This window comes from Castellaniella sp. WN, from assembly GCF_054457555.1.
The window spans coordinates 393,767-450,607 of the sequence record NZ_JBTKZC010000002.1 but is presented as its reverse complement, the minus strand read 5'-3'; the positions used below and the strand labels follow the sequence as shown (position 1 = coordinate 450,607).

Here is a 56,841-nt window from a genome sequence, read left to right as displayed (position 1 = left end):
CGAAGTGCAGAAATACCTGTCCATCACGCGCCACAGCTACGGCGCCTTCGTTCCGCTGGTGTCCAAGGCCTTCTGGGACAAGCTCACGCCGGACCAGCGGAAGATCCTGAAGGATTCCGCCGTCGAGGCCCGGACCTACCAGCGCCAGGTGGCGCGCGCCCAGGCGCAGTCGGCCAAGGAAACCATGGCCAAGCACGGCATGGAAATCAGCGAGGTCAGCGACGCCGAGCATGACCGCATGCGCGAACGCGTCCAGCCGGTGTGGAAGATGTTCATCCCCAGCGTGGGCCAGGATCTGTTCGACCAGGTCCAGGCCGAACTGAAGTAAGCCAGCCCTTGCGCGCGGGGCCGCCGCCCCGCGTTCCGGGCACGCCTCGGCGGCCCGGGCAACCGGAGTCCCCATGAAGCTTGCCACCTTGAAAAACGAGTCGCGCGACGGCCGCCTGGTCGTCGTGTCCCGGGATCTGACGCAGTGCGTCGCCGTGCCCGAGATCGCGCCCACCCTGCAGGCGGCGCTGGACGACTGGGATGCCTGCCTGCCGGCCCTGCGCGCCGCCGCCGACCGGCTCGATTCGGGCCAGGACGGCGCCGCGCGCCCCTTCGATCCGGCGGCCTGCCATTCGCCGCTGCCGCGCGCCTACCAGTGGGCGGACGGCTCGGCCTACCTGAATCACGTGGAATTGGTGCGCCGCGCCCGCAACAGCCAGGTGCCGGAGTCCTTCTTCACCGATCCGCTGATGTACCAGGGCGGCTCGGACAGCTTCATCGGTCCGCGCGACCCCATCGTCGCCGACACGGAGGACTGGGGCATCGATCTGGAGGCCGAGGTCGCCGTCGTCACGGGCGACGTGCCCATGGGCGCGAGCCCGGCGGACGCCGCCGGTGCGATCCGCCTGCTGATGCTGGTCAATGACGTGTCCCTGCGCGGCCTGATCCCGGGAGAGCTGGCCAAGGGCTTCGGCTTCTTCCAGTCCAAGCCGGCCAGCGCGTTTTCCCCGGTCGCCGTCACGCCCGACGAACTGGGTCCCGCCTGGCGCGACGGCAAGGTCCACCTGCCGCTGCGGGTCGAACTGAACGGCGAACCCTTCGGCTGCCCGGACGCCGGCCGGGACATGACGTTCAATTTCCCGCAACTGGTCGCGCATGCCGCCCGGACGCGCCGGCTGGCGGCCGGAACCATCATCGGCTCGGGCACGGTGTCCAACAAGCAGGGCGGGCTGCATGGCTCCAGCATCCGCAACGGCGGCGTGGGCTATTGCTGCATCGCCGAGGTCCGCATGTACGAGACCATCGAGGGCGGCGCTCCGGTCACGCCCTTCATGCGTTTCGGCGACCGGGTGCGCATCCACATGAGCGACGCCCGGGGCGAGGACGTCTTCGGCGCCATCGAGCAGACCGTCGAGCGCCGCGCGGGAGTCTGATTCCATGCTGGAGCTCTATTCCTATTTCCGCAGTTCGGCGGCCTACCGCGTCCGGATCGCGCTGGGACTGAAGGGCCTGGATTACCGGGTCGTGCCGGTGCACCTGCTGCGCCATGGCGGCGAGCAGTTCGGGGATGAATACCGGCGCCGCAATCCGGAAGGCCTGGTGCCGGCGCTGGACGAACGCGGCCGGATCCTGACCCAGTCCCTGGCGATCATGGAATACCTGGACGAGACGCACGGCCCCGCCACCCTGCTGCCGGCCGACGCGCCGGGCCGCGCCCGGGTCCGCGCCCTGGCGCTGCACATCGCCTGCGACATCCATCCCCTGAACAACCTGCGTGTCCTGCGCTGGCTGGCGCACGAACTGAAGATCGATCAGTCCGCCCGCGACGACTGGTACCGGCACTGGGTGGCGCTGGGCTTCCATTCGCTGGAGGACCAGTTGCGATCGCCCGCGACGGGCTTGTGCTGCCATGGCGACGAGCCGGGCCTGGCCGACTGCTGCCTGGTACCCCAGGTCTACAACGCGCGCCGTTATGATGTGGATCTGTCGGCCTTCCCGACGATCGCACGGATCGCGGCGCATTGCGAATCGCTGCCGGCCTTCCGGGCCGCGCATCCGGACGCGCAGCCGGACGCCGAGTGACGGGGCGCCGCCCGCGGACGCGGGACGCGGCCCCGCCGGCCCGGCGCGCGTGACGCGACCGCCCGCCGAGTTTTTCAGGAGATCATCATGAACACGACACCCTCCCTGGAATACCAGAGCGGATTCGGCAACGAGTTCGCCTCCGAGGCCCTGCCCGGCGCACTGCCGGCGGGCCGCAATTCCCCACAGCGGGCACCCTACGGCCTGTATGCCGAGCAATTGTCGGGCACGGCCTTCACGGCGCCGCGCCACGCCAACCGGCGGTCCTGGCTGTATCGCATCCGGCCGGCGGCCACGCACGGGCCGTTCGAGCCGTCCTCCGCGGGCGCGCGCTGGCTGAGCCGCTACGACGAAGTCCCCACGCCGCCGGACCCGCTGCGCTGGGATCCCCCGCCGCTGCCCGGCGAGGACACGGCGACGGATTTCGTGGACGGCATGGTGACCATGGGCGGCAACGCCGGCTGCGGCATCCACCTGTACGCCGCCAACCGTTCGATGGAGCGGTATTTCTACGATGCAGACGGCGAATTGCTGATCGTGCCGCAACAGGGCCGCCTGGAACTGGCGACCGAGCTGGGCGTGCTGATGATCGAACCCCAGGAGATCGCGGTCATCCCGCGCGGCGTGCGCTTCCAGGTCCGCCTGCCCGATGGCGCGGCGCGCGGCTATGTGTGCGAGAACCCCGGCGCGCATCTCCGGCTGCCCGACCTGGGCGTGATCGGCTCGAACGGCCTGGCCAACCCGCGCGACTTCCTGGCGCCCGTGGCCGCCTACGAGGACGTCGAGGGCGACTTCGAACTGCTGGCGAAATTCCAGGGCCGCTTCTGGCGCGCCCGCATGGACCATTCGCCTCTGGACGTGGTGGCCTGGCACGGCAACGACACACCCTACAAATACGATCTGCGCCGCTTCAATGCGATCGGCTCGATCACCTACGATCATCCGGATCCGTCGATCTTCCTGGTGCTGCACGCGCCCGGCGCCGTGCCGGGCGTGGACACCATCGACTTCGTCGTCTTCGCCCCGCGCATCCTGGCGATGCGGGACACGTTCCGGCCGCCCTGGTTCCATCGCAACCTGGCGGGCGAGTTCATGGGCCTGGTGCATGGCCGCTACGACGCCAAGGCCGAGGGCTTCCAGCCCGGCGGCGCCTCGCTGCACAACACCATGACCGGCCACGGCCCCGACGCCGAGACCTTCGCCAAGGCCAGCGCGGCGGACACGTCCCGGCCCGACTATGTCGCCGACACCATGGCGTTCATATTCGAGACGCCGGTGGCGATCCAGGCCACGCGCCAGGCCCTGGAATCGCCGCAGCGGCAGCGGGAATACTACCGCTGCTGGCAGGGGCTGCGGAAGCACTTCGATCCGGCGCGGCGGTGATCCGGCTCGACGCGGGGGGGATGGCCATCGCGCAGGGAACGCCGGACGCTCGCACGTTACTCAAGGAGACTTGAAGCGTGGCGTTCCCGCGTCGCCGTGGCGCGCGTGGAGTCTGGGATCTTCCGGAGCGCCCCAACAGGAGTTCCGTATCATGCCGAATGGTATTCAAATCCCCCCCCCCCCCCCACACACACACACCCTTCCCGCGCCCGACCAGTTTGAACTGAAGGATTTCGGATGCGGCCCCCTGGGGACGCGTGGCAATCGGGGAGATTTCCAGCGGGGAGTCGACGTCACCCGGCGCGTCCCGGGTCCCAATTTGTTGCATAGGCTCTATCGATCCCTGGATAATTTTTTGTGTTACGCCCTCGACACATCCAAGGGAAAGGAAAAGATGTGGGCGGCGCAGGATAAGCGTAACCAGGCCCGCGATAACGGTCTCCTGATTGGCAATCTGCTGGGTGATCTGACGGAGCAGCAGTATTGGTCGCCGGATAAAAAGAGCGTCGGCAATCTGATCAAGCTTGCCGAGCGGTCCGAGGGAAATCTGGACCGCCTGGTTGGCGGCCCGCGCGCGTTGAAGCTGTTCCTGTCTGAACTGACCGATGACGATCTGCTGGTTCTCGAAAAAGGCCTGCAGGACGTTACCGACAAAAATCAACCGGTTGCCGCCAAAGCGCGCCTGCTCAGGGCGATTGGCAACGACGCCTGCCGTAATCAGGCTGGAGCAATATTGAATCGGGTCGCCCTGGCTATGAACGATGAGATCGTCCGTAGGAGGCTCCCCTCTTTGGCGGAGTCGTTGAGCCAGCTCGATGAGCTGTTGACCAAGAGGGAAAGAGACGGCCTCTTGACTGAGGATGACGAGAAAAATCTGGCGAATAGGCTCAAGCAATTGTCAAACGATCGCCTAAATTTATGGAATGCCGACCGTATAAGGCGCTTGTCTGACAGTGATCTCAGATGTTTGACGCAATTGGGTGGCAAGAGGGGTGGCAAGAGGGATGGCAGCAAAGAATTTTCTCCCCGAGTCAACGCGCTCTTGATTTCGGAAGGGCTGAAGCACTTGTGGAAGGCGGTGGATGATGAAATCGTACGGCGAGCGGAATTCCCCGATCTCAAAGCGCTGAACAGCGGGATGGACGCCCTTTCTCGTGACGAGGTCGTGGCGAAACTGCGTGAATTACGGGGGAAGGTCGATTCCGTGCGAAGTTGCTATGGAGCTCTGCCCAAGGGTATGGAGTCGGAGTTGCGCGCGCTGTGTGCCAAAGCCGCAGGGCGGCTGTTTGATTCCAATTCGCTGAAAATAACGGCGCGTACCCTTCCCAGCGACCTCGTAACGAAACTGTCCAAGTTCCAGGAGGAAGTCATGCTCGTGCATGCGGTCCACGGGGATTTTCCCAAGGACGTGAATTCGCATTTTGATGCGTATGTTTCGCATGTATTGCGCACACTTTCCGATACCATGAACAAGCTGTCTGGTATTACGGGGGCAAATCCATCCGGTCAGAAAGGTCATACCTTGTATGAGCTAAAAAAATTGGATAAAGCAATATCGTCTTTGACGTCGGATGTCATGTCTTTCATTGACGAGCGCTCTCATGAGAAAGGCAGGGCTGTTGCTATGCAGAATGAGATGCGAGACGGGATTCGAGAACAGCGGAATGTTCTATTCAAGCAAGACTTTGAGGGGTTGCGAGAGAGCCTGAGAGACGCCATTTCAGCGGAGAAACACGTCGGGATCGCACAGGCGCTGGCCAATCTGAGCCAAGAGATTGATAGGGTGCGGGACCGCTGTTATGACGCCGGGGTTTGGCTGCCCTGCATGCGTGATGTGGAGGGGGATATCCGGTCCGCCTTCGACCATTTGCACAGTCAGGCGGATACGGCGGGGCAGGGGGCGAGAGACCCGTTCGTGCTGGGCGACACCAGCCTGAACAGTCTGGATGATGAGACGTTGCTCCTGCTGGGCCGCTGCGGCAATCTGACGGGGCATGGCCTGACGGTGCGCGACGAAGACTGCAAGCGCATCGTACTGTCGCGTGCCGGGATGGATCCGGACAAGCGCATGGTGGTCGGGAATCTGGAGAACCTGCTGTCGGCCCTGGCCCAAGAATCTGTGAACGAGCAGGATCTGGTGGAGCGGCTGCGGGGCCTGTCCGATCTGGGCCGTCTGCGTGAGAGAGTGAGGGAGAGTGAGGGAGAGGGGGGGAAGAACAAGTTGAGCCTGGAGGAATACGACCGAAGATTCGTGGATGACTTGAGATTGGCGATGCTGGGCCGGGAATCATCTCTCAAGAAGATCGATCCGCGGTTGCTGGATCACCTGCTGAATGAATTCATCATGGAAGCGGATGCGCCTGGTCACCAGCAGGCGGTCAGGGATCAGCTTGCGATGACCGTTCGCCAGCTCAACGGTATCAAGACGGTCTTGTCTCGTGCCGTGCCTCCCGTCGGACCGATGGACTCGAATCCCGGGGCGGCGCCTATCCGGGCGCTGTCGCCGGATTTCCATGCGGCCATGGCGAGGAGTTACGGTTTGCCCGCTGAGAGTCCGGGCGCTAGCGCCCGGACCGTCTTTGCCTCTTCCTGGGCAGGGATGTCGTTTGAGGCACGCCTGAACGCGAGTCGCTATTTGTACGACTTGCATTCGCCCATTGCGCCTTATGCTCAAAAGGTTGAAAGTTTCCGTGCCTTGTACGGGATCGTGAACCGCAGCGACAAAGCGCGCTTCAAGATCGAGGAAGCCGATGACAAGATTTCCTATACCCTGGATCTGGCCGATAGGCCGAAGCTGGAATTTTTCCTGAGTTTCCAGCGTGTATCGCTGGACCGGACGAGATTGGCTCAAGAACTGAATCGTAATGACTACTGGGGGCGCGAGGCCAGCGGCTTCGAGATACGAACTGGCGATGAGCAGTTGGAAGCGGATATTCTCCGCGGCAAGTATGTCGTGGGGGGGATGCTGCTGGAAGACCCTGATGAAGGCAACGTGGATCAGGCTGCGCAGAAAAAACAGAACTTTGATCGAGCACTGGATCAGCTCAACGCGAATCACGAACAACAAAAGCGCATCAGGGAAATCTGCAATCAGACGACTAGTGGATACATTGGCGACGCTGCCGCCACCACCCGGGAGGTAGACGGCTGGGGTGTGCCAGGAGGGGGGGTGTCGATGAGCTACGCAGTGAGCAGAAGCGAGGATGGGGAAATCCTGGTTCAGGTCGATGTGATCAAGGATATCGATCTGCCCAATGCTACTGGCCAGGTAATGGATGCAGCGACCCGCGAGGATGCGCTGGAAATCATTCATGACCCAGATTCATCATCGAATATGAGTGGGACACGCCACTATAAAGCCCAGGAGGCGCACCTGAAATTGCAGGTCGCGGCCGATGGCCGGGTCACGGTCGAGGACGCGGTCTTTCTGAGCAGTAAAAATAAGCGCACGATCCAGAGAAGAATATCTTTCCAGGAGGGCGATGTGTCCGGGCGCTCGCGCACTTCATGAATCCAGAGACCCGGGCGCGCCTTCGCCGCGCCCGGATCGCCCTCCGATGCAGAAGCACTTCGATCCGGCGAAGCGATAGACTGACCCCTGCCCCCATCGATCAAAAACGATCGAGGGGAGTCGGGTGGCGCCATGCCTCCCACTCGGCTCCCCGTCTTAAGAACTGAAACCACGCCGATTGCAAGATACCTGCCCGGCAATCTGCTCAGACGCTCACTCCTTCCACGAATCCAGATACCCCGGCACCTTGACCCCTTCGGGCAGGGTATCCAGTTCCAGCGGATAGCGCGAATCGATCATCACCGCGACCTCGTCGGTGTACTTGCGTTCGCCCTTGTTGTTGGCCGCGGCGGCCGCGAACGCCTTGGGGTGCGGGCCGTGGTGGAAGCCCGAGGGGTGCAGCGTGAACATGCCCGGCTTGATGTTGTCGCGGCTGAAGAAATTGCCCTGGTGGTAGAAGATCGACTCGTCGAATTCGTCGTTGTTGTGATAGAAGGGCACCTTCAGCGCGCCTGGGTCGCTTTCGATGGGGCGCGGGGCGAAGGTGCAGACGATGATGGTATTCGACAGGAAGGTCGCGTGCACCGTCGGCGGCAGGTGATAGCGGTCCGACAGCAGCTCGCGGATGTCGCGCCAGTTCAGTTTCACCGGCACGCAGTCGCCGTGCCAGCCGGCCGTATCCAGGAAGTTGTAGGGGAAGGTCACCGTCGTGACCTGCTGGCGGCGCTTGGCGCGCACGCGGGTTTCATGCTCGCCGTACTGGGCCTTGTAAGCCTCGTCGATCTTGGGCGTATCCAGCACGGCCAGGTCGAATTGCGCATGGCGGCCGGTGATGCCGCGCTCCGGCAACTGGAACAGGTCCTCGGTGGCCTCGATGGTCAGAACCTCGTTGCGCACGGCGGTTTCCAGGCGCCAGGTCGTGCCGCGCGGGATGTTGATGTAGTCGCCCTCGCGGTAGCTCATGTGGCCGTAGTCGCAGAAGAACTCGCCCTCGCCCCGGTGGAAGAACAGGATCATGTCGCCGTCGCCGTTGCGCGCCAGGTCCGGCATGGACACGTCGAATTTCCAGAAACAGACCTGAGTCTGGCCGTTGTGCATGAAGCGCCGCGCCTTCCAGGGGCAGGGGGCGCTGTCGTCCAGGTTGTTCAGGTCCAGCAGGGTGAGCTCGAACGGGCCCTCCCATTTCGTCCAGCCGGTGGGCTTGTGCGTGTGGAGGATGTGGCTGGCCGGGCCGAAGAAGCCGTTGCGGCCGTGTTCGCGTTCATACAGGCCGTCGGGAATGTCGCAGTGGGCCTGGCGGGTGTGGATGCCTTCGGCCTTGGGGAAGGTGATGGGGTTCTTCATCAGGGTCTCCGAGAGTGTTATATAATGATTAACAGCGTTAATGTTTAAACAACAATATCAATCTAAGACCTGGCGAACGATGCGTCCAACAGTTTTTCCCCATGAATCGATCGGTCCGGCTTCTGCCGACGCGGGCGGCCAGCCGGGCGACATTCCGGGCATCCAGTCGGTGGAGGTGGGACTGGCGCTGTTCCGCCTGCTGGCGGACGGGGGCGCGCCGTGCGGCCTGTCGGATCTGGCCCGGCGCGCGGGGATGCACCGGGCCAAGGCCTACCGCTATCTGGTCAGCCTGGCGCGCGCCGGCTGGGTCGTCCAGGATGCGCGCACGGGCCAGTACGATGTCGGCCCGGCCGTGCGCGACCTGGCGCTGGCCTGGTTGTCGCGCCAGGATCCCCTGCGGCTGGCCGGGGCGGAGGCCCGCGCGCTGGCGCAGACGCTGGGCGAGACCTGCTTCGTCGCGGTGCGCGGGCAGGGCGGGGTGACCGCCGTCCGGGTCTGCCAGCCCGGCCGGGGGGTGTCCGTCGGCGTGGCCGAAGGCGCCTTGTTCGACCTGGAATCCTCGGCCACGGGACGCGTCTTCGCCGCCTGGCAGGATCCGCCGTTCAGGCGGCTTCCCGCCGCCGCGCGGCGCGACATCCGCTCACGCGGCCTGGCGATGGTGGAAGGCGAACACGTCCCGGGCATCAACGCGTTCAGCGTGCCGGTGTTCGACGCGCAGGGCCAGTTGCTGCTGGCCCTGACGCTGGTGGGGCATGCCGGTTCCCTGCGGGCCGATCCGGACGGCCCGGCCGCCGAGGCCTTGCGGGCAGCCGGCCGAAGGGTTTCGGCGGCGCTGGGGGGATGAGCCCGGACACGGCGCGGACTGGCCCGTGCCTGGCGGATCGGCGCGGCTTGCAAGCCGCGACGCGGAGGGATGCCACGGCTTGAGCCGCCGGGCGCCCCGGGCTATGAATCGGCGTTCGCACACGCTCCGCATGCCCAATCCGCCGCATGGAGCGCATGCAGGCGAGTGGTGTCGAACAAGGGAACGTCGGCGTGCCGCGCTTCGATCAGCAGCGAAATTTCCGTGCAGCCGAGGATGATGGCTTGCGCCCCGTTCGCGGCCAGGCGGCGGATGATGTCCCGGTAGGCGTCGCGCGAGCCGTCCTCGACGCGGCCCAGGCACAGCTCTTCGTAGATGATGCGATGAACCGTATGACGATCCGCGTCCTCCGGGATCAGGACCCGCAGCCCGTGCCGCGCTTCGAGCCGTTCGCGGTAGAACGCCTGTTCCATCGTGAAGCGTGTGCCCAGCAACCCGACGGTGGCATATCCCGCCGCCTTGATGGCCGCCGCGGTCGGATCGGCAATATGCAGCAGGGGGATGCCGACCGCGGCTTCGATCCGGTCGGCCACCTTGTGCATGGTGTTGGTGCATAGCACCAGCCCGTCCGCGCCGGCCGCTTCGAGCCTGCCCGCGACATCGGCCAGCAATGCGCCCGCCCGCTCCCATTGCCCGGCATGCTGGAGCTGCTCGATGGCGTGGAAATCCACGCTGTAGAGCACGATGCGCGCCGAATGCAATCCGCCGAGCCGCTGTTTGACGGCTTCGTTGATTTGCCGGTAGTACGGGATGGTGGATTCCCAGCTCATGCCTCCGATCAGGCCGATGGTTTTCATAGGCGTTCCTTCCTTTGCGTTCCGGGTGCGCGCGGTCGCCGGCGGGCCGGCGAAGCTGAAATGAAAGGCCCCGCCGGTTGCGCCGGCGGGGCTCGGGGGAGGGTCTGTCGCTTGTCATTCACCCGATCCGCGACGATGCGTGCGTCACGACGGATAGTGTCGCGGAAATCGCGGGCCGGGGCTACTCGAGGATGAACCGCCGTCCGTTCTCCGGGCCGCGCCCGTCCGGACAGGGCGGTCTTTCGCGCGCAGGCCCGCGCTCAGTCGATCAGCTTCCAGTCGCCATTGTGGATCTCGAGCATGCGGAAGGCGCTCAGGTCCAGACCCATGTGATCGGTCGCGGACATGTTCACCACCCCGCCCGTGCCGACGTAGCCCTTGGTCTGCTCGAGGGCATCGCGCACCTTGGACTTGTCGGTGCCGCCGGCCCGCTTGACCGCGTCGGCGTAGAGCATCAGGCCGTCATAGGCGTGGCCGCCGAAAGTCGAGACTTCGGCTTTCCAGCGTGCCTGGAACGCCTTGGCGTAGGCCGTGACGACCGGCTTCTGGGCGTCGCTGTCGGGCAGCTTGTCGGCGACGACCAGCGCCGCGCAGGGCAGGCGCACGCCTTCGGCCGCGTCGCGGGCCAGCTTGATGAACTCGTTCGAGCACACGCCGTGCGCGTGGTAGAGCGGCAGTTGCACGTTCAACTGCTTGTAGTTGCGGGTGACCAGCGCCGGTCCCTGGCCCAGGCCGAAGACCAGCACGGCCTGGACGGCGGGGTCATTCTTGATCTTGGTGAGCTGCGGGCTCATGTCGGTATCCTTGGGGCCGTAGGTCTCGTTGGCCACGATCTGGATGCCGTAGTTGGGCGCGACCAGTTCGGATTCCTTCTTGCCGGACTGGCCGAAGCCGCTGGTCTCACTGAGCAGGGCGATCTTGGTGTAGCCGCGCTTCTTCATGTCCTCGAAGACTTTTTCGGCGGCCATGCGGTCGGTGTGCGGGGTCTTGAACAGCCACTTCTTCACCGGATCGATGATGACGACCGCGCCCGCCAGGGAAATGAAGGGGACGCCCGCCTTTTCGGCCAGCGGATCCATGGACATGGTGGACCCCGTCGTGGTGCCGCCGATGATGACGTCGACCTGGTCGTCGTAGATCAGGCGCTTGGCGAAGCTGTTGGCCTTGTTCGCGTCGCTGCCGTCGTCGTAGTGCACGAGCTGCAGCGGCCGGCCCAGCAGGCCGCCCGCCTTGTTGATGGACTCGACGTACATTTCCAGGGTCTTGACCTCGGGGTCGCCCAGGAAGGCCGCGGGGCCGGTGGCCGACAGGACCGAGCCGATCTTGATGGGGTCGGCCGCCTGGGCGGTGAAACCGAAGGCGGCCAGCGCGAAGCCGGTCATCCAGCGCCGTGTCGATGCTTTCATGGTGTGTCTCCTTGGGTGTGGGTATTTTCGATGATCATGGCGATGCCCTGGCCCACGCCGATGCACATGGCGCACAGGGCGTAACGGCCGCCGGTCCGGGTCAGTTCGGCGCTGGCGGTGGTGATCAGCCGGGCGCCACTCATGCCCAGCGGATGGCCGATGGCGATCGCGCCGCCATTCGGATTCACGTGCGGAGCGTCATCGGGCAGTCCAAGTTCGCGCATCACCGCCAGCGACTGGGCGGCGAAGGCCTCGTTGAGCTCGATCACGTCCATCTGTTCCAGTGTCAGGCCGGTCAGGGCCAGCGCCTTGCGCACGGCTGGAACCGGGCCGATGCCCATGATGCGCGGAGCCACCCCCGCCACCGCCATGCCCAGGATGCGGGCGCGGGGCGTCAGGTCGTGCCGCCGCGCCGCTTCGCCGGAGGCCAGCAGCACGGCGCAGGCGCCGTCGTTGACGCCCGAGGCGTTGCCCGCCGTGACGCTCAGGTCCGGTCCGTTGATGCCGCGCAGGCGCGCCAGGGCCTCGGCGCTCGCGTCGGGCCGGGGATGCTCGTCCGTGTCGATGACCAGGTCGTCGGCCTTGCGGCGCGCGATGCGCACCGGCACGATCTCGTCCGCGAAGAGGCCGGCCGCCCGGGCGCGCGCCCAGCGTTGCTGGCTGCGCAGCGCGAAGGCGTCCTGGTCGGCGCGCGAGACGCCGAATTCCCCGGCGACGTTGTCCGCCGTCTCCGGCATGGAATGCGTGCCGTGCGCCTGAGCGAGGCGCGGGTTGACGAAGCGCCAGCCGATGGTGGTGTCGTACATCGCCGCCTGGCGCGACCAGGCCTGCTCGGCCTTGGCTATGACGAAGGGCGCGCGCGACATGGATTCGACGCCGCCGGCGATCATCAGGTGGGCCTCCCCCGCGCGGATGGCGCGGGCGGCCATGCCGATGGCGTCCATGCCCGACCCGCACAGGCGGTTGATCGTGGCGCCGGGGGCGGACAGGGGCAGGCCGGCCAGCAGCGCGGCCATGCGGGCCACGTTGCGGTTGTCCTCGCCGGCCTGGTTGGCGCAGCCGAGGAGGACGTCGTCGAGGGCCGACCAGTCGAGGCCGGGGTGGCGCTCCATCAAGGCGCGCAGCGGCAGCGCGGCCAGGTCGTCGGCACGCACGCCGGCCAGAGCGCCGCCGTAGCGGCCGACGGGGGTGCGCACCGCGTCGCAGAGAAAAGCGTCCATGGGTCTTCCTTATGATTGCCTGGGGCGTTCATCGAACACGCGGCGGGCCTTGCCGGTCTGGGTGCGCGGCAGTTCGCCGTAGCGCAGGACGGTGACCTTGGTCGAGATGCCGATGTTGGTCTTGATGTGGTGCTGCAGGCGGCGGACGGACTGGTCCACGGCCTCGGTGCTGGCGCCGTTGGCCTCGTGCTGCAGTTCGCAGCGGATCTCCACCTGATCCAGGTGGTTGGTGCGCGTGACGACGATCTGGTAGATGCCGTTGAAGATCGGGTCGCGCAGGATCTGCTCTTCGATCTGGGTAGGGAACACGTTCACCCCCCGGATGATCAGCATGTCGTCGCTGCGGCCGGTGATGCGGCCCATGCGGCGGAAGCTGCGGGCGGTCGGAGGCAGCAGCCGGGTGAGGTCGCGGGTGCGGTAACGCACGATGGGCAGGGCTTCCTTGGTGAGCGAGGTGAAGACCAGTTCGCCCTCTTCGCCGTCGGCCACCGGTTCGCCGGTGGCCGGATCGATGATTTCCGGATAGAAGTGATCTTCCCAGATCACCGGGCCGTCCTTGGTTTCGATGCACTCGGAAGCGACACCCGGGCCCATGACCTCGGACAGGCCATAGATGTCCACGGCGTCCAGTCCCAGCTTGCGCTCGATCTCGGCGCGCATGCCTTCGCCCCAGGGTTCCGCGCCGAAGATCCCGGCCTTCAGGGAAATGTCCTCGGGGGCGATTCCCTGGCGATCGAATTCTTCCGCGATGACCAGTGAATAGGAGGGCGTCACCATGATGATGTCGGGCCGCAGGTCCATGATCAGCTGCACCTGCTTCTCGGTCTGCCCGCCGGACATGGGGATGACGGTACAGCCGGCGCGTTCCGCCCCGTAGTGGGCGCCCAGCCCGCCGGTGAACAGGCCGTAGCCGTAGGCGACGTGAACGGTGTCGCCCGCGCGGCCGCCCGCCGCGCGGATCGACCGGGCCACCAGCTGGGCCCAGGTGTCGATGTCCTTCAGTGTGTAGCCGACGACTGTGGGCTTGCCGGTCGTGCCCGACGAGGCGTGCAGGCGGGCCAGGCGTTCCCGGGGTACGGCGAACATGCCGAAGGGATAGTTGCGCCGCAGGTCTTCCTTGGTGGTGCAGGGAAACTTGCGGATGTCCTCCAGGCGTCGCAGGTCGTCGGGATGGACGCCGCGCGCCTCGAATGCCTGGCGGTAGTGCGGAACGTTGTCGTAGGCGTGGCGCAGGGTCTGGCGCAGGCGTTCGAGCTGCAGCGCGGCGATTTCGTCGCGGCTGGCGGTCTCGATGGGCTCCAGGTCCCCGGCTTGGGCGGTCTTGACGGGCATGATGTTTGTCTCCTTGTCTCGTGATTCGGGTCGTGGCGGGCCGATCAGGATCTGTTCGCGCTGGACGGGCCCTGCGGGGCGCCCAGGGGCGGGGTGTCGGTCACCATGCCCTGGATGCGGTGGGACTTGCCGCGGAACAGCGCGACGTCGCGGCCCGCCGTCAGGTTGTGGACCGTGATGTCGTACACCCCGGTACGCCCACCCTGGGTCCGGGCCTCCGCGCGCGCCTGCAGGCGGTCGCCTTCGCGGGCGGGCGCCAGGAAATCGATGTGGCAGGCCGAGGCCACCGTATTGTGGTTGTCGCTGTTGCAGGCGTAGGCGAAGGCGGTGTCGGCCAGCGTGAAGATCATGCCGCCGTGGCAGATGCCATGGCCGTTGAGCATGTCGTCGCGCACGGTCATCGACAGCCGGGCGCTGCCGGGGGCGATGGAGTCCAGGCGCATGTCCAGCGACTGCGCGGCGCGGTCTCGGGACCACATGGCGGCGGCCACGGTTTCGGCCAGGGTCTGGGGGGCGAGGGCTTCATGCGTCATGGAGTGGTTTTCCCGAGTGGATGGCGGATTGCAGGGCGATGCAGGGGCGATAGCGTTCGCCGTCGCTGCGGCGCAGATGGTTCAGGACCGCGCCGATCGTAGCGGCGCCGATGCGGTTGCACCAGTCCAGCGGTCCCAGCGGATAGTTCACGCCCAGCCGCATGGCCAGGTCGAGGTCGGCGGCGTCGCAGACGCCCTGATGGACTGTGTCGGCGGCTTCGTTGATCAGCATGGCGACGGTGCGCATGACCACCATGCCGGGCGCATCCTGGATGGGGGCGGCGTCGAAGCCCGCCGCCTGGAGCAGGCCGATGGCGTCCCGGCGCGCCGGTTCCGGGCATTGCCGGGCGGCGGCCAGGGGCAGGCAGGCGGCCGTGGCCGGATCCAGTGCCAGGTCCAGCAGCAGCGTGGCGGGCTGGTCCAGGTCGCGGGCGCGCTCGGTGGCGCTGCGGCCGTCGGTCAGGTACAGGACGGCATCGCCGGCCTGCGCGACACGCCCGTCCCTGGCGGCGGGGGCGGCGTCGAACGCGACGCCGCGCGCCCGCAGGCGGTCGGCCAGCGCCCGCGCCAGGGGGGCGTCGCCATGGATCGAGAGGGCTTCCGGACAAGGTCGTGGAGCGGCCAGCCGCGGCGCGGGCGCTGGCGCGCCCGGGCGGTAGTCGTGGAAGCCGCGCCCGGATTTGCGTCCCAGGCGCCCGCCGTCGACCAGTTCCTGCTGCAGCAGGGACGGCTCGAAACGCGGCGCGTGGTGGAAGGCCGTCCAGACGCTGCGGGAGACGGCGGCGTTGATGTCCTGGCCGATCAGGTCGGTCAGCTCGCACGGCCCCATGCGGAAGCCGCCGCAGGCGCGCATGACGTGGTCCAGCGTGGCCGGGTCCAGGACCTGTTCCTGCAGCAGGCGCAGGCCTTCGGCGTAGAAGGGGCGGGCTACGCGGTTGACGATGAAGCCGGGCGTGGAGCGGGCGAACACCGGCGTTTTGCCCCAGGCCGCCGCGGTGTCGGCCAGTGCGCGAGCCGTGGCCGGATCGGTGTCCAGGCCGGAGACGATCTCGACCAGTGGCATGCGCGGCGCCGGGTTGAAGAAGTGCAGGCCGCCCAGGCGTTCGGGGTGGCGCAGGCCCGCGCCGATGGCCGTGACCGGGATGGACGAGGTGTTGGTGGCGAGCAGGCAGCCTGGCGCCACGATGGCTTCGAGCGCGCCGAACAGGGCGGCCTTGGCGTCGAGCCGTTCGACGATGGCCTCGATGACCAGCCCGCAGCCGGCCAGGCCATCGAGGGCGTCCGCGGCGCCCAGGGCCTGGCCGGCGGATTCCGCCCGGCCGGCGTCCAGCCGGCCCTTGGCCGCCAGGACGTTCAGGCCGTCCCGGATGCCGGCGATCGCCTGGGCCGCGGCGCCGGGACGGGTGTCGTGCAGGCGGACGGGATGGCCGGCCAGGGCGGCGACCTGGGCGATACCGGCGCCCATCGTGCCGGCGCCGATCACGGCGACGGGGGTGCTGGGGTCCAGGGCGGTCATGCGCTCATTCCCCCGTGAAGCGGGCGGGACGTTTTTCCAGGAAGGCGGCGACGCCCTCCGCGTAGTCGGACCGCCAGCCCAGTTCGCGCATGATGCCGGCCTCCATCGAGAGTTGTTGTTCCAGTGTGTGCGAGGCGGCGGCCTGCATGGCCTGGCGGGTGCGCACCAGCGCCCGGGTCGGCGCCTGGGCCAACCGGGTGGCCAGCCGGTCGATCTCGGCCTCGAAGGCGTCGTCGGCGACGCAGGACCAGATCAGGCCCCAGTCGGCCGCCTGGCGCGCGGGCAGCCGTTCGGCCAGCAGGGCCAGGCCCATGGCGCGCGCCATGCCGACGCGCTGGGGCAGCAGCCAGGTGCCGCCGGTGTCGGGGATCAGGCCGACCTTGCTGAAAGCCTGCAGGAAATAGGCGGATTCGGCGGCGACGACCAGGTCGCAGGCCAGGGCGATGGAGGCTCCCGCGCCGGCGGCGATCCCATTGACGGCCGCCAGGGTCGGAACCCGCAGGTTCTGCAGGGCGAGGATCAGCGGCTTGTAGAAAGTCTCGACGGTGGCGCCCAGGTCGGGCGCCTGGCCGGCGCCGATCTGCATGGCGCGGTCGCCCAGATCCTGGCCCGCGCAGAAACCGCGCCCCGCGCCGCCCAGGACCAGTACACGGGCCGCGCCGTCACGCTGGACCCGGTCCAGCGCGTCGCGCGCTTCGAGATGCATGGCTTCGGTGAAGCTGTTGAGCTTGTCTGGACGCGCCAGGGTCAGGCGGGCAATACCCCCGTCGATGGAAAAGCGGATGTTCTGGTAGGTCATAGACTCGGGCCCTCGCGGATCGGGATGGACGGTCTTCAGGCGTGGCGGCGGCGCTGCACGACCCGGAAGCGGTTGGCCACGAAGGCCGAGTCCGCATACGAGGCGTTGGCTGCCGGGTTGCCGCCCGTCCCGTGGAAATCGGAGAAGGCGGCCGACTGGTTCACGAAGACCCCGCCCGTCAGATTGATGGACAGGGCGACCCTGGCCCGCCAGGAAACCTGGACGGCGGCGTCCAGCACGGCTTCGCGGGTGCTGTAGATCGCGAGCGTCAGCGCGCCGTGCCGGCGCGTCAGATCCTCGGCCAGCGCCAGGGCGGCGTCCGTATCGTCGGCGCGCACCAGGAAGCTGATGGGGCCGAACTGTTCCCGGGCATAGTGTTCCGTGTCCCGTGCGTCGCAGGCCAGCAGGACCGGCGTGCGCGCCCGTGCCCGGGGGAATTCCTCGTAATGCGGCGTCCGGGGCGCCAGAACGATCCGGCCCATGCCGCCGCCGGCCGCCTCGTCGATGCGGGCCAGCGTGGCGTCGGACTGGATCGCCCCCAGCACGGCCAGGGCGGTTTCCGGCTTTTCCAGGAAGCGTTCGATCGCCTGGGCCAGGTCCTGGCCGACCTGGTCGAAGGACTTGCGGCCCTGGTCGGTGTCGATGCCCTGCGCCGGGATGATGATCGCCTGGGAGGTCGTGCACATCTGTCCGGAATAGAGCGACAGGGTGAAGGCCAGGTTGCGCAGCATGCCCGCGTAGTCGTCGGTGGAGTCGATCACGATGCCGTTCACACCGGCGAGTTCCGCGTAAACCTGGGCCTGGCGGCAGTGGTCCAGCAGCCACTGACCGAAAACATTGCCGCCCGTGTAATCGATCGAGCGGACTTCCGGATGGGTGTACAGCGCGTGCGCGGCCTCGTGGTCGGGCGGCAGGCACAGGGTGACCAGGTCCGGGTCCAGACCGTTCTCGGCTAGCACGGCGCGGATCGTGCGGACCGTGATGGCGGCGGGCAGGACGACGTTGCCGTGAGGTTTCAGGATCACGGGGTTGCCGGTGGCCAGGGCCGCGAACAGTCCCGGATAGGTGTTCCAGGTGGGGAAGGTGGCGCAGCCGATGACCACACCGACACCCCGGCCGACGATTTCATAGTGCTTGCGCATGACCAGGGCGGGGTGCTTGCCCTGCGGTTTCTCCCAGACGGACTCGGCGGGGATGAACGACATTTCGCGCCAGGCGTAGGCCACGGCCTCCAGTCCGCGGTCCTGGGCGTGGGGGCCGCCCGCCTGGAAGGCCATCATCCAGCCCTGGCCGCTGGTCATCATGACCGCGTGGGCGATCTCGAAGCTCTGGCGGTTCAGCCGCTGCAGGATTTCCAGGCAGATGCCGACCCGGCCCTCGGCGCCCAGCGCCTGCCAGGCGGGCATCGCCGCCAGGGCCGCCCGCACCAGGGCCTGAGGATCGGACCGGGGATAGCGGATGTCCAGGGGGACGCCGTAAGGTGAAGTCTCGCCGTCGTGCCAGCCGCACTGGCCCGGCTGGCCGAGTTCGAAGGGCTTGCCCAGATGGGCCTCGAAGGCGGCGCGGCCGGCCTCGGGCGCGCCTTCGCCGTAGGCCTTGGGGCTGGGGGATTCGGCATAGGCCGACCAGTAGCCGCGGGTGGCGATGGCCTCGAGCGCGCGGTCGAGCAGGGGGCGGTGCTGGTCCAGCAGGGGGTGCGACATGGGGAGTCTCCAGTGCCGGCCCGTGGGGGGCGGCATTCCTTTAGAAATACGAAACTTTATATTTGATGTTGATTAATGTATCACTTCTGGAAAGCAACTTTTCAATCAAACCTAATTTATCTGATTTCATGATGGATTCATCAAGGAATCGAATAACAAGGAAAATCAATGGTTTCATAGAGAATTCATTCGTGCATTCGACTTGGATATTCATTCATTCAGGAAAACCCTAGATCATAAGCGATACAAATAATTTGACAGAAGCTCTGTTCAAGTAACATGATTGAGCCGTGCCCGATCCGAATCGGGACAAAAGGACCAGAATCCGTCCGACCCTCGTACACCCATCCAAAGGAGCCCTTTCATGTCCAGCAAGGAACGCTTTTCGGACAAGATGGAATTTCCACCCGAAATTGAACAGCCCAACGTCTACCCCCTGTCCTGGCACCGCAAGACCCAGAAGCTGCAAGAAGTCTGGGAAGCCTCGCTCAGGGAATACTGGGAACCCGAGAAACTGCCCTGGGATACGCTCGATGTCGAGAGCTATTCCTGGGAAGAGCGCGAATGCATCGCCTACTGGTGGACGCTGCTGTCGGTATTCGACGCGTCCGCGCCTCCGGTCTTCGCCGAGGCCCTGATCAAGACCTACGAGGTCCACGAAGAGGATCCCGTGCGCAAGTGCTTCTTCTCGGTCACCAGCGACGAGCAGAACCACGAGATCATGTGCGGCCTGTCGATCACCAAGCTGCTCGACCACCCCGATCCCCTCACCTACGAGCCCAAGACCGACATCGGCCGCCGCCTGCAGAAAAATGCCAAGTGGCTGTATTTCAACGGCGCGCGTTACTGGAACGGTTACAAGAATGCCGTACCCAAGTACGACCTGGCGGTGCTGTTCAGCTCCTTCCTGATGGGGGAGATCGCCGCCGCCACCATCTTCAAGCAGATGTACGAGAACTCGCGCGAGCCGGTCTTCAAGGAAGCCTTCAAGAACATCGGCCGCGACGAGGGCCGCCACATGGCGATCTGCATGGCGGTGATGGAGCGCGACTATCCGGGGCTGAGCGAAGAGCACAAGTCGATCGTCACCAAGCAGATTCGCGCGGGCTATCTGTTTCTGTCGGCCGTCCTGTTCGAGCCGCCGATGGAGTTCTGGGACCTGCCCGAGGACTTCATCGCCACGCAGCGCGAGGCCGAGGCCATCGCCCGCGATGCCGGTTTCGGCATCCCCACCTACGAGGCCAAGCTCGAGAACTGGAAGAACGCGATGCTGAATCTCAAGGGCGTCCTGGATCGCTACGGCATTCCGTTCCCGGCCATCCCCGAAGTCGGGATCACCGGCCACGAGGTCTCGGACGTGGAAATGCAGGACATCATCCCGGTGTTCTGACCCGCGGGGAAGGGGCGCTGTCGCGCGCCCTCCTCCCTTGCGGTCGCATGCCGGCCCCGGCCGCGCTCCTCGCGGCGGGGCCGCCCCCAGACAGTCGAAAGAAACGGAAACCTCATGTCACGCATCATCATCCAACCCTCCGGAAAGTCCGTGGAATGCAAGGACAGCGACACGGTCCTGATGGCCCTGGAGAAGGCCGGCTACGCGCTGCCCAACAACTGCCGCGCCGGCGCTTGCGGCGAATGCAAGGTCCGGGTCCTGGAAGGCCAGTATGACCAGGGAATGGTGCTGGACATGGCCCTGTCGGCCGAGGAGCGCCGCCAGGGCTACGGCCTGATGTGCATGGCCAAGCCGATTTCCGACGAGATGGTGATCGAATGGGGCACGGCCGATGCGCGGCCGAAGCTGTTTCCGCCCCGGGAAGGCGCACTGTTCGTCCTGATCGAGCGCCGCGAGGTGGCCCGGCGCACCCTGGAGATCCGCCTGCGCCCGGTGGGCCAGCCGATCCGTTACTGGCCGGGCCAGTATGTCACCCTGGGCGACGAGCGCACCGACATTCCCCGGCGGGCCTATTCGATCGCCAACGCGCCCCGGCCCGATGGCGAGATCACCCTGCAGGTCGCGCGCGCCGATGACGGGGTCACCAGCGCCTGGATTCACGACACCCTGCGGGTCGGAGACAGCGTCAAGATCAATGGCGCCTACGGCACGTTCATCGGCGATCCGTCCGCGGAAACCCCGGTGCTCTGCCTGGCGGCGGGCACGGGGCTGGCGCCGATCCTGGACCTGGCCGAGGCCGCGCTGCGGCGCGGCTACCGCAAGAAGGTGGACCTGATCTTCTCGGCGCGCACCGCCGAAGACGTCTATGGCCAGGGCATGATGGCCTGGTGGCGCACCAAACATCGCAATTTCGACTATAAAATAACCCTCACGCGCGAACAGCGGGAAGGCTACCTGGAGGGCCATATCGACACGATCCTGCCCGGCCTGTATCCCGATCTGTCCGCGCACAGTATTTTCATCGCAGGCAGCCCGGGATTCGTGGACGCCTGTGTCGCGGCGGTCAAATCTCTGGGCGCGAAGGACGAACTCATCCACAAGGAAGGATTCTTCGCCATCCAGAATGTCCGATCCGAAGGCCGCCAATCCTGAAACCCATGTCCTGACCGCCTTGATCCCCGCCATCCAGCATCGCATCGACCGTTTTCGCCAACAGCAGCGGGTGCGCGCGGGTTCGCTGATCATGTCGGTCTTCGGCGATGCCGTGCTGCCGCGCGGTGGGCGGATCTGGCTGGGCAGCCTGATCCAGCTGCTCGAACCTTTGGGCCTGAACGAGCGCCTGGTGCGCACGTCGGTGTTCCGCCTCGGCAAGGAAAAGTGGCTGCGGGCCGACACGCACGGGCGCCGGGCGGAATACGTGCTGACCGACTCGGGGCGCCTGCGCTTCGAGGAAGCTTCGCGCCACATCTATTCGTCCCACGCGCCGATCTGGGACCGCCGCTGGCGCCTGATCCTGGTCGTCGGCGAGCTCGACGCCCGGCAGCGGGACCGCCTGCGCCAGGCCCTGCTGTGGCAGGGCTTCGGCAGCCTGGGGAGCGATTGCTTCGTGCACCCCTCGACGCACCTGGAAGCCGTCTATGATGCGCTGGAGGCCGACGGCCTGGGCGACATGCTGGGCAGCCTGCTGCCCCTGCTGGCCGCCGACGCGCGCATCACCCTGACGGCGTCCGACGCCGACCTGGTGGCCCGCGCCTGGAACCTGGAGCGCCTGGCCGAGTCCTATGCCGCCTTCGTGGCCGACTACCTGCCGATCCTGGCCGAACTGCGGCGCGACCGCCGGGTCCGCCTGGAGCCCGAGGAAGCCTTCCTGACGCGGGTGCTGATGATCCACGATTACCGCCGCCTGCTGCTGCGCGATCCGGAACTGCCGGAAGTCCTGCTGCCGCCGGACTGGCCCGGGCAGTCCGCGCGCATGGTGTGCCGCGAGCTGTACCGCCGCCTGGCCGAGCCGTCCGAATGGCATCTGGACGCCCACATGCGGCTGGCCGACGGCACGGTGCCCGAGCGCCTGGAAGACGGCTTCGAGCGCTTTCCCTCCGACGATCCGCTGGTCTCGATCTCGCTCTGATGCCAGCGCCGGCCGGCGCCGCGTCCGGGCCTCCCGGCCGGGCAGGACGATTTTTCGCGCTTTGATGATACAAATTTGAAGCAAACAGCAGGATTTGCGTGTTGTTCGGGATCGCCTCGATCCAGAGGCTGGTCCGATGAATCGATCAGTTGATCCCGGCCAAGAGTTGATGGTTTTCCCGAATAGGTGTGGGTTATTCATCAGCCGCTATTGATCGGGCCAGCCAAGTCCTCTATGTTTTCTTCGATACCAAATCCGATATTTAAAAAATGGATTTGTAATACATCGGGATCGAAATCCTTCCGCAGCGTGCGGAACGGCGCCGAATCCTGGCGAGGAGACATGCCGTGCATGCGGAGTTTCTGCAGTTCCTGTTTTCGGGCCTGACCGTCGGAGCGACCTACGCCCTGGCCGCCCTGGGCTTCAACCTGATCTACAACGCCAGCCACGTGATCAATTTCGCCCAGGGCGAATTCATCATGCTGGGCGGCATGCTGGCGGTGTTCTTCACCCAGGCGGGTCTGCACTGGGCGCCCGCCTTCGCGCTGGCCGTGCTGCTGCCGGCCCTCGTCGGGGTGCTGCTCGAAAAGTGCGCCATCGAGCCGGTCAAGGACGCCGACACGGTCACCCTGATCATCATCACCATCGGCGCCTCGCTGGTGTTGCGCGGCCTGATCCAGGTCTGGCTGGGCAAGGGCGCCCACAGCCTGCCGCCGTTTTCCGACCACGCGCCCCTGTCGCTCCTGGGCGCGACGCTGCAGCCCCAGAGCTTCTGGGTGTTCGGCGTGACGGCCTTGGTGGTGGCGCTGCTCTGGTATTTCTTCAGCCGCACGTTGGCGGGCAAGGCCATGCTGGCCACGGCCTACAACCGGGTTGCCGCGCAACTGGTGGGCGTCAGCACCGGCTGGGTTCTGCTCATGAGCTTCGCCCTGGCGGCCGCGCTCGGCGCGCTCGGCGGCATCCTCATCACGCCGATCACGCTGACGTCCTACGATGTGGGCATCATGCTGGGCTTGAAGGGCTTCGTGGCGGCGGTGGTCGGCGGCCTGGGCAGCGGCCTGGGCGCGGTGGTCGGCGGTCTGCTGGTCGGCGTGCTGGAAGCCATGGGGGCGGGCTATGTCTCGTCGGCGTACAAGGACGCCATCCCCTTCGTGCTGATTCTGCTGATCCTGTTCTTCATGCCGCGCGGCCTGTTCGGCGGCCTCTCCACGGAGCGGGTGTGACCATGCGCGGACGTTCCCTCATCGGCCTGGCCGTCCTGGCCCTGGCGCTGGTCGCGGCGCCCTTCCTGGCGCCCAACAGCTATTACCTGGACATTGTCATCCGCATGTGCATCAATGCCGTGATCGTCCTCAGCCTGAACCTGCTGATCGGCTACGCGGGCCAGATCAGCCTGGGCCACGCCGGCTTCGTGGGCCTGGGGGCCTACGCCTCGGCGGTGCTGCCCAGCCATTTCGGCTGGCACCCGCTGCTGGCCCTGGCGGCCGGTGCCGCGGGCACCGGGCTGCTGGCGCTGCTGGTCGCGCGGCCGATCCTGCGCCTCAAGGGGCATTACCTGGCCATGGCGACGCTGGGCCTGGGCATCATCATCAACATCGTGATCCGCAACGAGGCCGCCTGGACCGGGGGACCGGACGGCATGCCGGTGCCGTCCATGGAACTGTTCGGCTACGAACTCGTGCGCGACACACAGTGGTACTGGGTGGTGGCCGCCCTCCTGCTGCTGAGCGTGTGGGGCGCGCTGAATCTGATCGATTCCCCGTTCGGCCGCGCCCTGCGGGGCCTGCACGGCTCCGAGATCGCCTCCCAGGTCGTGGGGGTGGACGTGCCGCGCTACAAGACCGCCGTGTTCGTGCTGTCGGCCGTCGTCGCCAGCGTCATGGGCAGCGTCATGGCGCACTACGTCGGTTTCGTGACGCCGGAGGTCGCCAACTTCTTCCATTCGATCGAACTGGTCACCATGGTCGTGGTGGGCGGCATGGCGTCGGTCTTCGGTTCGGTGCTGGGGGCCGTGCTGCTGACGGCGCTGCCGCAGGCCCTGGCGACTTTCGAGGGCTGGGAGATCGTCGTCTTCGGGGCGATCCTGATGCTGTGCATGATCTTCCTGCCGCGCGGCCTGGTGCCGACGCTGGCGGCCCGACTGCGCGTGGGGGACTGACGCCATGACCCTGCTCGAAGTCGATCGTCTGTCCATTCAGTTCGGCAACGTCCGTGCTGTCCAGGATGTCAGCTTTGCCGTGGACGAGGGCATCGTGTATTCCGTCATCGGCCCCAATGGCGCAGGCAAGACGACCCTGTTCAACCTGATCACCGGCGTCTACCGGCCCACGGCGGGCGTCGTCCGCCTGGACGGCCGGGAGATCCAGGGCCGCACGCCTTACGAACTGGCCCGCCGGGGGATGGCGCGCACCTTCCAGAACCTGCAGGTCTGGATGAACATGAGCGCCCTGGAAAATGTCATGGTTGGTGCCCACCTGCACCTGGACGGCAGCCTGTTCAAGGCGCTGCTGCGCACGCCGGGCCTGCGGCGCCGCGACCAGGCGCTGCGCGAGGAAGCGGCCGGTCTGATGGCATTCGTCGGTCTGGAATCCTATGTCCGCTCGCGCGCCGACAGCATGCCCTACGGGGCGCTCAAGCGCCTGGAGATCGCCCGGGCGCTGGCCATGAGACCGCGCCTGCTGTTCCTGGACGAGCCGGCCGCCGGGCTCAATCCCAAGGAAACCCAGGAAGTCGACGCCCTGGTGCGCCGGATCGCCGGGACCGGCGTCACCGTCGTCCTGGTCGAGCACGACATGAAGATGGTCATGAACCTGTCGGACCGGATCCTGGTGCTGGACTACGGCAAGCGGCTGGCCGAAGGCTCGGGGCCGGAAGTCCGCGGCAATCCGGACGTGATCGCGGCCTACCTGGGCGGCCACGCCTGATCGGGGACATCATGCACGCACTGGACATCATTCAGGAAGAACACCGCAATCTCTGGCGCATCGCCACCACCATGGACTGGGTGGCCGGGGAACTGCAGGCGGGCGAGCCGGTCGAGGAAGGCTTTTTCCATGCCTTGTTCGACTACATCCAGGAATTCATGGACGGCTGCCATCACGCCAAGGAAGACCAGTACCTGTTTCTGGCGTTGCGGCGGCGCGCCCCGGAGGCCGCCGCGCCCATCCTGGACGCCCTGGAGGCGGAGCATCGCCAGGGTCCCGAAAGTCTGCGCAACCTGCGCCGCTTCCTGGGGCGCGGGGGCCCGCTGGCGGAGCAGCCTGCCTTCATCGAAGGCCTGCGCCGTTACGCGGATCAGCTCAAGCGGCACATCCGGACCGAGGAAAAGGACGCCTTCCCCCTGGCGCGCGAGGTTCTCCAGCCCGAGGACTGGGCCGGCATCGCCGCCGCCTTCTCCGATCACCGCGATCCTTTGTTCGGCGAGCAGGCCCGCGCCGAATATCGCGAGCTTTACCACCGCATCGTGTCGCTCGCCCCGGAAACGATCGGCCTGGGAGGCAGCCAGGCGGGGGGATTCGGGCATCTGGCGGCGGCCGCGCGCGAGCCGCTGCTCGAGGTCAGGGATCTCGAGTCCTGTTACGGACGCATCCAGGCGCTCAAGGGCATCAGCCTGGATGTCTTCAAGGGCGAGCTCGTGGCTCTGGTCGGTGCCAACGGGGCGGGCAAGACCACTTTCCTGCGCACACTGTCCGGCATCCAGCCCATGAGCGCCGGGCGGATCCGCTTCGCGGGGCGGGATCTGTCCCGGGTGCGGGCGGATCGGCGGGTGCGGGCCGGCATCTGTCACAGTCCCGAGGGCCGGCAGGTCTTCGGGCCTTTGTCGATCGAGGACAATCTGCGCCTGGGCGCCTATCTGCGGCCCGCCGGCCAGGTGGACGAGGATCTGGAGCGCGTCTATGCGATGTTCCCCGTCCTGCGCGAAAAACGCCGTCTGCCCGCCGGGACGCTGTCCGGGGGGCAGCAGCAGATGCTGGCCATCAGCCGCGCCCTGATGGGGAGGCCGCGCCTGCTGCTGCTCGACGAGCCGTCCATGGGCCTGGCGCCCTTGCTGGTCGAGGAGGTCTTCAACGTCATCCGCACGCTCAAGGCCCAGGGCATCACCATCCTGCTGGTCGAGCAGAACGCCTTCGCCGCGCTCGGCATCGCCGACCGCGCCTACGTCCTGGAAACCGGCCACATCGTGCTCTCGGGCACCGGCCAGGACATGATCCGCAACGAACAGGTGCGCGCCGCGTACCTGGGCATGTGAAACACCAAGAGGAATCCGTCATGAGCAAGCAATTCGCATCCGTCGCCGACCTGGAGGAAAAGAAGGCCACCTTCGCCCGTCTGTCCGAGCACTGCTGGTCCTACACAGCCGAAGGCGATCCCAACACCGGCGTCGTCATCGGCGACGAGGCCGTCCTGATCTGCGACACGCTCGCCACGCCGGTGATGGCGCGGCGGTTGATCGCGGAAATCCGCAAGGTCACCGACAAGCCCATCAAGTACGCCGTGCTGTCGCACTACCATGCCGTGCGGGTGCTGGGCGCTTCGGCCTACCGCGACGAGGGTCTGCAGGAAGTCATCGCCAGCCAGGGCACCTACGAGATGATCGTGGAGCGCGGCGCGCAGGACATGCAGTCCGAATACGAACGCTTTCCGCGCCTGTTCCAGGCCTTCGAGTCCATCCCGGGCCTGACCTGGCCGACGCTGGTCTTCCGGGACGGCATCAGCCTGTGGATGGGGCGCGACCTGGAGGTCCGCGTCTTTCACCCCGGCGCGGGCCATACCCGGGGCGATACCGTGGTGTGGGTGCCGTCCGAAAAAGTCCTGTTCTCCGGCGACCTGGTCGAATACGACGCCGCCTGCTATACCGGCGACGCCCAGCTGGCCGACTGGCCGGCCACCCTGGACGCGCTGGCCGCCCTGGGCGCCGAGAAGCTGGTGCCGGGGCGTGGTCCGGCGCTGGATACTCCCGATCGGGTCGCCGCGGGCCTGGCCTATACGCGCGATTTCGTGTCCACGCTGTATGCGTCCGCCCGCGAGGCGCATGCGCAGGGGATGGACCTGAAGCGGGCCATGGCGCACATCCGCCGCGCCATGGATCCGAAGTTCGCCCAGGTCTTCATCTACGAGCATTGCCTGCCCTTCGACGTGGTCCGGGCCATGGACGAGGCCGGCGGCATCCGCCATCCGCGCATCTGGACGGCCGAGCGCGACCGGGAAATGTGGCACGGCCTGCAAGAGGGGAACTGATCGCGCGGCGGGCATCGCGGCCTCTAGTGTCCTGTCTGGCCAATCTGAATACACGAACTGGCCAGACAGGGCACTAGACCGCAGCCCGCGCCGGTCCGGAGGAGACATAGACATGCTCAGCACCTATCAGTATCAGAAATTCGAATACCGTCCGCCGCGCGAGCTGGGGTCGGGCACGCCCGTCCGCCATCCGGTGGTGGTCGTGGGCGCCGGCCCGGTCGGCCTGGCGGCCGCCATCGACCTCGCCCAGCAGAATGTGCCCGTGCTGCTGCTCGACGACGACGACACTGTTTCAGTGGGTTCGCGCGGGGTCTGCTACGCCAAGCGTGCCCTGGAGGTGCTGGATCGCCTGGGGGTGGCCGACCCCTGTGTGGACAAGGGCGTCAGCTGGAACGTGGGGCGCACCTTCTTTCGCAATGAAGAGGTCTACAGCTTCAATCTGCTGCCCCAGCCCGACCATCACCGGCCGGGCATGATCAATCTGCAGCAGTACTACCTGGAAGAATTTCTGGTGAAGCGGGCCCGGTCCTTGCCATCTCTGGACCTGCGGTTCCGCAACAAGGTCATGTCCGTGCGCGCGCGCGACGACGGCGTCGAGTTGCAGGTCGAGACGCCCGATGGCGTCTATCCGGTCGAGGCCGACTGGCTCATCGTGGCCGACGGCGCCCGCAGCGCCATCCGCCGCATGATGGGCCTGGAGGCCGAGGGCAAGATCTTCATGGACCGCTTCCTGATCGCCGACGTGGTCATGAAGGCCGATTTTCCCGCCGAGCGCTGGTTCTGGTTCGACCCTCCCTTTCACCCCGGCCAGTCGGTCCTGCTGCATCATCAGGCCGACAATGTCTGGCGCATCGATTTCCAGCTCGGCTGGGATGCCGACCCGGAAGAAGAGAAGCGCCCGGAACGGGTCATTCCGCGCATCAAGGCCATGCTGGGCGAGGAGCACGAATTCGAACTCGAGTGGGTCAGCGTCTATACCTTCCAGTGCCGGCGCATGAGCAGGTTCCGCCATGGCCGTGCCCTGTTCGTCGGCGACGCGGCCCACCAGGTGTCGCCCTTCGGCGCGCGCGGCGCCAATTCGGGCATCCAGGACACGGACAACCTGGTCTGGAAGCTGCGGCTGGTGATGGATGGCAAGGCTCCCGACCGCCTGCTGGACACGTATTCCGACGAGCGGATTGTCGCCGCCGACGAGAACCTGCTGAATTCCACGCGGTCCACCGATTTCATCACGCCCAAGACGAAGACCTCGCTGGCCTTCCGCAACGCGGTGCTGGGGCTGGCGCGCCACTATCCCTTCGCCCGGGCGCTGGTGAACTCGGGCCGCTTGTCGGTGCCGGCGATCCTGGCCGATTCTCCCCTGAACACGCCCGACGAGGCCGCGTTCGCCGGGGACATGGTGCCCGGCGCGGCCTGCGACGACAGTCCCATGCGGGCCCAGGTGGACCATTTCTGGCTGCTGGAGCGCCTGGGCAACCGTTTCCAGCTGCTGGTCTACGTGGATAAGCCGGGCGATGTCGGCGCCCAGGCCGACGCCCTGCAGTCGCTGATGTCCGGCGCCCTGCCCGTGGACGTCATTCTCGTGACGCCGGCGGGCGGGCGCTCGCCGCACGGCTTCCGGGTCTTCGAGGACTACACCGGGCGCTTCGCCGAGCGCTACGACGCCCGGCCGGGATCGGCCTGGCTGATCCGCCCCGACCAGCACGTCGCGGCCCGCTGGCGCGTTCTGGATGCCGGGCGGGTCCGCCAGGCGCTGGCCCGCGCCACCTGCAATCAGGAATGAATGCCATGGGACTGAACCTGAACCTGAATTTCGGCGAACCCGGCCGCCGCTATGCGCGCGCCTACACCCCCGGCGACGATTTCTACGAGGCGCTGATCGACATGCACCGGGATCTCAGCGATGAGCAGAGCGCGCAGGCCAACGCCCGCCTGATCCTGCTGCTGGCCAACCACATCGGCGATCTGTCGGTCCTGCGCGAGGCCATGGCGATTGCGCGTCAGGACCTGTGATCACGGGCGCGCCGTCAGGCGCGGGACGGCAGCATGCGGCGCAGGGTGTCGTCCCTGCTGATGTAGTGGTGCTTCAACGCGGCCAGGGCATGCAGGCCGATCAGGGCATATCCGACGTTGGCGATCAGCTTGTGGGTGTCGATCACGGCGCCGCCCAGGGCCTTGTCCACGCCGGTCAGGGCGGGCAGCGCGATGCCCCAGGCCCTGACCGTGCCGCCGAAGGAATTGATGCCGAACCAGACCAGGAGGGGCAGAGCGATCAGCATCGCGTACAGCGCCACGTGCATCAAGCCGGCGCCGGCCCGTTCCCAGGCGGCGGGCGCCGGGGTGATGGCGGGACTGTGCTGGAACAGGCGCGTCGCCAGGCGGGCCAAGGTCAGCGCCAGGATGGTGAGGCCGCACGAGGCGTGCATCATCTTCATGAAGGCGCGCTCGGGGCTGTCCTTGGGGAACAGGCCCTTGAATTCCATCATGGCGTAGACCACGATGATCAGGAGCAGGGTGAGCCAGTGCAGGCTGATGGACAGGCGGCTGTAGCGGGCGGGTGCGGACATGGGTGGCGCGGATTCCGTGGAGCGGTTTGCAATGGCGCCATGATCGCCCGCGCCGCATGAACCGAAGATGAACGCGGGCGGATACGCGGCCGGGGTCGCGCGGGCGCGTCGGCTCAGGCGCGCGCCCAGCCTCGGCGGATCGGCCAGGCGAAGACCAGGCGGTAGGCGGGCTCGATGCCGCGCCGCAGGGCGGGGATCAGCGCGCCGCGCAGCGGCAGTCCGATGCCCGCGGCCACCAGGCCCGTCAGCAGGGCGCCGGCCATGTCCAGCGGGAAATGGATGCCCAGGTAGATGCGCGCCCAGGCGATCGGCAGCGCGGCCAGGGCCAGGATCCAGGCGGCCTTGCGCCGGGCCGGATGCAGGGCCAGACCCGCGCAGACCGCCCAGGCGAAGCTCAGGTGGTTGCTGGGAAACGAGGCGGTCGGCGCGTGGGGGATGTACTGGTGCCCCAGGCCGACGACGAAGGGACGCGGGTGGAACCAGGCCTTGGCGATCGCCCAGGACAGCAGCATGGCGATGGCCGCGCTGATGGCTGCCTGCAGCAGGGCGTCGCGTCCGGCGGCGTCGGCCCGCAGCCAGCTCAGTCCCAGGTACACGGGGAACAGGTAGATCAGGCCGTTGGCCAGGACGCGGCTCAGCAGCAGGGCGGCGGCCGAGGGGTGGCTGGCATTGATCCAGAGGAACAGGGTGTCGTTCAGGGCTTCCATGCGGACGGATGGACGGTGTGTCGGGGAGGGCAGCATAGCATCGGCCCACCCCGGGCGGCGTATCCGGATGAAAAAGAGGCCCCCACGCTGCGCAGCCTGCGGCTGCTTGCTGCCCCCCGAGGGGGCGTTTTTCGCCTTGGGGCGGCCCGGCGGCGAAAAGGCCCCCACGCTGCGCAGCCTGCGGCTGCTTGCTGCCCCCCGAGGGGGCGTTTTTCGCCTTGGGGCGGCCCGGCGGCGAAAAGGCTCCCCACGTTGCGCAGCCTGCGGCTGCTTGCCGCCCCCCGAGGGGGCGTTTTTCGCCTTGGGGCGGCCCGGCGGCGAAAAGGCCCCCACGCTGCGCAGCCTTTGGTGGCTTGCCGCCCCTACAAGAGAGACGTTTTGCGGGCGGGCGGTCGGTGGTCTCCCGGCGCGTGGCCGGTGCCGGCGACGAAGACGGACTGCTGGTCGGAATTGCCGGCGGTCAGGTGGTTGAACATCAGGTTCAGGGTGATGGCCATGATGGCGGCCGAGCTGATGCCGGAGTGGAAGATCGTCGCGACCCAGGCCGGGAAATGGGCGTAGAAATGGGGCGCCGCGATTGGGGATCATGCCGAAGCCGACGGAGGTCGCCACGATGATCAGGTTCATGTTGTTCTCGTAATCGACCCGGGCCAGGGTGCGGATGCCGCTGGCGGCGACGGTGCCGAACAGCACCAGGCCGGCGCCGCCCAGCACCGCCGTGGGCACGGCGGCGATGAAGCGGCCGATCACCGGCAGCAGGCCCAGCGCCAGCAGAATCAGGCCGCTGGTGGCGACGACGTGGCGGCTCTTGACGCCGGTGACGGCGACCAGGCCCACGTTCTGGGCGAAGGCGCTTTGCGTGAAAGAGCCGAAGACGGGCGCCACCACGCTGGAGATCATGTCGGCGCGCAGTCCGTCGCCCAGGCGATGCGAATCGATTCGGGTGTCGATGATGTCGCCCACGGCCAGGATGTCGGCCGAGGTCTCCACCAGCACCACCAGGATGACGATGAACATGGATACGATCGCGGCGGGGTGGAATTCGGGCCAGCCGAAGTGGAACAGGGTCGGCAGGGCGAAGGCCGGGCCGTCGGACGCCCGGGAAAAATCGGTCATGCCGGCGGCCCAGGCGATGATCGTGCCCAGCACCATGGCCAGCAGGATCGACAGGCGCGAAATGGTCGCGTTGCCCAGCTTGCTGAGCAGCAGCACGATGAGCAGGGTGGCGGCGGCCAGGCCGATGTTGGCCATGCTGCCGAAGCCGTCCGCCTTGGGATTGCCGCCCATCGACCAGTGTGCGGCCACCGGCATCAGCGACAGGCCGATGGTGGTGATGACCGACCCCGTCACCAGCGGCGGGAAGAATCGGATGATGCGGGAAAAGACCGGGGTGATCAGCAGGCCGATCAGGGCCGCCGCCATGACGGCGCCGAAGACCGACGGCAGGCCGCCGCCGGCCGTCAGGATGGCGACGATGGTGGCCACGCTGGCGAAGGACACACCCTGGACCAGCGGCAGCTGGCAGCCGAAGAACGGGATGCCCAGCGTCTGCAGCAGAGTGGCCAGGCCGCCCATGAACAGGCAGGAGGCGATCAGCACGCCGATTTCCGCGCCGTCCAGGCCGGCGGCCTGGCCGACGATCAGCGGTACGGCGATGATGCCGCCATACATGGTCAGGACATGCTGGAACCCGTACATCAGGTTGGCAGTCAGCCCGAGGGCTTCGTCTTCGGGGCGCTGCGGCGCGGTGCGGGCGGGTGTGTTCAATGCGGTCTCCATCCTCTTCGTGGACCGGATGCGGCGCGGGCCTGGGCGGCGGGCGGATCCGGCGGCGTGGCCTCCGGTGGGGGCCGGGGCTGATGCGTGAGGCTCGATGGCCTTATTGTGAACCTCGGGTTCGGGTTCCGGATCGCGGCCCTTTCATACTGCCCATCTTCATGTATTTATTCGGGATTCTGTCCATTGGTGTTTTCTCTAGGGAGCCTCTGGATAAGTCGAGCGGTAAGCAGACGCTGCGGGAATGGACTGTTTATGAGGGGATATCATTTAGAATCCCTGCTTTTAAAGCATGAGCGAGCGGGGCCAGGATGGATGAAGGGCGGGCGGCGTCGACCGCATGGCAGTCTCCGGGGGCCGGCATGCCGGACTTCTTCGAAGCCACGCCCATGGCCTTGTGGCTGGAGGACTACAGCGCGCTGCACGCGCAGTTCATCCGCTGGCGCGCCGAGGGCGTCACGGACCTGCGGTCCTGGCTGCTTCAGGACCGCGACCGGCTGAGGCATTGCGCCAGCCTGATCCGCATCCTGCGCGTCAATCGCCAGACGCTGGCCCTGTTCGGCGCCCGCTCCGAGCCGGAATTGATGAGCCGGCTGGCCGACGTGCTGCGCGACGACACGTTCGAGGGGCTGGCGGGGGAGCTCGATCAGCTCTGGCTCGGCCGGGGCGGCTTCCAGAGCCAGACGGTGAATTACTCGCTGCCCGGACGGCGCCTGGACCTGTCCCTGAAGGGCGTGGTGCTTGCCGATGAACATCAGCCCTGGGATCGGGTCCTGGTCGCGATGGAGGACGTCACTCCGTTGCAGGAAGCCCGGCGCCGCGCCCAGGACAGTGCGCGCGACGCCCGTGAATTCTTCCAGCAGGCGCCCGTTTCCCTGTGGGTCGAGGATTTCAGCGCCATCAAGCGCCTGTTCGACGAACTGCGCGAGCAGGGCATCAGCGACTTCCGCACGTTCCTGGACGTGCACCCCGATTTCATCGACCGCTGCCTCCAGGAAATCCGCGTCCTCGACGTCAACGACTACACCCTGGGGCTGTTCAAGGCGGAATCACGAGACCAGCTGATCGAGCGGATGAGCGATGTCTTCCGCGAGGAATCCCGCGCCACCTTCGCCGAGCAGCTGATCGACCTGTGGAATGGCCGGTTCTTCCACCAGAGAGAAGTCCAGAACCACACCCTGGCGGGCGATCTCCTGCATGTCCATCTGCAGCTGTCGGTCTTCCAGGGACACGAGGAAGACTGGAGCCTGGTGCTGGTTTCCCTGACCGACATCACCGCTCGCAAGAAGGCCGAGGCCTATCTGGAATACCTGGGCAAGCACGACGTGCTGACCCAGTTGAAGAACCGCTCCTATTTCGTTGACGAGCTGGGTCGTCTGCAGCGCAAGCGGGTGCCGCTGGCATCCTTCATCGCCCTGGATCTGAATAACCTCAAGCAGGCCAACGACGAGGGCGGCCACGCGGTGGGCGACGACCTGCTGCGCCGTTTCGGCGAAGTCCTGAACAAGGCGATCGATCGTCCCGGGCAGGCCGCCCGCATCGGCGGCGACGAGTTTGTGGTGATGCTGCCCGGCCATGACGAGGTGGCGACCCGCAAGGTACTGGACAACATTCATTCCCTGATCGAGCTGAACAACCAGTACTACGGCGGCATTCCGCTGAGCGTCTCGGCCGGCGAAGCCACCTGCCGCGACTCGGCCGCGCTGGAGCAGGCCCTGAGGGATGCCGACCGGGCGCTGTACGAAGACAAGCGCCGCTACTACACCACCCACGAGCGGCGCCACTGATCCGGGCCGGCATCCGGCCGGATCGCGTCGGAGGTTCGCCTTGCCGTGCAACCGCACTGTCTTCGGTTTCCCGCCTCGTGCTCCGTCCGAATACGGGTCCGTGTATCGCGTCGCCGTCCGCCGTATGGATCAGGCGGCGCGCGACAGCGGGCTGACCGTGACCAGCCCGGGCTGGTCGACGGCTTCCAGGATACGGCGCACGCGGTCCTGCCAGATATTCGCGAAATCCCGCTTTTCCGCGTCGTCGGCGCGGCCGGCCAGGATCTTCTGCAGCATCGGCATGGCGGCCGGAGAGCCCGGCACACCCTGGGCGCTGAAGGACACCGCTACCCGGTCTCCCGTGTCGCGGCGCGCGAAGACGATTTCGCCCGGGACGTCGCCCCCGAAATGCAGCAGGTCGCGCCGGTCGTGCCGGCCGGCCAGTCCCTTGAAACCCGTGTCGGTGGTAGCGCCGGTGACGAGGCTGACCACGTTGGCGATGACGCCGGTGACACCGCCGGTCGCGTCGTCGGCGAAGGTGACGTCGATGTCGCCGCGTTGTGGCGGGGCGTCGGGATACAGGGCTCGCAGCGCGCGCACCGTCATCAGCCAGGCGCCGGCCACGGTGGGGCAGGAGTGGCCGGCCAGGCGCACGGCGTCTTCGTAACCGTATTCGATCAGGCCGTCGTCGGACGCGCCCAGCAGTTGCACGAGCGGGTCATGCAGCGCGATGCGGGGGGCCTGGGCGAAGAATGCGGGAAATGCCATGGGATGCGCTCCGGAAAAACAGGAATCGCTGCAGTGTAGGCCGGTGCGCCGGGAAAACCGCGCTTAACCCTGGACGGCGTCCGGTCGTTGGCGATGGACGCGTCCCGCAAGCCCCTTCATCTCCCGGGGTGGAGGGTGGCCGTGCGCGCGAGGGGGTGTAAGATGGACCGGATCAGCGGCCCCGTGGCGGAGGTCCCCCCCCCGGCGGCCCGTATTCGAACCGACAGGAGGACATGTCATGGCACACCCCAACAGCTTCGGCGCGCGCGCAACCCTGGATGTGGGGGGCAAGTCCTACCGCATCTGGCGGCTGGACGCCCTGAAGGACCACGGGCTCGATCCGGGCCGTCTGCCCTACGGTCTGAAGATCCTGCTGGAAAACCTGCTGCGCACCGAGGACGGTGTCGCCGTCCGGGCCGACGAGATCCGCGCCCTGGCCGGCTGGGATCCCGATGCCGAGCCCAGCCGCGAAATCGCCTTCACGCCGGCGCGGGTCGTGCTGCAGGATTTCACCGGGGTGCCCGCGCTGGTGGACCTGGCCGCCATGCGCGACGCCATGCGGGCGCTGGGGGGCCAGCCCGACCGTATCAATCCCCTTGCGCCGGTGGAGCTGGTCATCGATCACTCGGTAATCGTCGACGACTTCGGCCACAACCAGTCCTTCCGTCGCAATCAGGAAATCGAATACCGGCGCAACGTCGAGCGCTACAAGTTCCTGCGCTGGGGTCAGACCGCCTTCGATAATTTCCGCGTCGTGCCGCCGGACACCGGTATCGTCCACCAGGTCAACCTGGAGCACCTGGCGCGCGGCGTGTTCACGCGCGAGGCCGACGGCGTGACCGAAGCCTATCCCGACACCTGTGTGGGCACGGATTCGCACACGCCCATGGTCAACGGCCTGGGGGTGGTCGCCTGGGGGGTCGGCGGAATCGAGGCCGAGGCCGCCATGCTGGGCCAGCCCATCTCGATGCTGATCCCGCGCGTGGTCGGCTTCAAGTTGTCCGGCGCCCTGCCGGAAGGCACCACCGCCACCGACCTGGTGCTGACCATCACCGACATGCTGCGCAAGCACGGCGTGGTGGGCAAGTTCGTCGAATTCTATGGTCCGGGCGTCGCCGCCGTGCCGCTGGCCAACCGCGCCACCATCGGCAACATGAGCCCGGAATACGGCTCCACCATCTCCATTTTCCCGATCGACGAGGAAACGCTGGCCTACCTGCGCTTCACCGGCCGCCCCGCCGGGCAGGTCGCCCTGGTCGAGGCCTACGCCAAGGCTCAGGGCCTGTGGCACGATCCCGCGCACGAACCGCTGTATTCCGAACGCCTGGAACTGGACCTGGGCACCGTGGTGCCCTCCATCGCCGGCCCCAAGCGGCCCCAGGACCGGATCGTGCTGACCGACGCCAAGCCCGCGCTCGCCAGGTCTCTGGCCGCGCTGCCCGGTGCGCCGAAGTCCAATCCGGCCGTCGTGCGCCTGCCGGAGGCGGGCGAGTTCCCGATCGACCACGGCGCCGTGGTCATCGCGGCCATCACCTCGTGTACCAACACCAGCAATCCGGCCGTCATGATGGCGGCCGGATTGCTGGCAAAGAAGGCCGTGGAACGCGGGCTGCGTCGCAAGCCCTGGGTCAAGACCAGCCTCGCGCCGGGATCCCGCGTGGTCACCGACTACTATGAAAAGGCCGGCCTGACGGCCTACCTGGACCAGTTGGGCTTCAACCTGGTCGGCTACGGCTGCACCACCTGCATCGGCAATTCGGGTCCCCTGATCCCCGAAGTCTCCGAGGCCGTGCGCGCCAACGACCTGGCGGTCGTGTCGGTGCTGTCGGGCAACCGCAACTTCGAAGGCCGCATCCACTCCGAGGTCAAGCTCAACTACCTGATGTCCCCGCCGCTGGTGGTGGCCTACGCGCTGGCCGGCACCATGGACATCGACCTGCTCAACGACCCCCTTGGCCGGGACGCCGACGGGCGGGACGTCCGCTTGCGCGACCTCTGGCCGACGTCCGAGGAAGTCCAGGATGCGATCCGGTCCTGCATCTCCTCCGACATGTACACGCGCGGCTATTCCAGCGTGTTCGACGGCGGCGAGCTCTGGCGCGACCTGGACACCCCCGAAGGCAGTCTGTTTCACTGGGAAGCAGACTCCACCTACGTGCGCAACCCGCCCTATTTCCAGGACATGCCCCGCCAGCCGCGGCCCGTGGACGACATCCGCGGCGCGCGGGTGCTGGCGATGCTGGGCGATTCGGTCACCACCGACCACATCAGCCCGGCCGGCTCCATCGGCAAGGATACGCCCGCCGGCCAGTACCTGCGCGCGCACGGGGTCGAGCCGCAGGACTTCAATTCGCTGGGGTCGCGGCGCGGCAACCACGAAGTCATGATCCGCGGCACCTTCGCCAACGTGCGCCTGCGCAACCAGATCGCTCCCGGCACCGAGGGCGGCTGGACGCGCGACTTCACCCGCGAGGGGGCGCCCGTCTGCACGATCTTCGAGGCCTCGCGGAACTACCTGGCGGCGGGGACGTCGCTGGTGATCCTGGCCGGCAAGGAATACGGTTCCGGTTCTTCGCGCGACTGGGCGGCCAAGGGCACTGTGCTGCTGGGCGTGCGCGCGGTGATCGCCGAATCCTACGAACGCATCCACCGTTCCAACCTGATCGGCATGGGCGTGCTGCCGCTGCAGTTTCCCTCGGGCCAGAATGCGGCCTCCCTGGGGATCCGCGGCAAGGAAACCTTCGAGATCACCGGAGTGGAGGCTTTCAACGACGGTGTCACGCCCAGGACCGTGCGCGTGCGGGCGGGCGATATCGAATTCGACGCCGTGGTGCGCATCGACACTCCGACCGAGGCCGCCTACTACCGCCACGGCGGCATTCTGCAGTACGCCCTGCGGCAACTGCTGGAATAGCGGCGCGGGCTGTGCGGCGCGCCCGGACGGCCGTCCGGGCGCGCCGCCGTCTTGTCTACAATGCGGGCTTCGGTCCGCATTTTTTTGCCGTGGGGCCGGCTTTCTTCTCCGGTCGACGCATGAATTCATCTCCTTCCGCCTCATGGGGCGCCCTGCTGCGGGGCCGCAATGGCCTGCGCTCCCTCGCTCTGGCGGGCGGCGTGGCCGTGCATGCGGTCAACATGTTCATCGCCACCACCATCCTGCCCTCGGTCGTCCGGGACATCGGCGGTCTGCCCTGGTATGCCTGGAACACCACGCTGTTCGTGGCGGCCTCGATCATGGGATCCTCGTGCGCGCCTCTGGGCATCCGTGGATACGGCCTGAGGCGCACCTTTCTGCTGGCCCTGCTCGTATTCATGGCGGGGACCGTGATTTGCGGGCTGGCGCCCAGCATGCCCTGGCTGCTGTGCGGCCGGGTGGGGCAGGGCCTGGGCGGCGGCATGCTGCTCAGCCTGAGCTATGCGACCGTCCCCCTGGTGTTCGACCAGGCACTGTGGTCTCGGGCCATGGCGCTGATCTCCGGTATGTGGGGCGTGGCCACCTTGTCGGGGCCGGCCATCGGCGGCCTGTTCGCCGAATCCGGGCACTGGCGCTGGGCATTCTGGGCCGTGCTGCCAGTGTGCATGCTGCTGGGCGTCTTGCTGGTGACGCAGCTCGACTCGGAAGGCCGGGACCGTGGTGCCCGGCGGGAGGCGCCGTTGCTGCGCATGGGCTTGCTGGTCGCTTCCGTGCTGGTGGTGTCGGCGGCCAGTCTGTACACCTCCTGGGTCGTCCAGGCCGCCGGCGTGGCGGGCGGCCTGCTGCTGGCCTTCTGGCTGGCGCGTCTGGACGGCCGGGCGCGCCAGCGGTTCCTGCCCGAGGGCGCCTGGTCGCTGAACCATCCGCTGGGCCGCCGCTACGCCATGATCGGCCTGTTGAGCATCGGCGTGACGACGGAAGTCTTCGTGCCCTATTTTCTCCAGGTCCTGCACGGGCAATCGCCGCTTTACGCGGGCTATCTGTCGGCGCTGATGTCGGCCGGCTGGACGCTGGGCACCCTGATCAGTTCCGGTCGCGGGGCCTCCAGCGCCGGCCGTCTGCTGGCGCTGGGACCGATCCTGTCGGCGGCGTCCCTGGCGGGGCTCTACGTCCTCATGCCCGATCCGGCGGCGCCGGCGGCATCGCTGGCCGCGCTGCTGCTGGGTGTGGGCGTGGGCGTCGGCTTGTGCTGGCCTCACTTGCTGACCGGCGTGTTCCGGGCCGCGCCGCCGGACCAGCAGAATATCGCTTCGGCGGCGATCACGACTCTGCAGTTATACGCGATCGCCCTGGGCGCCAGCGTGGCGGGCATGGTCGCCAATGCCGCCGGGTTCACGGACCCGGGCGGCTGGCGGGGCGCGCGGCAGGCCGCCTGGGCAGTCTACGGCGTGTTCGCCGTCGCGCCGGCCCTGGCGATCCGTCTGGGATGGCGGGCGCGCCGCGACGGAGTCTAGTGATTCGGGGGCGCCGGCCGGGCCCGGCCGGTTTCACTTCAGCAGGTGGAACGTCTCGGGATCGGGGCCGAGGCGGCCATCGGCGCGGTCCATGGCGGCGATCCGTGTCATGGCGGTCTCGTCCAGGTGCAGGTTCCACAGATTGAAGTTTTCCTGGATCCGTTCCGGATTCGAGGATTTCGGGATGACCATGTGGCCCATCTGGATGTGCCAGCGCAGGATCACCTGGGCCGGGCTGGCCCGCAACTGGTGGGCCAGCTCCAGGATCGCCGGATCCCGCAGCGACTGGCCCTGGCCGAGCGGGCTCCAGGCCTCGGTGCGGATGTCGTGGTCCTCGTGATAGGCGCGCAGTTCGGCCTGCTGGAAATGAGGGTGCAGCTCGATCTGGTTGACCACCGGCAGCACGCCGGTGCCGTCCAGCAGCCTCTGCAGATGGCCCGGCTGGAAATTGCAGACGCCGATCGACCGGGCGCGGCCCTCGTCGCGCAACTGGATCAGGGCTTCCCAGGTTTCCAGGTAGCGCCTTTCCTTGGGAACCGGCCAATGGATCAGGAACAGGTCGACATAGTCGAGTCCCAGCCGGTCCAGGCTTTCCTGGAACGCGGTCTTGGTACTATCGTGACCATGCCGGTCGTTCCAGACCTTGGTGGCCACGAACAGATCCTCGCGCGGGATACCGCACCGGGCGATGCCGCGGCCGACCTCGGCCTCGTTGCCGTAGATGGCGGCGGTGTCGATGGAACGGTAGCCGGCTTCGACGGCGGCCTGGATCGCCGGGACGACGGCGTCGCCGGTCAGTTTCCAGGTACCCAGGCCCAGTTGGGGCGCGCGGCGGCCATCATGAAACGTGAGATAGGGTTGATTGGTGGACATGCGGGTCTCCGGTGTGGGCAGCGTCCGGCTGGCCGGCGAACGGCCGGCCGGCGATGAACGAATCTTTGGAGTCAGTCAAATGAGTGTACATAGTCAGGCGCAGCGCGTCACGGTGCCCCAGCTTGTTTCTTTCAAGGGCGGGCGCAAGATCGCGGCGCTGACCGCCTACATCGCGCCGATCGCCCGTCTGCTGGACGATGCCGTGGACATGCTGCTGGTGGGTGATTCCACGGCCATGGTCGGCTATGCGCTGCCCGACACGCTGTCGATCACGGTGGAGACGATGTCCGCGCACACCGCCGCCGTGGTCCGGGCCACCCGGCATGCCTGCGTGATCGCCGACATGCCCTTCGGCAGCTACCAGCAGTCCCCGGCCCAGGCCTTCGCCAATGCCGCGACCCTGCTGGCGGCCGGCGGCGCATCCGGCGTCAAGCTCGAAGGCGGCCAGGCCCTGGCCGACACCACCCGGTTCCTGGTGGAGCGAGGCATCCCGGTGCTGGCCCATGTGGGACTCATGCCCCAGTACGTCAACACCATGGGCGGCTTCAAGGCCCAGGGCATGACCGAGGCCGCCGCCCGCCGCATTCTGGATGATGCCCGGGCGCACGCCGAGGCCGGGGCGTTCGGCGTGGTGCTGGAGGGCATCAGCGAGCCCCTGGCGCGCGAGATCACGGCGGCACTGTCGATCCCCACCATCGGCATCGGGGCATCGCCCGCGTGCGACGGCCAGATCCTGGTGACGGAGGACATCCTTGGCCTGAGCGGCGACAGGATTCCGAAATTCGCCCGGTGTTTCGCCGATGCGGGGCAGGTGATACGCCAGGCGGCCCAGGATTACGCCCAATCCGTGCGGGAAGAGACCTTTCCCACGCTAGCTCATTGCTTTGGGGTGCGACCCGAGAGGTAATATTCATAAACAGTCTTTTCTAGATATTTCGCCCGGGCCGATATCGGCTGATCAGGCGGTTTTTGCCGTCGGTCCGCTCCGAAGCGGAAACGTCCTTTCGGGTGGATGAGCCAGGACACGGTGGAGTCCCGCGGACTATGCCGTGCCTGACGAATCCGGGCAGCATGCAAGCTGCGAGGTGGACGCAAGCTGAAGGCGCGGAGTGGGGGCTTCAATTTTTGGTGTGGGTAGGGACGATCCGCATCGGGTGCCATGGAAATACGCCAACTCGAGGCCCTGAACGCCATCGTGACCAGCGGCAGCGTCACGGCGGCCGGCCGCATGCTGGGTCGTTCCCAGCCCGTCGTCAGCCGCCAGATCAGCGACCTGGAGGCCGAACTGGGTTTCATGCTGTTCGCCCGCACCCGGCCCGCCATCACCCTGACCGAGCAGGGGATCGAGTTCTACCAGGAAGTGCGCGGCATCCTGGCCGACCTGCACCAGCTGGAATCGCGAGTCCAGGGCATGCGCAGCGGCCAGGTCCGGCCTCTGCGGATCCAGGCTTCCGTCGATCTCGCCCGCAGCCTGTTGCCTGAGGTCCTGGCCAGGATGGATCGTTTCAGCCCCGTCTTCCGCCAGAAGCTCATCATCGAGGAAGTCGTCCACGAGGCGCCTTCCAGCGCCCTCGCGGAGGGGAGGGCGGATTTCGCGCTCATCAATCTGCCGGTCGATGCCGAGGCCCTGCGCGTGCATTGGTGCGGCCAGGCGCCCTGCCTGCTGGCGCTGCCCGCCGCGCATCCGCTGGTGTCCCGGGACACGATCCAGCTCGAAGACGTCCGCAATACCGACGTCATCACGCTGCTCAGCCGCTATCGCATGCGCTATCACCTCACCAGCAGCCTGGCACAGGCCACGGCGGGCGAGGACCGGCGTCATATCGAAGTCGGCAGCCAGCAGACGGCGCTGTCCCTGGTGCGGCTCGGCCTGGGTGTGGCGCTGATCGATCCGTTCTCGATCCGGGGCGCCCAGCTCGAGGGGATCGTGCTGCGGCCCATCCAGACCGACATCGCCTATATGATCGGCGTCGTCTCCCAGGCGACGCACGAACTGCCGGAAGGCGCCCTGCGCCTGATCCAGGGGCTGCATCTGCATGTCCAGAGCAGCATCCCCCACTATGTCGATACCGATCCCAGCGGCTTGCGCCCGGGGGTTTCCCGCAAGACCGAGATCCTGCGCTCGGCCTGAACCCCCGCCGCGCCTCGGCGCCGGAGGCGGTTTCCGGCACCGGGCGGCCGCGCGCGCCGATGCCGGCGCCTGGCTTGTGCGATGATGTCGGGTCTTCTTCATGCGGCATAGGACGGCATCGTGATCCCGTTTTCCCCGGAAATCCTGGCGGTGCTGGCGCTGGCCTTTCTGGTCGGCGCCGTAGCTGGCGCCTGGCCCGCGCGGCGGCGCCTGCTGGTCCAGGCGGCGGAGGCCGCCCGACAGACCGAGCGCGCCGACCGGCTGCAGGAGCGGGTCGGGCAGCTCGACCTGGACTTGTCCGGCCAGGCCCGGGCCTTGGAAGAGTGGCGCGCCAGGGCCCAGGATGGCCGGCTGGAACTGGCCCGGCTGCAGGCGGCGTATCAGGAGAAGCTCGCCGCCTTCGAGGATCTGCGGCAGGCCTTCGAGCAGTCGCGGGCGGCCTTGAAGACGGAGTTCCAGCAGCTGGCCGGTCAGGTGCTGGAAGAAAAGAGCCGTGGCCTTTCCCGTTCCAGCCAGGACACGCTCGACGGCCTGCTGCGGCCATTTCGCGAGCAGATCGAAGGCTTCCAGCGGCGCGTCAACGAAGTTCACGACGCCTCGGTGCGCGGCCAGGCCCGGCTGGACGCGGAAATCCGCCGCGTTCTGGACATCGGCCTGAAAATGAGCGACGAGGCCCAATCCCTGGCCAGGGCACTGAAGGGTGACAAGAAGACCACCGGCAATTGGGGCGAGGTCCTGCTGGAACGCAGCCTGCAGCTGGCGGGGCTGGTCGCGGGCGACCACTACCAGGCCCAGGCGCCCTTCCGTGACGAGGCGGGCAACCGGCGGCAGCCGGATTTCGTCGTCCGGCTGCCGGATGGCAAGCACCTGATCATCGACAGCAAGGTCTCGCTGGTGGACTATGACCGGGCCGTGGCGGCGGCCACGCCTGAAGACCGGGAGGCCGCGCTGGCCGCGCACGCGCGCGCCGTGCGTCACCATATTGACGACCTGGCCCGCAAGGACTACAGCAGCCTGATCGGCATGAAAAGCCCTGGCTTCGTGCTGATGTACATGCCGATCGAGCCGGCCTACATCGAAGCCATGCGCCACGATCGTGATCTGTTCGACCACGGCTATCGCCGCAACGTCGTCCTGGTGTCCCATACCACGCTGATGCCGGTCCTGCGCACGGTGGCGACCCTGTGGATGCTGGCGCGCAGCAACGAGCAGGCTCGCGCGCTGGGCGAGCAGGCCGGCGGGCTGTACCGGCAGGTGGAGGTGGTGGCGGATCGTCTGCAGAAGCTGGGCCATGCGCTGGGGACGGCGGCCTCGCACTACAACAGCACGGTCACGGCCGTGGCGGGGCAGCGGGGCCTGTATGGCAAGGTCGGCCGCTTCGCCGAGCTGTCGGCCAAGGCCGACCGGCCGCTGCCGCCGCTGGAGCCCCTGCATGCGGACTTCGAAGTCCAGCGGCTGGACATCGTGGCGCCCGAATCCGGCCCGGATGCCGGGCCGCCGTCGCAGGCCGCGTCCGATCGTCCCCTTTCCCCATCGGAGCCAGACACATGACGCTTCAACAGGCTACGTGTCCCGGAACGGCGACCGGCCGTCGCCTTTCCTCTTTTCCCGGAATGTGGCGGCTGCCGCGCGCCGCGGCGCGCGGGGCCGTCGCCGTCCTGCTCTGGATCTGCGCGGGGCTGGGCACGGCCGCCTCGGCCACGGAAGCGCCTGGCCCGGCGCCCGCCTCCCCGACCGTCGATGCAAAGGCCGCGGGGGCCGTCGAGCGGGCCGGCGGACGGGTGGACGAGACCCCGCGCATGGCGATCCTGTCCGCTTTCGCGCCGGAACTGGAATTGTTGCGCGCCCGTTTGCGGGATCCGCGTGCCCACGTCGTCCAGGGAGTCGAGTTCACCACCGGGCGGCTCGAAGGCAAGCCCGTCGTGCTGGCGCTCGGCGGCATCAGCATGGTCAACGCCGCCATGAATACCCAGTTGCTGTTCGACCGCTTCCATGTCACGCACCTGGTCTTCAGCGGCATCGCGGGCGGCGTGAATCCCGACCTGGGCATCGGCGACGTCAGCGTGCCCGAGCGCTGGGGGCAGTACCTGGAAGTAGTCATGATGCGGGAAACCGCACCGGGTCGATATCGCGCGCCGGCATCCAAGGGAACCTTCGAGTTCGCTCCCTACGGCATGATGCAGCCGCGCTCCGTGCGCGTGCGGCCGGCCGGCGGAACGGGCATCCAGGAAAAATTCTGGTTCGAGGCCGATCCGCTCATGCTGGCCGTGGCGCGCGGCATCCAGACCGTTCCCCTGCGCGCCTGTGACCGCGAGGACCGCTGCCTGGACAGGCGCCCCCGCCTGGTGGTCGGCGGCAATGGCGTGTCCGGCCAGGCCTTCGTGGACAACGCGGATTTCCGCCGCTACGCCTTCCGCACCTTCCGGGCCAACGTGCTGGACATGGAAAGCGCCGCCTGCGCCCAGGTCGCCTGGCGCGCGGGCGTGCCCTTCATCGCCTTCCGCTCGCTCAGCGACCTGGCCGGGGGCGGACCGGGCGAAAATGAGATGAACGCCTTCCTGCACATCGCGGCGGACAATGCCGCGCAGGTGTTGCTGGCGTTCCTGCGAGCCTGGCCGGATTCAGGGGGCACCCGCCCACATTCGAGGGGAGAATGATGAATCCGCCGAAATCCGTCGATGAGGCAGCGGCCGGGCCGCCGTCCGCCGGAGACCCCCGCCTGGACGAGGCCTTCCGGCAATCCGCCGTGGCTTCCACCCTGTACGTGTCCGGTCAGCCGGACCGCGACGTCGGCCTGGCGGACCTGGGGACGGCCGCGGCGGAATCCGGCCTGCTCTGGGTCGGCCTGAAGGAGCCGGACGAGGCCCTGGTGAGCGACGTGGGCCGGCGGCTGGGCCTGCCCGGCCGCGCCATCGAGGAAATCATTTCCCCGCACCGGCGCCCGAAGATCATCGAATACGACCAGTTGACGCTGGTGGTCGTGGTGACGGTCGAGATCGTCCAGGACCGGCCGAGCTTCGGCGACACCCAGTTGCTGGTCGGGCCGGGCTACCTGCTGACGATCCGCCGCCATGCGCGGGGATCGTACCGGGAATTGCGCGATCAGCTGGCCGAATCGCCGGAATTCCTGAGCCGGGGCAGCGATTACGTCGCCTCCACGCTGCTGGACCTCCTGGCGGACCGTTATGTCGAGGCGCTGGACCACATGGAGGGCCGGGTCGAGAACGTCGAGCACCAGTTCCTGCTGCGCGGCTTCCGTGAAATCGACGTGCGCCGCTTGTACCGTCTGCGCCGCGACCTGCTGCGCATGCAGACGGCGGTCGCGCCGCTGGTGGAGATCTGCCGCCGCCTGGCCCGCGTGGACATGCGCAATATCGGCGCCGACAGCCGGGGGTATTTCAACGAGGTCGCCGACCGGATCCAGCGCATCGTCGAGTCCATCGCCGGCCTGCGCGAGGCGCTGGCCTTCGCCTTCGAGGCCAGCATGATGATCAGCCAGATGCAGCAGACCGACATCACCCGCAAGCTGGCCGCCTGGGCCGCCATCCTGGCCGTGCCCACGGCGGTGGCGGGCATCTACGGCATGAATTTCCACGACATGCCGGAACTGGGCTGGACCTACGGCTATCCGGCGATGCTGGCCGGGACGGGCACGGTCTGCGGGCTGCTGTACTGGAAATTCCGCCGGATCAAGTGGCTGTAGGGGATGCGCGCGGGTAGCCGCATGGATGGGCTGCCCGCGTTTCAGGCTAGTGGAACAGGGCGCTGGCCTTGAGCAGGGTTTCCCAGATGCCCAGCGCCAGCGGGATGCCGACGTAGAGCCAGAACAGGATGACCAGGGCGGGCGAGGAGGTGCGGGTCGTCGTTGCGGACATGGGAGTCTCCTATTTCTGGTGGGCCAGGCTGGCGCCCAGGGGCGCGGTGTCGGTTTCGGCCGCCATGTGGTGGTGCGAGGCGACCGGACGGACCAGCAGGTTGCAGATGAAGCCGACGACCAGCAGGCCCGCCATCAGGTACATCGTGACGGTGTAGGACTGGCCTGGCGGGACGCCATGGTCGACCTGGTACTGGCGGATGTAGTTCACCAGTACGGGGCCGAGTATCCCGGCGGCCGCCCAGGCGGTCAGGATGCGGCCGTGGATGCCGCCCACGTAGCGGGTGCCGAACAGGTCGGCCAGGTAGGCCGGGATGGTGGAGAAGCCGCCGCCGTACATCGAGATGATGATCGCGTAGAACAGCACGAACAGGGCGACGTTGCCCGAGGCCCCCATGCCGGGCACCAGGAAGTACAGCACCGCGCCCAGCACGAAGAAGATCCCGTAGGTGGTCTTGCGCCCCAGATAGTCCGACGTGCTGGACCAGAAGAAGCGTCCCAGCATGTTGGCCAGCGACAGCAGGCCGACGAAGCCGGCCGCGGCGGCCGGCGTGATGGCGCCGCGGAAGCTTTCCTGGATCATTACCGAGGCCTGGCCCAGCACGCCGATGCCGGCCGTCACGTTCAGGGTCAGCGCCCACCACAGCAGCCAGAACTGCGGGGTCTTCAGGGCCTGGTCGATGTGGACGTGGTTGCGCGAGATCATGGCCTTCTGCGTGGCCGGAGGGGTCCAGCCCTCGGGCTTCCAGTCCGGCGCCGGGATGCGGATGGCGCAGGCGCCGATCATCATGGAGATGAAGTACAGCACGCCCATCACCAGGAAGGTCGGGGCCACGCCCATCGAATCCGGCGTGCGGAAGTGCTCCATCAGCCCCACCGACATCGGCGAGGCGATGAAGGCGCCGCCGCCGAAACCCATGATGGCCATGCCGGTGGCCATGCCGCGCTTGTCCGGGAACCACTTGATCAGGGTCGAGACGGGCGAGACGTAGCCGATGCCCAGGCCGATGCCGCCCAGGACGCCGTAGCCCAGGTACAGCAGCCACAACTGGTGGGTCGAGATCCCGATCGAGGACACGATGAAACCGCCGCCGAAGCAGCAGGCCGCCACGAACATGGCCTTGCGCGGCCCGACGTCTTCCAGCCATTTTCCGGCGAAGGCGGCCGACAGGCCGAGGAACAGGATGGCGAGGCTGAAGATCCAGCCCAGTGCGGGCAGGCCCCAGTCGTCCGGCGCGGGCTGCTGGATGCCGATGAGCTTCGTCATCGGGCCGTTGAACACCGAGAAGGCATAGGCCTGGCCGATGCACAGGTGGACCGCCAGGGCGGCGGGCGGGATCATCCAGCGGTTGAAGCCGGGCGGGGCGGTGATGCGCTCCTTGCTGAAAAAGCCGTTCTGGGTTGCTTCCGTACTCATCGTGTCTCCTCCCGGGTCGAATGCCCGGTATGTCTGTGTGTGTGTTGCCGAGGTCGGAAAAATGCAGGTGGGGCCTGCGGAGTGTCAGGCGGGGCTGGCGCCTTGCCTGGGATAGAGGTGTTCGTGGTGCCGGGCGATGGCCTCCAGGCAGATGGGCGACAGGGCGGTGTCGCCCCATTGCCCGTCCGGGTGCGTGTCGAGATAGTCCAGCAGGGCGCGCCGCATGCGCGGATCCCAGAATCGCCGGATGTGGTCGGCGATGCTGTCGATGCCGGCGGCCCGGTCGGGCATGGCCTCGAAGAACAGGCCGATGCGGTTGGCCAGGCGGATCAGGTGTTCGATATTGGTCACGTGCGGTTCCCGTCCAGGTAATCGGGCCGGCTGTAGATCGTGCAGCGGCCGTCGCGCGCGAAGCCGGCCAGCATCATGGGCGCTTCCCGGGCCAGCCGCACGGCCAGGGTGGTGGGGGCCGAGACGGCGACCAGCGCCCGGATGCCGGCGGCCTGGGCCTTCTGCACCATCTCGAAACTGGCGCGGCTGGAAATCACGACGAATCCCTGACCGGAGTCCACCGGCTCGCGCAGCAGGCGGCCGATGAGTTTGTCCAGCGCGTTGTGTCGTCCGACATCCTCGTAGGTCCAGGCCAGGCGCCCGTCGGGCCCGGCCCAGGCGGCCGCGTGGGTGGCGCCGGTCAGGTTGTGCAGCGGCTGGCGCCGGCGCAACTGGTCCAGCGCGGATTCGACCGCGCGGATCGACCAGGGCCGGTCCGGCGCGGCCAGGGGCGGCAGGTCGCGGCGGACCTGGGCCAGGCTCCGCACGCCGCACAGGCCGCAGCTGGTGCTGCCCGCCAGGCTGCGTTGGCGCAGCTTCAAGGCGTGCAGACGGGCGTTGACGATCCGCAGGCGGATCACCAGGCCGTCCGGGGCGGATTCGATGTCCATGTCCAGCACGTCGGCCGGGGAGCGGATGATGCCTTCGGTATAGGAAAAGCCCAGGGCCAGCTCATGGAGATGCAGCGGCGAGGCCAGCAGGACGGCATGCGCGATGCCGTTGTATTCCAGGGCGACCGCTTGTTCGCAGGCGATGGCGTCCTGTGTGGCCGTCGCTTGCCGGCCTCCGATGCGCAGGATGTCGCCCATCGCGAGGCCGGCGGACGGGTCGGGGCAGTCGGACATGGGGTCGAAGTCTGCGGGATGCATGCGGGTCTCCTCAGGCGCCGGTGGGTGCGGCCTGGGTGCGGCGGGCATCCAGGAGCTCGTCCTGGCGCCGGTCGTGCGCCACCCAGGCCCGCTGCCAGGCCGACGGCGCGGTGACCTTGCGCACCTGGACGGCGGTGACCTTGTATTCCGGACAGTCGGTCGCCCAGTCGGTGTTGTCGGTGGTCAGGACGTTCGATCCGCATTCCGGGAAGTGGAAGGTGGTGTACACCACGCCGGGCTGGATCCGGTCGGTAACGGTGGCGCGCAGTACGGTTTCCCCGGCCCGGCTCTCGATGGCGACGCGGTCGCTTTCGACGATGCCCCGGTCCTCGGCGTCGTGGGGGTGGATCTCCAGGACGTCTTCGCTGTGCCAGGCGTTGTTGGCCGTGCGCCGGGTCTGCACGCCGGCGTTGTATTGCGACAGGATCCGTCCCGTGGTCATCAGCAGCGGGAAGCGGCGCGTGGAGCGTTCCTCGGTCGGGACGTACTGCGTGATCATGAAGCGGCCCTTGCCGCGCACGAATTCGCCCACGTGCATGATGGGCGTGCCTTCGGGGGCCTCGTCGTTGCAGGGCCACTGGACGCTGCCGCCCAGGGCGGCGATGCGGCCGAAGGACACGCCGGCGAAGGTCGGCGTCAGCCGGGCGATCTCGTCCAGGATTTCGCCGGGGTGGGCGTAGTTCATCGGATAGCCCATGGCGTTGGACAGGGCGCAGGTGACTTCCCAGTCGGCCAGGCCGGCCTTGGGCGCCATGACCTGGCGCACCCGCGAGATGCGGCGCTCGGCGTTGGTGAAGGTACCATCCTTTTCCAGGAAGGACGAGCCTGGCAGGAAGACGTGCGCGTACTTGGCGGTCTCGTTCAGGAACATGTCCTGGACGATCACGCACTCCATGGCTTCCAGGGCCGCCGCCACGTGGCGGGTGTTGGGGTCGGACTGGGCGACGTCCTCGCCCTGGCAGTACAGACCCTTGAACGTGCCGCCGTGGGCCGCGTCGAACATGTTGGGCAGCCGCAGGCCCGGCTCGGACTGCAGCGGGACGCCCCAGGCGCGCTCGAATTCGGCGCGCACCTTGTCGTCGGACACGTGGCGGTAGCCGGGGAATTCGTGCGGGAAGGAACCCATATCGCAGGAGCCCTGGACGTTGTTCTGGCCGCGCAGGGGGTTGATGCCCACGCCTTCGCGGCCGATGTTGCCGGTGACCATCGCCAGGTTGGCGATGCACATGATGGCCGTGGAGCCCTGGCTGTGTTCGGTGACGCCCAGGCCGTAGTAGATCGCGGCGTTGCCGCCGGTGGCATACAGGCGGGCGGCGCCGCGCAGGTCGGCCGCCGGCACGCCGGTGATGGATTCGGTGGCCTCGGGGGCGTGTTCCGGGCGACGGATGAACTGCATCCATTCGTCGAAGGCCCGGTCCTCGCAGCGGGCGCGGACGAAGTCGTGGTTCACCAGATCCTCGGTGACGATGACGTGGGCCAGGGCGTTGAGCACGGCGACGTTGGTGCCCGGCCGCACCGGCAGGTGATAGTCGGCCTTCACGTGCGGCCCGTCGACCAGTTCGGTGCGGCGCGGGTCGATCACGATCAGGCGCGCGCCCTGGCGCAGCCGGCGCTTCAGGCGCGAGGCGAAGACCGGATGGGCGGCGCTGGGGTTGGCGCCCAGCACCACGGCCACGTCCACGTGCATCACCGAGTCGAAGGTCTGGGTGCCGGCCGATTCGCCGATGGTGGTTTTCAGCCCGTAGCCGGTGGGGGAGTGGCAGACCCGGCCGCAGGTGTCGACGTTGTTGTTGCCCATGGCGGCGCGCACCAGTTTCTGGACGAGGTAGGTTTCCTCGTTGGTGCAGCGCGACGACGTGATGCCGCCGACCGAATCCACGCCATATTCGGCCTGGATCCGCTTCAGTTCGGACGCCGCGTGGCCGAGGGCTTCTTCCCACGAGACCTCGCGCCAGGGATCGGTGATCTTCGCGCGGATCATGGGCTTGGTCAGGCGGTCGGCGTGGGTGGCGTAGCCCCAGGCGAAGCGGCCCTTGACGCAAGAATGGCCGCGGTTGGCCTTGCCGTCCTTCCAGGGGGTCATGCGGATGACCTTGTCGCCCTTCATCTCGGCCTTGAAGCCGCAGCCCACGCCGCAGTAGGCGCAGGTGGTGATGACCGCGTGATCGGCCTGGCCCTGGTCGATGACGGTGTTCTCGATCAGTGCCGAGGTCGGACAGGCCTGGACGCAGGCGCCGCAGGACACGCAGTCGCTTTCCAGGAAACCGTCGTCCTGGCCCGCGATGATGCGCGAATCGAAGCCGCGCGCCTGGACGGTGAGGGCGTAGGTGCCCTGGACGTCGTCGCAGGCCCGCACGCAGCGGCTGCAGACGATGCACTTGGACGGATCGTAGGTGAAATAGGGGTTGGACGCGTCGGCGGCGTCGTTCAGGTGGTTGGCGCCGTCGAAGCCGTAGCGCACGTTGCGCAGCCCCACCACGCCGGCCATGTCCTGCAGTTCGCAGTCGCCGTTGGCCGGGCAGGTCAGGCAGTCCAGCGGATGGTCGGAGATGTAGAGCTCCATCACGTTGCGCCGCAGTTCGTGCAGCTTGCCGGTTTCGGTGCGGACCACCATGCCGTCCTCGACAGGCGTGGTGCAGGATGCCGGGTGGCCCCGGCGGCCCTCGATTTCGACCAGGCACAGGCGGCAGGAGCCGAAGGCTTCCAGGTTGTCCGAGGCGCAGAGCTTCGGAATCCGGATGCCGGTCTCGGCGGCGGCGCGCATGATCGAGGTGCCGGCCGGGACGGTGACGGCTTGGCCGTCGATGGTCAGGGTGACGGTTTCGGTGGACAGGGACTCGGGCGTGCCCAGGTCGCGGTCGCGTTTCAGGACGGTTTCCAGCATGGCGGGCTCCTAGGCGGTCTGCGAGGCAAGGGCCGGTTCGGCGGCGAGGCCGAAGTCTTCGGGGAAATGGCGCAGGGCGGACAGCACGGGATAGGGCGTCATGCCGCCCAGCGCGCACAGCGATCCGGCCATCATGGTGTCGCACAGGTCGCGCAGGAGTTCGGCCCGGGTCTCGCGGTCCTTGCCGTCGCGGATCGCGCGGATGACCTCGGTGCCGCGCACCGAGCCGATGCGACAGGGGGTGCATTTGCCGCAGGATTCGATGGCGCAGAATTCCATGGCGTATTCGGCCAGGGCGGCCATGTCGGCGGTGTCGTCGAAGGCCACCACGCCGCCGTGGCCCAGCATGGCGGAAATGGCCAGGAAGGCTTCGTAGTCCAGCGGCGTGTCCCACTGGGATTCCGGCAGGTAGGCGCCCAGCGGGCCGCCCACCTGGATCGCGCGCAGCGGCTGCCCCGAGGCGCTGCCGCCGCCGAAGTCGAACAGCAGCTCGCGCAGCGTCAGGCCGAAGGCCTTTTCGACCAGGCCGCCGTGGCGGATGTTGCCCGCCAGCTGGAAGGGCAGGGTGCCCCGGGACCGGCCCATGCCGAAGTCGCAGTAGGCCTGCGCCCCCCGGGCCAGGATGAAGGGCACCGTGGCCAGGGAAATCACGTTGTTGATGACGGTGGGACAGCCGAACAGGCCGCGCACGGCGGGCAGCGGCGGCTTGGCGCGCACCAGGCCCCGGCGGCCTTCCAGGCTTTCGAGCAGCGAGGTCTCCTCGCCGCAGATGTAGGCGCCCGCGCCGCGCCGCAGTTCGATGTCGAAGGCGCGGCCCGAACCCTGGATGTCGTCGCCCAGCCAGCCGGCCTCGCGCGCGGCGCGCAGGGCGCCGGCCAGGATCCGTTCGGCCTGGGGGTATTCGGAGCGGACGTAGAGATAGCCGCGCGTGGCGCCCACGGCCAGGCCGGCGATCGTCATGCCCTCGATCAGGGCGCAGGGGTCGCCTTCCATCAGCATGCGGTCGGAGAACGTGCCCGAATCGCCTTCGTCGGCGTTGCAGACGATGTATTTCTGCGCCGCCGGAGTCTGCAGCACGGTGCGCCACTTGACGCCGGTGGGGAAGGCGGCCCCGCCCCGGCCGCGCAGGCCGGATTCGGTGACGGCGTCGACGATGGCCCCGGGTTCCATGTCCAGCGCCTGCCGCAGCCCGGCGTAGCCGCCGTGGGCCTCGTAGTCGGGGATACTGAGCGGGTCGATCAGGCCGACCCGGGCGAAGGTCAGGCGTTCCTGCTTTTTCAGGAAGGGAATGTCTTCGGTCGGGCCGTGGCACAGGGGGTGGCGCGTGCCATCCGGCGTGTTCGGGGCGCCGTCCGTCCAGGCCGCGTCCAGGATGGCCGGGACGTCTTCCGGCGTGACGGGACCGTAGGCGATTCGCCCGGCGGGCGTGGCGACCTCGACCAGGGGCTCGAGCCAGTGCAGGCCGCGCGAGCCATTGCGCACGATGCGCAGGTCCAGGCCCCGGCGGGCGGCTTCGGCGCGGAAGGCGTCGGCCACGGCGTCGGCCCCCATGGCCAGCGCGGCGGTGTCCAGCGGGACATAGAGGATTCGTTCCATGTTCAGGCCTCCCGCGCCGCCGCCAGCAGGGCGTCCAGTTTTTCGGGGGTGACGCGCGCGTGGGGGCGGCCGTCGATCATGACGGCCGGCGACTGGGCGCACAGGCCCAGGCAATACACCGGGGCCAGCGAGACGTCGCCGGCGTCCCCGGCGGAGACGCGCGCCCGGGCATGCTCGTACAGGGCGCCGCCGCCACAGGCCTGACAGGATTCGGCGCGGCAGACTTCGAGGTGCGTGCGCGCCGGCGGCGCGGTGCGGAAATGGCTGTAGAAACTGATCACGCCATGGACCTCGGCGCGGGACCGCTGCAGGGCGGCGGCGATCTGCGGCACGGCCGGCTCGGGGATCCACCCCAGGGCGTCCTGCACGTCGTGCAGGATCGGCAGCAGGGCGCCGGGCTGGCCGGCGTGCCGGGCCAGGATGTCCCGCACCAGCGGATCGGCGTCGTCATGCGGGGCTGCGTCGGCATCGGACCGGATGGTGTCCATGGCTTCGTCTCCGGGCGCACGATCGGCGGGCATGCGCTCTAATAGGTTTATCCGTGCATATATAATTCAGTGCCGTCGATTTACTCTACTCTTGAAAATAATTTGATTTCAATAAGATAATAAAAACATATTTGTCCCAGGGTTATATTTTTATATGCAATTGAATTCATATTAATAAGACTTTCAGGAGGAGATATGGCGGTTTACCGATTCAAACCCCGGCTGCATTCGGAGTGGGTGCTGGAAAAGCAATCCGGGGAAATACTGCCCATGGGCGACGTGTTGCGGCTGCTGGCGGCCGTCGACGAGCACGGCCATATTGCGGGGGCCTGTCAGGCGCGCGGGATGTCCTATCGGCATGCCTGGGGCATCCTGCGCAAGGCCGAATCGGAATTCCAGGCGCCGCTGATCGAGACGTCCCGGCGGCGTGGTTCGCGCCTGACCAGCTTCGCGCAGCACCTGCTATGGGCCAACCGGCGCATCGATGCGCGCCTGGCACCGACCTTCGAGAGCCTGGCGTCCGAGCTGCAGGAAGAGCTGCAGCGCCTGTATTCCGAGGAAATGTCCGTGCTGCGCCTGCATGCCAGCCACGGCTTCGCCGTCGAGGGCCTGATGCGCCTGGCCAATGGCCAGGACCTGCTGCCGCTGGAGCTGCGCTACCGCACCGGGATCGAGGCGCTGGCCTCGCTGGACCGCGGGGAATGCGATCTGGCCGGCTTCCAGGTGCCGTTGGCGGAATACGAAAAGCCGATCCTGCAGCATTACAGGCGCTGGCTCGATCCGGACCGCATGCTGCTGCTGCACCTGGCGGAACGCAACACGGGGCTGTTCGTGCAGCCCGGCAATCCGAAGCGCATCGTGTCGATCAGCGACCTGGTGCGCCCGGACGTGCGTTTCGTGAACCGGCAGATCGGCTCCAGCACGCGCTTCCTGGTGCACCTGATGCTGGAGCGCCTGGGCATCGACTCGAAGGACGTCACCGGCTTCGACAGCGGGGAATTCACGCACATGGCCATCGCCGCCCACATCGCCAGTGGCATGGCCGATGTCGGCATCGGGGTCGAGACCGCCGCCTGGCGCTGCGGGCTGGAATTCATCCCTCTGGCGCGGGAACGCTATTTCTTCGGCATCAACAAGGAGCTGGTCGGCACCCAGTCCCTGCAGCGGCTGCTGGACCTGATGAGCGGGGACGACTATCAGGCCTACGTGCGGGACCTGGTGGGCTACGACTGCAGTCTGATGGGACAGGTCCAGACCCTGGAGCAGGCCTTCGGGCCGGAATTCTCCTGCAGGCGCTGAACGCCGCGGCCAGCCGGGCGGCGTGCCAGGCCGGTGGACGTCGATGAGCGGTGCGGGACCGCCGGATTCTGGATCGGATTCAGTGCAGCGCGAAATCCACGCGCGTCGTCGGGCCGCCGTCCTCGATTCCGTCCGCGTCGGGCTTGGGCGCTACGATGAAGACCCGGTCGGTCAGCTCGGGCGCGGCGGCCATGATCCGCTCGTACACGGCCTGCGCGCGGGCCTCGGCCAGGGCGGACAGGGACTGTTTGCCCAGCGGGGCCGCGGTCAGCAGCAGGGCGTTCATCCGCTCGGGCGGCAGCGATTTGGCAATGCCGATGGCGTTGCGCGGCTTGCCCTTGATCTTGGTGTCGTCGTAGACGTCCTCCAGGTACTTGGCGCGGTCGGCGTCGGTCAGCTCGATGCCATCGATGGCTTTTTTGCCGCGTTTGCCGCTCGCTCTGGCCTTGGCCGCGCGCATCCGGTCGTCCACCCAGGCCTGGCGCAGTCCCGCCTCGTCCGCCTGCGGGTCGGCGCGGCCGATGATGTCCATCTTCAGCGAGGGGCGATCGGCCAGCGCCTTGACCAGCGTGGCGATGCTCGATTTCGCCGCGTCGTCGAGCGCGGCGCTGCCCGGCGCGAAATCGACGCGCGACAGGTCGTCCCCGCCGCCGAAGGCGGAGGCCAGCAGCTTGAAGGGCGCGGTCACCGCCTTGGTGATCGTGTTCACGATCACCTGCACGATGATGCCGCCCACCGAGAACTGCGGGTCGTCCAGCGAGCCGGAGATCGGCAGGTTGATGTCGATGTTGCCATTGGCGTCCTTCAGCAGGGCGACGGCCAGCAGTACCGGCAGCTTCAGCGCGTCGGGGCTGTCGGACGGTTTGCCGAAGGTGAGCTGATTGAGCAGCACCTTGTTGCCGGCCTGCAGGGCGCGATCCTTGATCTGGTAGTGGAGGTCGACCGACAGCTTGCCGCGTTCGATGGCATAGCCGACGTATTTGGACGAATACGTGGTGAAGCGGGGCAGGTCCACGCCCTTGGCCGAGGCCTTCAGGTCCAGTGCCAGGTAGCGAGCGAAAGGCTGCACCGTGCCCGAAATGGAAAGCGGCGCGGTGCCGTATACGCGGCCCGCGACGCGAACCTTGGCCGGCGTGGGCCTGGTCGAGGAAACTGCCGTGAGTGTGCCTTCGATGGCGGACAGTTCGGCGCGGTAGTTGGGCCGCACGAAATGGTCATTGAACGTCATGCGGCCGCGCTTGAGCGTGACACTGCCGATCGAGATGTCGGGTGCGGCGCCGGCGGACCGCGCGGCGGGTTTTTGTGTCCCGACCTGCGCCGGGGCGGCTGAGTGGGTGCGGCGGGTCTGCGTGTCCTGGGTGATCGAGCCGGCGGCCGTGCCCTTGTCCACCAGGATGTCCATCACGTTCAGGCGCGCGTTGCGGTTGAGCAGGATGTTGCCGTAGAAGTCGTCCAGCAGGATGTCGCCCAGTCCCAGGCCGAGTTTCGGACCCGCCACGGAGACGTGCATATTGCTCAGACCCAGGTGCTTCCAGTTCAGGAATGCGGCCTTGTTGACACGGTCCTGGAGGTCCAGGCCGTCGATCTGAATCGCGCCGCGCCAGTCCGCCCGCAGGGCCTGTTTGTCTTGCGGCGCGGTGAATTCGGCCTTGCCGCGCGCGCCCAGTGTCACGCCGCGCACCGTGGCGTTCAGGCTGGACGCGATGTAGGGCGCCAGGGAGGCCGCGTCGAATTTGGCCAGATCGAGCGAGGTCCTGACCGTCAGCGGCTGCGCTGTCAGCGACCCGTCGAGCGCCAGCGTGCCGTGTTTCTGGATGCCGTCGGCCCGCAGGGCGA

47 protein-coding genes and 1 pseudogene (2 of these 48 only partly in view) are annotated in these 56,841 nt (G+C 67.5%); 26 read left to right on the top strand and 22 right to left on the bottom strand.

The window, feature by feature from the left end:
- The 5 genes from ACTPOE_RS16015 to ACTPOE_RS15995 form a co-directional block, all read left to right on the top strand.
- Positions 1-328, top strand: the 3' portion of a protein-coding gene (locus ACTPOE_RS16015) for a TRAP transporter substrate-binding protein (protein ID WP_458873223.1). The gene continues 653 nt to the left of window position 1, outside the view; 328 of the gene's 981 nt are visible here — the last part of the coding sequence; the start codon falls outside the window, past its left edge; it ends in the stop codon at positions 326-328.
- A 73-nt stretch (positions 329-401) separates the two neighbouring features.
- The gene (locus tag ACTPOE_RS16010; RefSeq protein ID WP_458873222.1) at positions 402-1,421 is read left to right on the top strand and encodes a fumarylacetoacetate hydrolase family protein; all 1,020 of its coding nucleotides are present in this window, start codon (positions 402-404) and stop codon (positions 1,419-1,421) included.
- Between the two features lie 7 nt (positions 1,422-1,428).
- Positions 1,429-2,070 (top strand): maleylacetoacetate isomerase, encoded by a 642-nt coding sequence (gene maiA / locus ACTPOE_RS16005; protein WP_458873515.1) that lies wholly within the window; start codon positions 1,429-1,431, stop codon positions 2,068-2,070.
- A gap of 87 nt (positions 2,071-2,157) precedes the next feature.
- Positions 2,158-3,453 carry a homogentisate 1,2-dioxygenase gene (gene hmgA, locus ACTPOE_RS16000; protein WP_458873221.1) on the top strand — a complete coding sequence of 432 codons (1,296 nt, stop codon included), beginning with the start codon at positions 2,158-2,160 and terminating at the stop codon, positions 3,451-3,453.
- 355 nt (positions 3,454-3,808) lie between these two features.
- On the top strand, positions 3,809-6,964 hold the full coding sequence (locus ACTPOE_RS15995) for a hypothetical protein (RefSeq protein ID WP_458873220.1): 3,156 nt from the start codon (positions 3,809-3,811) through the stop codon (positions 6,962-6,964).
- A 213-nt stretch (positions 6,965-7,177) separates the two neighbouring features.
- Here ACTPOE_RS15995 and ACTPOE_RS15990 read toward each other — a convergent pair whose 3' ends face one another.
- Positions 7,178-8,308: a homogentisate 1,2-dioxygenase gene (locus ACTPOE_RS15990; protein ID WP_458873219.1), complete on the bottom strand. Its 1,131-nt coding sequence runs from the start codon at positions 8,306-8,308 to the stop codon at positions 7,178-7,180.
- Positions 8,309-8,387: 79 nt separating this feature from the next.
- Here ACTPOE_RS15990 and ACTPOE_RS15985 point away from each other — a divergent pair, with 79 nt between their 5' ends.
- Positions 8,388-9,152, top strand: coding sequence for an IclR family transcriptional regulator (locus ACTPOE_RS15985; protein ID WP_458873218.1), 765 nt, complete (start codon positions 8,388-8,390; stop codon positions 9,150-9,152).
- A 101-nt stretch (positions 9,153-9,253) separates the two neighbouring features.
- Here ACTPOE_RS15985 and ACTPOE_RS15980 read toward each other — a convergent pair whose 3' ends face one another.
- The 8 genes from ACTPOE_RS15980 to paaN form a co-directional block, all read right to left on the bottom strand.
- Positions 9,254-9,967 (bottom strand): aspartate/glutamate racemase family protein, encoded by a 714-nt coding sequence (locus tag ACTPOE_RS15980; protein ID WP_458873217.1) that lies wholly within the window; start codon positions 9,965-9,967, stop codon positions 9,254-9,256.
- Positions 9,968-10,227: 260 nt separating this feature from the next.
- A complete protein-coding gene (locus ACTPOE_RS15975; RefSeq protein ID WP_458873216.1) occupies positions 10,228-11,373 on the bottom strand; it encodes an ABC transporter substrate-binding protein in 1,146 nt (381 codons plus the stop codon).
- Positions 11,370-12,593, bottom strand: coding sequence for a 3-oxoadipyl-CoA thiolase (gene pcaF, locus ACTPOE_RS15970; RefSeq protein ID WP_458873215.1), 1,224 nt, complete (start codon positions 12,591-12,593; stop codon positions 11,370-11,372). Before pcaF ends, ACTPOE_RS15975 begins: the two co-directional genes overlap by 4 nt.
- Positions 12,594-12,602: 9 nt before the next feature.
- Complete coding sequence (gene paaK, locus ACTPOE_RS15965) at positions 12,603-13,925, bottom strand: phenylacetate--CoA ligase PaaK (protein ID WP_458873214.1); 1,323 nt, start codon at positions 13,923-13,925, stop codon at positions 12,603-12,605.
- Between the two features lie 44 nt (positions 13,926-13,969).
- On the bottom strand, positions 13,970-14,458 hold the full coding sequence (paaI, locus tag ACTPOE_RS15960) for a hydroxyphenylacetyl-CoA thioesterase PaaI (RefSeq protein WP_458873213.1): 489 nt from the start codon (positions 14,456-14,458) through the stop codon (positions 13,970-13,972).
- Entirely contained in the window at positions 14,448-15,974 is a 1,527-nt protein-coding gene (locus tag ACTPOE_RS15955) for a 3-hydroxyacyl-CoA dehydrogenase (RefSeq protein WP_458873212.1), read from the bottom strand. The genes paaI and ACTPOE_RS15955 overlap by 11 nt, the downstream gene beginning before the upstream one ends.
- A gap of 4 nt (positions 15,975-15,978) precedes the next feature.
- A complete protein-coding gene (gene paaG / locus ACTPOE_RS15950; protein WP_458873211.1) occupies positions 15,979-16,773 on the bottom strand; it encodes a 2-(1,2-epoxy-1,2-dihydrophenyl)acetyl-CoA isomerase PaaG in 795 nt (264 codons plus the stop codon).
- Between the two features lie 35 nt (positions 16,774-16,808).
- Positions 16,809-18,476: a phenylacetic acid degradation protein PaaN gene (paaN, locus tag ACTPOE_RS15945; protein ID WP_458873210.1), complete on the bottom strand. Its 1,668-nt coding sequence runs from the start codon at positions 18,474-18,476 to the stop codon at positions 16,809-16,811.
- Positions 18,477-18,840: 364 nt separating this feature from the next.
- Between paaN and ACTPOE_RS15940 the strand changes: the two genes are divergently transcribed.
- From ACTPOE_RS15940 to paaX, 3 genes are all read left to right on the top strand, one after another.
- Complete coding sequence (locus ACTPOE_RS15940; RefSeq protein ID WP_458873209.1) at positions 18,841-19,866, top strand: ferritin family protein; 1,026 nt, start codon at positions 18,841-18,843, stop codon at positions 19,864-19,866.
- 114 nt (positions 19,867-19,980) lie between these two features.
- Complete coding sequence (locus ACTPOE_RS15935) at positions 19,981-21,018, top strand: 2Fe-2S iron-sulfur cluster-binding protein (protein ID WP_458873208.1); 1,038 nt, start codon at positions 19,981-19,983, stop codon at positions 21,016-21,018.
- Positions 20,990-21,994 carry a phenylacetic acid degradation operon negative regulatory protein PaaX gene (paaX, locus tag ACTPOE_RS15930; protein WP_458873207.1) on the top strand — a complete coding sequence of 335 codons (1,005 nt, stop codon included), beginning with the start codon at positions 20,990-20,992 and terminating at the stop codon, positions 21,992-21,994. The genes ACTPOE_RS15935 and paaX overlap by 29 nt, the downstream gene beginning before the upstream one ends.
- Before the next feature lie 200 nt (positions 21,995-22,194).
- On the opposite strand, the gene ACTPOE_RS15925 is transcribed toward paaX, so the two are convergent.
- Positions 22,195-22,347, bottom strand: coding sequence for a hypothetical protein (locus ACTPOE_RS15925; RefSeq protein WP_458873206.1), 153 nt, complete (start codon positions 22,345-22,347; stop codon positions 22,195-22,197).
- On the opposite strand from ACTPOE_RS15925, the gene ACTPOE_RS15920 reads away from it, so the two are divergent.
- From ACTPOE_RS15920 to ACTPOE_RS15885, 8 genes and pseudogenes are all read left to right on the top strand, one after another.
- A complete protein-coding gene (locus tag ACTPOE_RS15920; protein WP_458873205.1) occupies positions 22,342-23,217 on the top strand; it encodes a branched-chain amino acid ABC transporter permease in 876 nt (291 codons plus the stop codon). The genes ACTPOE_RS15925 and ACTPOE_RS15920 overlap by 6 nt on opposite strands.
- 2 nt (positions 23,218-23,219) lie before the next feature.
- On the top strand, positions 23,220-24,152 hold the full coding sequence (locus ACTPOE_RS15915; protein WP_458873204.1) for a branched-chain amino acid ABC transporter permease: 933 nt from the start codon (positions 23,220-23,222) through the stop codon (positions 24,150-24,152).
- Positions 24,153-24,156: 4 nt separating this feature from the next.
- On the top strand, positions 24,157-24,918 hold the full coding sequence (locus ACTPOE_RS15910; RefSeq protein ID WP_458873203.1) for an ABC transporter ATP-binding protein: 762 nt from the start codon (positions 24,157-24,159) through the stop codon (positions 24,916-24,918).
- 11 nt (positions 24,919-24,929) lie between these two features.
- Positions 24,930-25,328, top strand: a pseudogene (locus ACTPOE_RS15905) (hemerythrin domain-containing protein); the annotation flags it as partial.
- 213 nt (positions 25,329-25,541) lie between these two features.
- Positions 25,542-26,243, top strand: a complete 702-nt coding sequence (locus tag ACTPOE_RS15900) for an ABC transporter ATP-binding protein (RefSeq protein ID WP_458873514.1) — start codon at positions 25,542-25,544, stop codon at positions 26,241-26,243.
- A 20-nt stretch (positions 26,244-26,263) separates the two neighbouring features.
- On the top strand, positions 26,264-27,232 hold the full coding sequence (locus ACTPOE_RS15895) for an MBL fold metallo-hydrolase (RefSeq protein ID WP_458873202.1): 969 nt from the start codon (positions 26,264-26,266) through the stop codon (positions 27,230-27,232).
- 112 nt (positions 27,233-27,344) lie between these two features.
- Positions 27,345-29,015: an FAD-dependent oxidoreductase gene (locus ACTPOE_RS15890; protein WP_458873201.1), complete on the top strand. Its 1,671-nt coding sequence runs from the start codon at positions 27,345-27,347 to the stop codon at positions 29,013-29,015.
- 5 nt (positions 29,016-29,020) lie between these two features.
- Positions 29,021-29,245, top strand: coding sequence for a DUF2783 domain-containing protein (locus tag ACTPOE_RS15885; protein ID WP_416246394.1), 225 nt, complete (start codon positions 29,021-29,023; stop codon positions 29,243-29,245).
- Between the two features lie 14 nt (positions 29,246-29,259).
- On the opposite strand, the gene ACTPOE_RS15880 is transcribed toward ACTPOE_RS15885, so the two are convergent.
- Both ACTPOE_RS15880 and ACTPOE_RS15875 read right to left on the bottom strand, forming a co-directional pair.
- Entirely contained in the window at positions 29,260-29,799 is a 540-nt protein-coding gene (locus tag ACTPOE_RS15880; protein WP_458873200.1) for a cytochrome b, read from the bottom strand.
- A 113-nt stretch (positions 29,800-29,912) separates the two neighbouring features.
- A complete protein-coding gene (locus ACTPOE_RS15875) occupies positions 29,913-32,273 on the bottom strand; it encodes a solute carrier family 23 protein (protein WP_458873199.1) in 2,361 nt (786 codons plus the stop codon).
- 371 nt (positions 32,274-32,644) lie between these two features.
- Between ACTPOE_RS15875 and ACTPOE_RS15870 the strand changes: the two genes are divergently transcribed.
- Positions 32,645-34,069 carry a sensor domain-containing diguanylate cyclase gene (locus ACTPOE_RS15870; RefSeq protein WP_458873198.1) on the top strand — a complete coding sequence of 475 codons (1,425 nt, stop codon included), beginning with the start codon at positions 32,645-32,647 and terminating at the stop codon, positions 34,067-34,069.
- A gap of 129 nt (positions 34,070-34,198) precedes the next feature.
- Here ACTPOE_RS15870 and ACTPOE_RS15865 read toward each other — a convergent pair whose 3' ends face one another.
- Positions 34,199-34,816: an FmdE family protein gene (locus ACTPOE_RS15865; protein ID WP_458873197.1), complete on the bottom strand. Its 618-nt coding sequence runs from the start codon at positions 34,814-34,816 to the stop codon at positions 34,199-34,201.
- A gap of 238 nt (positions 34,817-35,054) precedes the next feature.
- Between ACTPOE_RS15865 and acnA the strand changes: the two genes are divergently transcribed.
- Positions 35,055-37,730: an aconitate hydratase AcnA gene (gene acnA / locus ACTPOE_RS15860; RefSeq protein WP_458873196.1), complete on the top strand. Its 2,676-nt coding sequence runs from the start codon at positions 35,055-35,057 to the stop codon at positions 37,728-37,730.
- A gap of 119 nt (positions 37,731-37,849) precedes the next feature.
- A complete protein-coding gene (locus ACTPOE_RS15855) occupies positions 37,850-39,244 on the top strand; it encodes an MFS transporter (protein WP_458873195.1) in 1,395 nt (464 codons plus the stop codon).
- Between the two features lie 33 nt (positions 39,245-39,277).
- Here ACTPOE_RS15855 and ACTPOE_RS15850 read toward each other — a convergent pair whose 3' ends face one another.
- Positions 39,278-40,117 carry an aldo/keto reductase gene (locus ACTPOE_RS15850; protein ID WP_458873194.1) on the bottom strand — a complete coding sequence of 280 codons (840 nt, stop codon included), beginning with the start codon at positions 40,115-40,117 and terminating at the stop codon, positions 39,278-39,280.
- A gap of 79 nt (positions 40,118-40,196) precedes the next feature.
- Between ACTPOE_RS15850 and panB the strand changes: the two genes are divergently transcribed.
- From panB to ACTPOE_RS15825, 5 genes are all read left to right on the top strand, one after another.
- The gene (gene panB, locus ACTPOE_RS15845) at positions 40,197-41,024 is read left to right on the top strand and encodes a 3-methyl-2-oxobutanoate hydroxymethyltransferase (RefSeq protein ID WP_458873193.1); all 828 of its coding nucleotides are present in this window, start codon (positions 40,197-40,199) and stop codon (positions 41,022-41,024) included.
- 252 nt (positions 41,025-41,276) lie between these two features.
- Positions 41,277-42,248 carry a LysR family transcriptional regulator gene (locus ACTPOE_RS15840; RefSeq protein ID WP_458873192.1) on the top strand — a complete coding sequence of 324 codons (972 nt, stop codon included), beginning with the start codon at positions 41,277-41,279 and terminating at the stop codon, positions 42,246-42,248.
- 120 nt (positions 42,249-42,368) lie between these two features.
- Positions 42,369-43,799, top strand: coding sequence for a DNA recombination protein RmuC (locus tag ACTPOE_RS15835; RefSeq protein ID WP_458873191.1), 1,431 nt, complete (start codon positions 42,369-42,371; stop codon positions 43,797-43,799).
- A complete protein-coding gene (locus ACTPOE_RS15830) occupies positions 43,796-44,905 on the top strand; it encodes a 5'-methylthioadenosine/S-adenosylhomocysteine nucleosidase (RefSeq protein WP_458873190.1) in 1,110 nt (369 codons plus the stop codon). The genes ACTPOE_RS15835 and ACTPOE_RS15830 overlap by 4 nt, the downstream gene beginning before the upstream one ends.
- Positions 44,902-45,951, top strand: a complete 1,050-nt coding sequence (locus tag ACTPOE_RS15825) for a magnesium and cobalt transport protein CorA (protein ID WP_458873189.1) — start codon at positions 44,902-44,904, stop codon at positions 45,949-45,951. The genes ACTPOE_RS15830 and ACTPOE_RS15825 overlap by 4 nt, the downstream gene beginning before the upstream one ends.
- A 46-nt stretch (positions 45,952-45,997) precedes the next feature.
- On the opposite strand, the gene ACTPOE_RS15820 is transcribed toward ACTPOE_RS15825, so the two are convergent.
- The 7 genes from ACTPOE_RS15820 to ACTPOE_RS15790 form a co-directional block, all read right to left on the bottom strand.
- On the bottom strand, positions 45,998-46,123 hold the full coding sequence (locus ACTPOE_RS15820; RefSeq protein ID WP_458873188.1) for an MFS transporter small subunit: 126 nt from the start codon (positions 46,121-46,123) through the stop codon (positions 45,998-46,000).
- 9 nt (positions 46,124-46,132) lie between these two features.
- On the bottom strand, positions 46,133-47,539 hold the full coding sequence (locus ACTPOE_RS15815) for an L-lactate MFS transporter (protein WP_458873187.1): 1,407 nt from the start codon (positions 47,537-47,539) through the stop codon (positions 46,133-46,135).
- An 84-nt stretch (positions 47,540-47,623) separates the two neighbouring features.
- Positions 47,624-47,890: a formate dehydrogenase subunit delta gene (locus ACTPOE_RS15810; RefSeq protein ID WP_458873186.1), complete on the bottom strand. Its 267-nt coding sequence runs from the start codon at positions 47,888-47,890 to the stop codon at positions 47,624-47,626.
- Positions 47,887-48,738, bottom strand: a complete 852-nt coding sequence (fdhD, locus tag ACTPOE_RS15805) for a formate dehydrogenase accessory sulfurtransferase FdhD (protein WP_458873185.1) — start codon at positions 48,736-48,738, stop codon at positions 47,887-47,889. Before fdhD ends, ACTPOE_RS15810 begins: the two co-directional genes overlap by 4 nt.
- Before the next feature lie 10 nt (positions 48,739-48,748).
- Complete coding sequence (gene fdhF / locus ACTPOE_RS15800; protein WP_458873184.1) at positions 48,749-51,622, bottom strand: formate dehydrogenase subunit alpha; 2,874 nt, start codon at positions 51,620-51,622, stop codon at positions 48,749-48,751.
- Positions 51,623-51,631: 9 nt separating this feature from the next.
- A complete protein-coding gene (locus tag ACTPOE_RS15795; protein ID WP_458873183.1) occupies positions 51,632-53,218 on the bottom strand; it encodes a formate dehydrogenase beta subunit in 1,587 nt (528 codons plus the stop codon).
- A gap of 2 nt (positions 53,219-53,220) precedes the next feature.
- Complete coding sequence (locus ACTPOE_RS15790) at positions 53,221-53,739, bottom strand: NAD(P)H-dependent oxidoreductase subunit E (protein WP_458873182.1); 519 nt, start codon at positions 53,737-53,739, stop codon at positions 53,221-53,223.
- A 162-nt stretch (positions 53,740-53,901) separates the two neighbouring features.
- Here ACTPOE_RS15790 and ACTPOE_RS15785 point away from each other — a divergent pair, with 162 nt between their 5' ends.
- Positions 53,902-55,005 carry a substrate-binding domain-containing protein gene (locus tag ACTPOE_RS15785; protein ID WP_458873181.1) on the top strand — a complete coding sequence of 368 codons (1,104 nt, stop codon included), beginning with the start codon at positions 53,902-53,904 and terminating at the stop codon, positions 55,003-55,005.
- A 79-nt stretch (positions 55,006-55,084) separates the two neighbouring features.
- Here the strand turns inward: ACTPOE_RS15785 and ACTPOE_RS15780 are convergent, their stop codons facing one another.
- Positions 55,085-56,841: the 3' portion of a DUF748 domain-containing protein gene (locus ACTPOE_RS15780; protein WP_458873180.1), read on the bottom strand. The gene runs 1,771 nt beyond the window's last position; the window shows 1,757 of its 3,528 coding nt (coding positions 1,772-3,528); its start codon lies off the right edge, out of view; it ends in the stop codon at positions 55,085-55,087.

What these genes read in the sequence shown, in the direction of transcription:
- ACTPOE_RS16010 (WP_458873222.1), top strand. Translation starts at nt 402, where the DNA reads ATGAAGCTTGCCACCTTGAAAAACGAGTCGCGCGACGGCCGCCTGGTC.
- hmgA (WP_458873221.1), top strand. Translation starts at nt 2,158, where the DNA reads ATGAACACGACACCCTCCCTGGAATACCAGAGCGGATTCGGCAACGAG.
- ACTPOE_RS15990 (WP_458873219.1), bottom strand. Translation starts at nt 8,308, where the DNA reads ATGAAGAACCCCATCACCTTCCCCAAGGCCGAAGGCATCCACACCCGC.
- ACTPOE_RS15985 (WP_458873218.1), top strand. Translation starts at nt 8,388, where the DNA reads ATGCGTCCAACAGTTTTTCCCCATGAATCGATCGGTCCGGCTTCTGCC.
- ACTPOE_RS15980 (WP_458873217.1), bottom strand. Translation starts at nt 9,967, where the DNA reads ATGAAAACCATCGGCCTGATCGGAGGCATGAGCTGGGAATCCACCATC.
- ACTPOE_RS15975 (WP_458873216.1), bottom strand. Translation starts at nt 11,373, where the DNA reads ATGAAAGCATCGACACGGCGCTGGATGACCGGCTTCGCGCTGGCCGCC.
- pcaF (WP_458873215.1), bottom strand. Translation starts at nt 12,593, where the DNA reads ATGGACGCTTTTCTCTGCGACGCGGTGCGCACCCCCGTCGGCCGCTAC.
- paaK (WP_458873214.1), bottom strand. Translation starts at nt 13,925, where the DNA reads ATGCCCGTCAAGACCGCCCAAGCCGGGGACCTGGAGCCCATCGAGACC.
- paaI (WP_458873213.1), bottom strand. Translation starts at nt 14,458, where the DNA reads ATGACGCATGAAGCCCTCGCCCCCCAGACCCTGGCCGAAACCGTGGCC.
- ACTPOE_RS15955 (WP_458873212.1), bottom strand. Translation starts at nt 15,974, where the DNA reads ATGACCGCCCTGGACCCCAGCACCCCCGTCGCCGTGATCGGCGCCGGC.
- paaG (WP_458873211.1), bottom strand. Translation starts at nt 16,773, where the DNA reads ATGACCTACCAGAACATCCGCTTTTCCATCGACGGGGGTATTGCCCGC.
- paaN (WP_458873210.1), bottom strand. Translation starts at nt 18,476, where the DNA reads ATGTCGCACCCCCTGCTGGACCAGCACCGCCCCCTGCTCGACCGCGCG.
- ACTPOE_RS15940 (WP_458873209.1), top strand. Translation starts at nt 18,841, where the DNA reads ATGTCCAGCAAGGAACGCTTTTCGGACAAGATGGAATTTCCACCCGAA.
- ACTPOE_RS15935 (WP_458873208.1), top strand. Translation starts at nt 19,981, where the DNA reads ATGTCACGCATCATCATCCAACCCTCCGGAAAGTCCGTGGAATGCAAG.
- paaX (WP_458873207.1), top strand. Translation starts at nt 20,990, where the DNA reads ATGTCCGATCCGAAGGCCGCCAATCCTGAAACCCATGTCCTGACCGCC.
- ACTPOE_RS15925 (WP_458873206.1), bottom strand. Translation starts at nt 22,347, where the DNA reads ATGCACGGCATGTCTCCTCGCCAGGATTCGGCGCCGTTCCGCACGCTG.
- ACTPOE_RS15915 (WP_458873204.1), top strand. Translation starts at nt 23,220, where the DNA reads ATGCGCGGACGTTCCCTCATCGGCCTGGCCGTCCTGGCCCTGGCGCTG.
- ACTPOE_RS15910 (WP_458873203.1), top strand. Translation starts at nt 24,157, where the DNA reads ATGACCCTGCTCGAAGTCGATCGTCTGTCCATTCAGTTCGGCAACGTC.
- ACTPOE_RS15895 (WP_458873202.1), top strand. Translation starts at nt 26,264, where the DNA reads ATGAGCAAGCAATTCGCATCCGTCGCCGACCTGGAGGAAAAGAAGGCC.
- ACTPOE_RS15890 (WP_458873201.1), top strand. Translation starts at nt 27,345, where the DNA reads ATGCTCAGCACCTATCAGTATCAGAAATTCGAATACCGTCCGCCGCGC.
- ACTPOE_RS15885 (WP_416246394.1), top strand. Translation starts at nt 29,021, where the DNA reads ATGGGACTGAACCTGAACCTGAATTTCGGCGAACCCGGCCGCCGCTAT.
- ACTPOE_RS15880 (WP_458873200.1), bottom strand. Translation starts at nt 29,799, where the DNA reads ATGTCCGCACCCGCCCGCTACAGCCGCCTGTCCATCAGCCTGCACTGG.
- ACTPOE_RS15870 (WP_458873198.1), top strand. Translation starts at nt 32,645, where the DNA reads ATGCCGGACTTCTTCGAAGCCACGCCCATGGCCTTGTGGCTGGAGGAC.
- ACTPOE_RS15865 (WP_458873197.1), bottom strand. Translation starts at nt 34,816, where the DNA reads ATGGCATTTCCCGCATTCTTCGCCCAGGCCCCCCGCATCGCGCTGCAT.
- acnA (WP_458873196.1), top strand. Translation starts at nt 35,055, where the DNA reads ATGGCACACCCCAACAGCTTCGGCGCGCGCGCAACCCTGGATGTGGGG.
- ACTPOE_RS15855 (WP_458873195.1), top strand. Translation starts at nt 37,850, where the DNA reads ATGAATTCATCTCCTTCCGCCTCATGGGGCGCCCTGCTGCGGGGCCGC.
- ACTPOE_RS15850 (WP_458873194.1), bottom strand. Translation starts at nt 40,117, where the DNA reads ATGTCCACCAATCAACCCTATCTCACGTTTCATGATGGCCGCCGCGCG.
- panB (WP_458873193.1), top strand. Translation starts at nt 40,197, where the DNA reads ATGAGTGTACATAGTCAGGCGCAGCGCGTCACGGTGCCCCAGCTTGTT.
- ACTPOE_RS15840 (WP_458873192.1), top strand. Translation starts at nt 41,277, where the DNA reads ATGGAAATACGCCAACTCGAGGCCCTGAACGCCATCGTGACCAGCGGC.
- ACTPOE_RS15830 (WP_458873190.1), top strand. Translation starts at nt 43,796, where the DNA reads ATGACGCTTCAACAGGCTACGTGTCCCGGAACGGCGACCGGCCGTCGC.
- ACTPOE_RS15825 (WP_458873189.1), top strand. Translation starts at nt 44,902, where the DNA reads ATGATGAATCCGCCGAAATCCGTCGATGAGGCAGCGGCCGGGCCGCCG.
- ACTPOE_RS15820 (WP_458873188.1), bottom strand. Translation starts at nt 46,123, where the DNA reads ATGTCCGCAACGACGACCCGCACCTCCTCGCCCGCCCTGGTCATCCTG.
- ACTPOE_RS15815 (WP_458873187.1), bottom strand. Translation starts at nt 47,539, where the DNA reads ATGAGTACGGAAGCAACCCAGAACGGCTTTTTCAGCAAGGAGCGCATC.
- fdhD (WP_458873185.1), bottom strand. Translation starts at nt 48,738, where the DNA reads ATGCATCCCGCAGACTTCGACCCCATGTCCGACTGCCCCGACCCGTCC.
- fdhF (WP_458873184.1), bottom strand. Translation starts at nt 51,622, where the DNA reads ATGCTGGAAACCGTCCTGAAACGCGACCGCGACCTGGGCACGCCCGAG.
- ACTPOE_RS15795 (WP_458873183.1), bottom strand. Translation starts at nt 53,218, where the DNA reads ATGGAACGAATCCTCTATGTCCCGCTGGACACCGCCGCGCTGGCCATG.
- ACTPOE_RS15790 (WP_458873182.1), bottom strand. Translation starts at nt 53,739, where the DNA reads ATGCCCGCCGATCGTGCGCCCGGAGACGAAGCCATGGACACCATCCGG.
- ACTPOE_RS15785 (WP_458873181.1), top strand. Translation starts at nt 53,902, where the DNA reads ATGGCGGTTTACCGATTCAAACCCCGGCTGCATTCGGAGTGGGTGCTG.